The following is a 49,707-nucleotide window of genomic DNA, read 5'->3' as shown; positions in this document are numbered from 1 at the left end:
AGATGGTGCATCCGGGAGGATTCGAACCTCCGACCGCTCGGTTCGTAGCCGAGTACTCTATCCAGCTGAGCTACGGATGCATCAGGATTTACTACTGTACTGCTCGATACTCATATCACTTCGAACGCAATATGAAGTAATAGATGGTGCATCCGGGAGGATTCGAACCTCCGACCGCTCGGTTCGTAGCCGAGTACTCTATCCAGCTGAGCTACGGATGCATCAGGATTTACTACTGTACTGCTCGATACTCATATCACTTCGAAAGTAATATGAAGTAATAGATGGTGCATCCGGGAGGATTCGAACCTCCGACCGCTCGGTTCGTAGCCGAGTACTCTATCCAGCTGAGCTACGGATGCAAAATGGCGGTGAGGCGGGGATTCGAACCCCGGATGCAGCTTTTGACCGCATACTCCCTTAGCAGGGGAGCGCCTTCAGCCTCTCGGCCACCTCACCACACAACGCCTCTTTCGAGTGCTTCGAGTAACTCGTTAAGAGCTTCTCGTCGCTGCGTGGCGCATATATTACTTTCTGGGACTTATAAGTCAAACAATTTTCCACGCGCTTTTATCGTTTGCACAAATCGCAGGCAATTCGCATGTAAAACCCGCAAAGAGGGTGTTTTATAAACGGATTTTTCGGCCAGTTGTACAGACTTCTGCGGGTGTGACCGTAAATTTTATGCGAGATAAGAGAGCTGAGAAGGTTAAAAACAGAGTGAATGAAATCGAATGGTAACTTTAAGCAGGAAGAATAGCAGGAGGGTTGCGTCTCGCCCGACAGCGAGACGCGATAATATCAGTAACTGGACTGCTGGGATTTTTCAGCCTGGATACGCTGGTAGATCTCTTCACGGTGAACAGATACTTCTTTAGGGGCGTTTACGCCGATGCGTACCTGATTACCCTTCACCCCTAAAACTGTCACAGTGACCTCATCCCCAATCATGAGGGTCTCACCAACTCGACGAGTCAGAATCAGCATTCTTTGCTCCTTGAAAGATTAAAAGAGTCGGGTCTCTTGTATCCCGGCATTATCCATCATATAACGCCAAAAAGTAAGCGATGACAAACACGTAAAGTGTAAGCAGTCACGGCATCACATTCTGTTAAACGTAAGTTTAGCCGATATACACAAACTCAACCTGACTTTATCATTATCGATAGCGCAGTGTACAAGACGCCATAACGTTGCCGCTATGGCGTCTGCTTGTGCTTTGTAGTTATTACAGTTTCGCGCTTACCCAGCTTTCAACGCTGGCCAATGCTGCAGGAAGTGCCGCCGCATCCGTACCACCGGCTTGCGCCATGTCCGGACGACCGCCACCTTTACCCCCCACTTGCTGAGCAACCATGCCGATCAGTTCCCCTGCTTTAACGCGGTCGGTCACATCCTTAGAGACGCCCGCAATCAGAGAAACCTTACCTTCAGCCACAGTGGCCAGAACGATGACCGTTGAACCTAACTGGTTCTTCAGGTCGTCAACCATAGTGCGAAGCATCTTAGGCTCAACCCCGGCCAGATCGCTAACCAGCAGTTTAACACCTTTGATATCTACCGCTTTGCTGGAGAGATTTGCGCTCTCCTGCGCTGCAGCCTGTTCTTTCAGCTGTTGCAGTTCTTTTTCCAACTGACGGGTACGATCGAGCGCAACGCGCACTTTCTCACCCAGGTTATGACTATCGCCTTTCAACAACTGTGCAATATCGTGCAATTGGTCGCTCTGCGTATGCAGGCTGGCAATCGCGCCTTCGCCGGTTACCGCTTCGATACGACGTACACCCGCCGCAGTACCAGACTCGGAAACGATGCGGAACAGACCGATGTCACCAGTGCGGGAAGCATGAGTACCACCGCACAATTCGGTAGAGAAGTCGCCCATGCTCAGTACGCGAACACGTTCGTCATATTTCTCACCAAACAGTGCCATCGCACCTTTCTTCTTCGCCGCCTCAAGCTCCATGATATTGGTTTCGATTGGCAGGTTACGGCGGATCTGCGCGTTCACCAGATCTTCAACCGCACGGATTTCAGATGGTTTCATCGCCTCAAAATGAGAGAAGTCGAAACGCAGAATTTTATCGTTAACCAGAGAGCCTTTCTGTGCGACATGCGTACCCAGAACCTCACGCAGCGCAGCGTGCATCAGGTGCGTTGCCGAGTGGTTCAGACGGATACGTGCACGACGTGCTTCATCGACGTTTGCCTGAACACCTTCGCCCACTTTCAGTGAACCGGAAACCAGTTTGCCCTGGTGACCAATTGCCTGGCCGTATTTCTGAGTGTCGCTTACGCTGAAGCTGAAGCCGTTACCTTTCAGTTCGCCTTTATCGCCAACCTGGCCACCGGATTCCGCATAGAACGGAGTTTTATCAAGAACAACAACGGCTTCCTGACCCGCACTGATACTGTCGACCGCTTTACCGTCAACAAACAGGGCCGTCACTTTGCCATTCAGTTCCAGGCTCTCATAGCCTTTGAATTCGGAGGCACTATCAACACGGATCATCGCGTTGTAATCAGCACCAAAACCGCTGGATTCACGCGCACGACGGCGCTGCTCTTCCATTGCAGCTTCAAAGCCTGCTTCGTCTACTTTAATGTCACGCTCACGGCAAACGTCTGCCGTCAAGTCAACCGGGAAGCCGTAGGTGTCGTACAGGCGGAAAGCAGTTTCGCCATCCAGCGTGTCACCCTTCAGTTTCGACAGTTCTTCATCGAGCAGAGCCAGACCGCGCTCCAGAGTACGCGCAAACTGTTCTTCTTCAGTTTTCAGAACGTGTTCAACCTGCGTCTGCTGGCGTTTCAGTTCATCGCCCGCAGCACCCATTACGCCGATCAATGGGCCAACAAGCTTATAGAAGAAGGTGTCTTTCGCCCCCAGCATGTTGCCGTGACGGATTGCACGACGAATGATACGACGCAGAACATATCCACGGTTTTCATTCGACGGGATCACGCCGTCAGCAATCAGGAATGCGCAAGAGCGAATATGGTCTGCGATAACGCGCAGAGATTTACTGCTGAGATCGGTCGCTCCCGTCACTTCCGCTACTGATTTAATCAGTGTGCTGAACAGGTCGATGTCATAGTTGGAATTAACGTGCTGCAGAACGGCAGCAATACGTTCCAGCCCCATACCGGTATCAACCGATGGCTTCGGCAGAGGTTCCATCGTGCCGTCAACCTGACGGTTGAACTGCATAAAGACGATGTTCCAGATCTCAATGTAGCGATCGCCGTCTTCTTCAGGTGTACCTGGAGGGCCACCCCAGATATGGTCGCCGTGATCATAGAAGATCTCAGTACATGGACCACAAGGACCGGTATCACCCATCTGCCAGAAGTTATCAGACGCATAAGGCGCGCCTTTGTTATCGCCGATGCGAATAATGCGCTCGCGCGGGATACCGACTTCTTTTTCCCAGATTTCGTAGGCTTCATCGTCAGTTTCATAGACGGTAACCCACAGACGCTCTTTCGGCAGATTGAACCAGTTTTCACCGGTCAGCAGTTCCCACGCATATTGAATAGCATCGTGTTTGAAGTAGTCGCCGAAGCTGAAGTTACCCAGCATTTCGAAGAAAGTATGGTGACGTGCAGTGTAACCGACGTTTTCCAGGTCATTGTGTTTACCGCCCGCACGCACGCAACGCTGTGAGGTGGTGGCGCGGGAATAATTACGCTTGTCGAGACCAAGGAAAACATCCTTGAACTGGTTCATCCCGGCGTTGGTAAACAGTAAAGTCGGGTCGTTGTTCGGTACCAGGGAGCTGCTGGCAACAACCTGGTGTCCCTTACTATGGAAAAAATCGAGAAACGCCTGACGGATCTCAGCGGTGCTCTTGCTCATAATTATCCTGAAATCAAGCTAACGAAATGTCGTAGCCAAGCCTGCTCCTGACATCAGTTGGACAGACCAGCTACTGGAAAAAGTGGGAATAAGATAAGTTTTCTTGGGAGGGAAGTAAAATCCCGCATGCGTTCAATCTGCAAAATTACGCCATATATCCTGAATATCTTCCATCAGGTAGCCGCGATAGAGCAAAAAGCGCTGGATTTTAACTTTTTCTGAAAATTCTCGTGGTAGCGGCTCACCATACTTGCGGGCGGCCTGCGCATACGCCAGTTCACACCAGTCGATATCACATTCACGCATCGCTTTTTCGGTGGATTCGCGCGCGATACCCTTCTGATTCAGCTCCTGACGGATACGCGCCGGGCCGTACCCTTTTCGGCTGCGACTGGCAATGAAACGAGAGACAAAACGGTCATCATCCAGATAATGGTATTCGTAGCACCAGGCAATGACGCGATCATAATCTTCTGCAGTGGCATCAATCTCTTCCGGACCATTTTTACTCATGATGGGCGCAGAGAGTTTACGCCGTAGTTCCTGTTCGCTGTGGTCACGAACCGCCAAAATGCGTACAGCGCGATCCAACAAGCGAGCATAGGCAGGACGACGCGATGTGGGTTCACTCATACAAAACCTGCTGTATTACAAATGCAAAAAGGGCCGCATCCGCAGCCCTTCATTTTTAAACGAGAGAATTAAAAATCTTCGTTGGTTTCTTCAACATCAGCGCCATCAACCGCGAAATCGGGTTTGGAATCCTGGTTGTTCAGCAGAAGTTCACGCACTTTCTTTTCAATCTCTTTCGCAGCAGCCGGGTTATCTTTAAGCCAGGAGATAGCATTTGCTTTACCCTGACCAATCTTATCACCGTTGTAGCTATACCATGCGCCAGCTTTCTCGATCAGCTTCTCTTTAACACCCAGATCAACCAGCTCGCCGAAGAAGTTGATACCTTCACCGTAGAGGATCTGGAATTCAGCCTGTTTGAACGGGGCCGCAATTTTATTCTTCACAACCTTCACGCGAGTTTCGCTACCGACAACGTTCTCACCCTCTTTCACCGCACCGATACGGCGGATATCCAGACGGACAGAAGCGTAGAATTTCAGCGCGTTACCACCGGTAGTCGTTTCCGGGTTACCGAACATCACACCAATCTTCATACGGATCTGGTTGATGAAAATCAGCAGCGTGTTGGACTGTTTCAGGTTACCGGCCAGCTTACGCATCGCCTGGCTCATCATTCGTGCCGCAAGGCCCATATGAGAGTCACCGATTTCGCCTTCGATTTCCGCTTTTGGTGTCAGTGCGGCAACGGAGTCAACCACGATGACATCAACAGCACCGGAGCGCGCCAGTGCGTCACAAATTTCCAGTGCTTGCTCACCGGTGTCTGGCTGAGAGCACAGCAGATTGTCGATATCGACACCCAATTTACGAGCATAAACAGGATCAAGTGCGTGTTCAGCATCGATAAAGGCACAGGTTTTGCCTTCACGCTGTGCAGCAGCGATAACCTGTAGCGTCAGCGTGGTTTTACCTGAGGATTCCGGTCCGTAGATTTCTACGATACGGCCCATTGGCAAACCACCTGCGCCCAGTGCGATATCCAGTGAAAGCGAACCGGTGGAGATTGTCTCTACGTCCATGGAACGGTCTTCACCCAGGCGCATGATGGAGCCTTTACCGAATTGCTTTTCGATCTGGCCCAGTGCTGCCGCCAACGCTTTCTGTTTGTTCTCGTCGATAGCCATTATTACTCCTGTCATGCAGTAAATACGCAAGCGTATTTACTGGGGGTGAATTCTGTTCTGTTGATGCGATTATACTGTATGGTCATACAGTATCAAGTGTTTTGTAGAAATTGTTGCCAGAGCGTTTTTAACGCATATTCTGTTGCCTGACGGCGCACGCTTTCGCGATCGCCGCTAAAGCACTCACGGCGAGTGATCCCTTCGCCTTGCGACGTAGCGAAGCCAAACCAGACTGTGCCTACAGGCTTCACATCACTGCCGCCATCTGGTCCAGCAATGCCGCTGATAGAAATCGCATAATCGGCACACGCTTCTTTCAGTGCCCCAATCGCCATTTCAATAACCACCGGTTCACTGACCGCGCCGTGCTGCTCAAGCGTAGATTCACGCACGCCAATCATCTGCGCTTTAGCCTCGTTACTGTAGGTGACAAAGCCACGCTCAAACCAGGCGGAACTGCCCGCAATATCCGTAATCACTTTCGCTACCCAACCGCCCGTGCAGGACTCGGCGGTGGTTAATGTCGCACCTCGCTGCTTCAGCGCCAGCCCTACCACTTCGCTAAGCTGCATCAATTCATGGTCAGTCATTATCGCTCCAGGCCTTAGAAAAACGTGCAGCACAAGATAGCACTTTCTCATCAGATATGGGGATGGTGTTCAGGTTTTACGAGGAGGCTTCAGAAAAAAGCCGATGCAGACGCATCGGCTGGAGAAGCAGTTACTTCATACTATTTGCAAGCGTATCAACATTGTGGCGGAACGCGTTGACGTAGGTATCCGCCACTCCGCCTTTTGCAGACAAGGCCTCAGGGTAAAGTTCTCCCCCCGGTTGTGCGCCTGTGGCACTGGCGATCTGTTTTACAAGACGCGGATCGAGCTGGTTTTCCATAAACCAGGTTTTCACGCCATCCACTTTAATCTGATTGATGATCTCAGCCACCTGGGCCGCACTCGCTTCGCTCTCAGACGAAAGTCCCTGAGGAGCCATAAAAGTCACGCCGTAGGCACGGCTGAAGTACCCGAAGGCGTCATGGCTGGTCAGCACTTTACGTTTCTCTTGCGGGATCTGGCTGAAACGCGTTTTTGCCCAGCTATCCAGCTGCGTAAGCTGTGCGATATACGGTTTACCAGAAGCCTCAAGCGCCGTTTTATTTTCCGGATCAGCGTTTACCAGACCCTCCAGAATATTTTGCGCGTACAAAGCCCCATTTGCAGCACTGTTCCATGCATGCGGATCGGTCACGGTTTTACCATCCTCTTCCAGGGTGTGCGTTTTTACCCCTGCTGAGGCCACTACAAGCTGGCCTTTAAAACCGGATGCTTTAACCAGCCTGTCGAGCCAGCCTTCCAGGCCCAGGCCGTTCACTACCACCACATCTGCTTTGCTCAGCGCCGCACTGTCTTTCGGCGATGGTTCAAAGGTATGCGGGTCGCCGTCCGGGCCCACCAGTGTCGTCACCTTCACCTGCGAGCCCCCCACTTCTTGCGTGATATCACCCAGAATTGAAAAGCTAGTCACCACATTCAGCGTTTTTGCCAGCACACTTTGCGACATCAATCCCAGTGCGAGCGCAATTACAACCCCTGTACGTTTCATCGTTTCCCCTTGCGTTAAAAAAGCGCACGCAGACTGCCAGCCAGCCTGCTGCGCGTGCCAAATAAAACAGAGATAAAGAACAGCACGCTGGCGGTCAGCACGATGGCGGGTCCGGCAGGTAAACTCACCGCCCAGGAGAGGCTTAACCCCAGCCACGCACAAAACACACCGCTAATACCCGCCATCAGAAGTAATCCTGGTAATGTACGGACCCAACACCGCGCAGCCACTGCCGGAAGCATCATCAGGCCAACCGCCATCAACGTTCCCAGCACCTGAAATCCCGCCACCAGGTTAAGCACCAGCAGAGCAAGAAACAGGCCATGCAATACTCCCGGCAGCCATCGGGCGTTGACTTGCAGCCATGCGGTATCGAAAGCTTCTGTGACCAGTCCACGATAAAAAATCGCCAGGGTGATCAACGTGAGGATGCAAACACCGGCTACAAACAGTGCGGCATTGTTATCCACTGCGAGAATTGAGCCAAAGAGCAGATGCAGCAGGTCGACATTCGACCCGCGCAGAGACACCAGCGTGACGCCTAGTGCCAGCGAGCCCAGGTAGAACCCTGCAAAACTGGCATCTTCTTTCAGTGGTGTCCGACGGCTCACCAGACCAGCCACCAGCGCAACCGTAATTCCGGCAATAAAACCGCCAATACTCATCGCCAGCAATGACATCCCATTGAGCAGATATCCCACCGCCACTCCGGGCAGAATCGCGTGTGAAAGGGCATCGCCCATCAGGCTCATACGTCGTAGCAGAAGAAATACGCCCAGTGCAGTGGTGCTCACAGAGAGCGCCAGGCATACCACCAGCGCACGACGCATAAAGCCGTATTCAATAAACGGCTGAAAAAAGAGATGCCAGATCATGCCACCCTCACTCGCCCGGTTTTCCAGTGCGGAGTGCCTGAATCCAGCCGTAATGTTTGTGGGAAATGGCGCGACACGCGCTCGCTGTCGTGCAGAACCGCCAGCAATGTTTGACCCTGCTGGTACATCTCCAGCATCAGTTCCATCAACACGTTGCAGGTGGCTTCATCAACGCCGGTGAATGGCTCATCCAGCATAACCAGCGGCGCTTCCTGTACCAGCACCCGGGCAAACAGCATCCGCTGGAACTGACCGCCAGACAGTTCATCAATGGTCGATAACGCCATCGACTCCAGCCCCACCCGTTCCAACGCCCGAATTATGTTAAGGCGCGTTTTACGGCGAAACCCGCCCAGCAGCGAAACCGACGGCCAGCACCCCATACTCACCACATCCTGAACGGTGAGAGGAAATTGTGCTTCCAGTGCGTGACGTTGCGCCAGCCAGCCAATAACCGGGCGTTTCCCCTGCCAGTGAAAACTACCGTTAACCGGAGGAATAAACCCGGCGAGGGTTTTCAATAGCGTGGATTTACCGCATCCATTAGCACCGACAATCGCTGTCATACTTCCACGCTCAATCACGCCCGTCAGCGGCTGGGTAACAGGTTGACGTTCATACCCGGCGACCAGGTGATTCATTACGATCATGGCAATGCCACCGCCCAGCGCACGGCCAGCCCGATGAACAAAACAAGTACCAGCGCGAACAGGAATCGCGACCACGCGGAAAGGGAAAAAAGGGATGTTGACATCACAGCACCATGAAATAATGTTATAACATAACAATAATCAAATGCGATTAAGATGTAAATGCAGGCAGTGATACGGGAGTGTGGCGAAATGTTTCTGTGTCGTTCCCCTCTCCCAAAGGGAGAGGGGAAAATAACGTATTACTGGCTAAACGGAGACGCCGCAGGGACACGCGCCTGGGAAACCGCCAGGCCCAGTTGCCACACTGCCATAGCGTAATGCGTGCTGTGGTTATAACGGGTAATGGTGTAGAAGTTCGGCAGACCATACCAGTACTGATAGCCCGTACCAACATCAAGACGCAGCAAACTCACCTGCTGAGCATTACCGAGTGGTTGCGTTGGCGTCAAACCCGCAGCTGCAAGCTGTGAAATGCTGTAACTGGTTTTGAAGCCATTCTCCAGCCCAGGCGCCTGGCCATTTGCCTGGACCGCAACCTGGCCGCCTGCGGTCCAGCCGTGCGCTTTGAAGTAGTTCGCCACGCTGCCGATGGCATCTACCGGATCCCACAGGTTGATATGTCCGTCACCATTAAAGTCGACAGCATATTGCTTATAGGACGATGGCATAAACTGACCATAACCCATTGCTCCGGCAAATGAGCCTTTCAGATCCAGCGGATCATCCTGCTCGTTGCGCGCCATCAGCAGGAAGGTTTCCAGCTCAGAGGAGAAATACTCGGCGCGGCGCGGATAGTTAAAGGAGAGTGTCGCCAGCGCATCCAGAATACGGGTTTTCCCCATCACCCGGCCCCAGCGCGTCTCCACACCGATGATACCGACGATAATTTCCGGCGGCACACCGTACACCTGCCACGCACGGTTAAGCGCATCTTCATACTGATTCCAGAACACCACGCCATTTTGCACGTTGTCCGGGGTAATAAATTGTTTGCGATAACGCAACCACGCACCATTTGGCCCGGTAGGGGCTTGCGCAGTTGGCGCTTGTCTGTCCATCAGGCGCAGCACGTAATCCAGACGTTTCGCCTGAGAAAGAATTTCGTGCAGCTGTTGTTTGTCAAAACCGTGTTTGCTCACCATTTTATCGATGAACTGCTCGGCCGCCGGATTATTCGCGAAGTCACCGCCCATCTGCATTGTGTTGTGCTGAGGCTCCAGCAAAAATCCCCCGGAGGGTGCGCCAGCAGTCGGCTGAACAGCTTCAGTCTTAGGTTTGCTACTACAGGCGGAAAGCAGAATAAGCGCAGGTAACAGCGCTGCATAACGACGCTTGAACATGGGACATCCATTTAACGAGTTCGATAAGAGCCCAGTATGGTAAAACATCCCAGACACCTCAAGGAAGCGGTACTGACCCCCTCCCCCAAATCTTTACGCTCCCCAACGCAAATTTGCGCACTTATTAACCAAAACCCATTCACACCATCAATTAACTTTCAAAATAATCCCTTTTTCTTTCATTGTTAGATCCAATTAACACTTTAAAACCTTTCAAAATGATTATTATTAGTCGCGGTTATACAAAAACAAAAAGCCCCACAGGAGAGAACAATGATAGAAACCATCACCCACAGTGCCGAGTGGTTCATCGGGCTGTTTCAGAAAGGTGGAGAGGTGTTTACCGGCATGGTGACCGGGATCCTGCCCCTGCTGATCAGTCTGCTGGTCATCATGAACGCGCTAATTAACTTTATCGGTCAGCAACGTATTGAGCGCTTCGCTCAGCGCTGCGCCGGTAACCCTCTGTCCCGCTACCTGGTCCTGCCCTGCATCGGTACGTTTGTATTCTGCAATCCGATGACCTTAAGCCTCGGCCGTTTTATGCCAGAAAAGTACAAACCGAGTTATTACGCCGCCGCCTCTTATAGCTGCCATTCGATGAACGGCCTGTTCCCGCACATCAACCCTGGCGAGCTGTTTGTTTACCTCGGTATCGCCAGTGGTTTAACCACGCTTGGCCTGCCGCTCGGCCCACTGGCGGTGAGTTATCTGCTGGTCGGTCTGGTCACCAACTTCTTCCGCGGCTGGGTAACCGATCTCACCACCACCATTTTCGAGAAAAAAATGGGCATTCAGCTTGAACAAAACGTTCACCTTTCAGGAGCGACAGCATGAGCCGTATTCGTATCGAAAAAGGAACCGGCGGCTGGGGCGGCCCACTGGAGCTAGACGCCTCCGCAGATAAAAAAATTGTCTACATTACCGCAGGCACACGCCCGGCGATTGTCGACAAGTTGCGTGAAGTAACCGGCTGGGAAGCGGTAGATGGCTTTAAAGAGGGTGAGCCACCAGAAGCGGAAATTGGCGTGGCCGTAATCGATTGTGGCGGCACGCTGCGCTGCGGGATCTATCCAAAGCGTCGTATCCCGACCGTAAATATCCACGCCACGGGTAAATCCGGACCACTGGCGCAATACATCGTTGAAGACATTTATGTTTCTGGTGTGAAAGAAGAAAACATTTATCTGGTGGATGGACAGCCCGCACCGCAAAAGTCCGAAGCCAAACCCGCACCGCGAGATTACGACACCAGTAAAAAAATAACTGAACAGAGCGATGGTCTGCTGGCGAAAGTTGGGATGGGAATGGGCTCTGCCGTTGCGGTGCTGTTTCAGTCCGGGCGCGACACCATCGACACCGTCCTGAAGACCATTTTGCCGTTTATGGCGTTCGTCTCGGCACTTATCGGCATCATCATGGCTTCCGGCCTGGGCGACTGGATTGCCCACGGCCTCGCCCCACTCGCCAGCCATCCACTCGGGCTGGTGACGCTGGCGTTGATCTGCTCCTTCCCGTTGCTGTCACCTTTCCTCGGCCCAGGCGCGGTGATAGCACAGGTCATCGGGGTACTGATTGGTGTGCAAATTGGGCTAGGTAATATCCCTCCTCACCTTGCCCTGCCCGCGCTGTTTGCCATCAACGCACAGGCCGCGTGTGATTTTATCCCGGTAGGGCTCTCCCTTGCCGAAGCCCGCCAGGACACCGTACGCGTCGGCGTACCTTCAGTACTGGTGAGCCGCTTCCTGACAGGTGCGCCAACCGTGCTGATTGCCTGGTTTGTCTCCGGATTTATTTATCAATAAGAGGTTCCTGCGATGACCGTGATTTACCAAACCACTATTACCCGCGTCGGCCAAAGTGCAGCCGATGCACTCAGCGACCAGATGCTGATTACTTTTCGCGAAGGTGCACCGGCAGATATTGAAGAGTTCTGTTTTATTCACTGCCACGGTGAGCTGAAAGGCGAACTGAAGGCCGGCAGCCAGCTTGAACTGGGTGAAACGCACTATGCGGTGACCGCCGTCGGTGACGTGGCCGAACAAAACCTACGGGAGTTAGGCCATATCACCCTGCGTTTTGACGGCCAGTTGCAGGCGGAATATCCCGGCACAGTGCATGTGGCGGGTCCGGTCCCGCAGGCTGTCACCCCAGGCTGCACATTAAAGTTTGTTGCGTAATTTAAGGAGAAAGATATGAGTCAGGTTGCCGTTGTCATTGGTGGAGGACAGACCTTAGGGGAGTTCCTCTGCCGTGGGCTTGCCGCAGAAGGTTATCGCGTGGCGGTTGTTGATATTCAAAGTGAAAAAGCGGCCCGCGTCGCGAACGTCATTAACCAGGAATTTGGTGAAGGGATGGCGTACGGATTTGGGGCCGATGCCACCAGCGAACAAAGCGTGATGGCGCTCGCCCGTGGCGTAGACGAGATATTTGGCCGCACTGACCTGCTGGTCTACAGCGCTGGTATCGCTAAAGCAGCGTTCATCAGCGACTTTGAACTGGGGGATTTTGACCGTTCACTGCAGGTCAACCTGGTGGGGTATTTCCTCTGCGCCCGCGAGTTTTCACGCCTGATGATCCGTGACGGCGTTCAGGGACGCATCATTCAGATCAACTCGAAATCGGGCAAAGTGGGCAGTAAACATAATTCCGGTTACAGCGCCGCCAAATTTGGCGGCGTAGGGCTGACACAGTCGCTGGCGCTGGATCTCGCGGAATACGGCATTACCGTACACTCTCTGATGCTCGGTAACCTGTTGAAATCGCCGATGTTCCAGTCTCTGTTACCGCAGTACGCCACGAAACTCGGTATCAACGCTGACGAAGTAGAACAGTATTACATCGATAAAGTCCCGCTGAAACGCGGTTGTGATTATCAGGATGTGCTCAACATGCTGCTGTTTTACGCCAGCCCGAAGGCCTCTTACTGCACCGGCCAGTCGATTAACGTGACCGGCGGACAAGTGATGTTCTGATCGGACGGTCTGATGCCCTCACTCTCCCCCTCTCCCTTTGGGAGGGGGAACAAAACAAGGAGCCGAATATGGTCACCGCATTAATCACCGTTGCCGCCATCGCCTGGATTTGTCAGTTGGCGTTTGGTGGCTGGCAAATTCACCAGTTTAACCGCGCCTTTGACGCGCTCTGCCAGAAAGGGCGTGTGGGCGTTGGACGTTCCGGCGGACGCTTCAAGCCGCGTGTGGTCATCGCGATTGCGCTGGATGAGCACAACCGCGTTTGCGATTCGCTCATGATGCGCGGCCTAACCGTTTTCGCCCGCCCGGTGAAAATAGAGGCAATAAATGGCACTTCGTTGCAGGAATTACAGCCTGATGTGATCTTTCCCCATGATTCACTCTGTCAGAATGCACTATCATTAGCGCTTAATCTGAAACATGGATAATTTCGTTGTGAACGCTATAAGCTTGCGAAATTATCATTTTGCAACTTAAGGGATACAGCGCCTATGAAACCACGTCAGCGGCAGGCGGCCATTCTGGAGCATCTGCAAAAGCAGGGAAAATGCTCGGTAGAAGAACTGGCCCACTACTTTGACACCACCGGCACGACAATACGCAAAGACCTGGTATTGCTCGAAAACTCTGGCGCAGTCATTCGCACCTACGGCGGCGTCGTGCTCAACAAAGACGAAACCGATCCCCCCATCGATCACAAAACGCTGATCAATACGAACCAGAAAGCGCTGATTGCCGAAGCCGCCGTGAAATTTATCCACGATGGCGATTCCATCATTCTGGATGCAGGCAGTACGGTTTTGCAGATGATCCCCATGCTCAGCCGGTTTAACAACATCACGGTAATGACCAACAGCCTGCATATTGTGAACGCCCTGTCTGAATTCGACAGCGAACAAACCATCCTGATGCCCGGCGGAACCTTCCGTAAAAAATCCGCGTCGTTTCATGGCCAACTGGCCGAAAACGCCTTCGATCACTTCAGCTTTGATAAACTGTTTATGGGAACCGATGGTATCGACCTGAACGCAGGCGTCACGACCTTTAATGAAGTGTTCAGCGTCAGTAAGGCAATGTGCAATGCCGCACGGGAAGTGATCCTGATGGCGGATTCCTCAAAGTTTGGTCGTAAAAGCCCCAATATCGTCTGTAGTCTTGAAAGCGTCGATAAGCTGATCACTGACGCGGGCATCGATCCGGCGTTCAAAAAAGCGCTGGAAGAGAAAGGAATCGACGTGATCGTAACCGGAGAGAGAGATGAGTGATTTTCTGTTAAACGCAGGCCGCCAGACCTTAATGCTGGAACTGCAGGAAGCAAGCCGTCTGCCTGAACGTCTGGGCGAAGAATTCGTCCGTGCGGCAAACACCATTATCCAGTGTGAAGGGAAAGTGATTGTGGCCGGTATTGGTAAATCCGGTCATATCGGCAAGAAGATTGCCGCAACGCTTGCCAGCACCGGAACCCCGGCCTTCTTTGTCCACCCGGCAGAAGCCCTGCATGGCGATCTGGGGATGATTGAAAGCCGCGACGTCATGCTGTTTATCTCCTACTCCGGTTCAGCAAAAGAGCTGGATTTAATCATCCCGCGTCTGCAGGAAAAATCGGTCGCCCTGCTGGCGATGACCGGCAAATCTCGTTCCCCGCTGGCGCTGGCGGCAAAAGCCACGCTTGATATTTCCGTTGAACGCGAAGCCTGCCCGATGCATCTCGCCCCAACGTCCAGTACCGTCAATACCCTGATGATGGGCGATGCTCTGGCAATGGCTGTCATGCAGGCCCGTGGTTTCAACGAAGAAGATTTCGCACGCTCCCATCCGGCGGGTGCGCTTGGCGCCCGTCTGCTGAATAAAGTGCACCACCTGATGCGCACCGACGAGGCCATCCCTCAGGTAAAACGCGACACCAGCGTGATGGACGCGATGCTCGAATTGAGCCGTACCGGACTGGGTCTGGTCGCGGTATGCGATGAAAACGGATATGTCAAAGGCGTCTTTACTGACGGTGACCTGCGTCGCTGGCTGGTTGGCGGCGGCACACTGGAAACACAGGTCTCTGAGGCAATGACCCAGGGCGGCCTGACACTGAACGCCGAAAGCCGCGCGATTGAGGCCAAAGAAGTACTGATGAAACGCAAAATCACCGCCGCTCCGGTGGTGGATGAAAGCGGCAAATTGTGTGGCGCGATCAACCTGCAGGATTTCTACCTGGCCGGTATTATTTAGCCTTTCAGCCCCAGACGTTTCGCCAGCCGGTGCAGGTTGGCGACGTCCATCTCCAGTGCCCGCGCACAGGCAGCCCAACTGCGGCCATTCTGCTCAAGCGCGCGGGTGATCCTCTGACGCTGGAATGCTTCCGTTGCCTCACGCAGATTCTCATTCGCGATCTCCGGCATATCCGGCATGATCGTCGGCGTGATGTCGCCGTGAAGCGCAAAATGGTGCGCGTGGATCACCACGTCATCGCCCGATCGCGTAGCCCGGGCCAGCACCACGGCACGGTGAATCGCATGCTCCAGCTCGCGCACGTTGCCTGGCCAGCCGTAACACAAAAGATGGCTGCGTGCTCCAGGGCTTAACACCACACGGGATAATCCCATCCGCAGCCGACATTGCTCGCAGAAATACCCCGCCAGCAACACCACATCTTCACCCCGCTCACGTAAAGGCGGCACTGAAAGCGGAAACACACTCAACCGGTGGTATAAATCAGCGCGGAAATTCCCGGCCAGCACCTCTTCACGCAGGTCGCGGTTGGTCGCCGCCAGCACACGCACATCCACCCGCAAACTGCGATCGTCACCGACACGCTGAATATCGCCATACTGCAACACGCGCAACAGCTTGGCCTGCAATGACAGCGACAGCTCGCCAATCTCATCGAGGAACAGTGTTCCGTTATCCGCCATCTCAAACTTGCCGCTGCGGTTACTGATAGCCCCGGTAAACGCCCCTTTCACATGACCAAACAGCTCACTTTCTGCCACGCTTTCGGGAAGCGCCGCACAGTTAAGGTAAACCAGCGGATTCACGGCACGTGGTGATGACTCGTGAATAGACTTCGCCACCAGCTCTTTACCCGTCCCGGTCTCACCCAGAATCAGCACATTAAGATCGGACGCTGCCACGATCTCAATCTCTTTTTTAAGCTGAACCATACCCGGAGACAGACCAATCATGTCGGTGTGTGCCACCTGTTCAAATGCCGCCGGGCTGCCCGGCAGAATATTCTGGCTTTCGAGTTGTTCTATCAGCAACGCGTTGTTGAGCGCCCCCGAGGCCAGAGCCGCAATGAGCCGTAACTCTTCATCGCTAAAGGTATCGAACTGATCCGGAGACAAGCCATCCAGAGTTAATGCGCCAATCAGGTTTTGCCCTGCAAAGAGCGGCAGGCCAATACAGGCGTGCACTTTCAGACTCTCTTGCCCAGGGATCAGCCCATCGTAGGGATCGGGCAAATCACTGTCCGCCGGAAAACGCACAACGTCCCCCGCGCGTGCAATGGTTTCTAAGCGGGGATGGCCTTCCAGGGTAAAACGTCGCCCCAGCACATCCTGCGCCAGCCCGTCGATTGCCAGTGGAATAAATTGCCCCCCTTCATAGCGCAGCAGCGCGGAGGCATCACACGCCAGCACATGACGCAAAGTCGAGATCAATCGCTGAAAACGATCCTGATGACCAATACCGGTTTGCAGTTCAATGGCGATCTTCGCCAGCACCTCTACAGAAAAACTCATGTCTGCCTCGCAGTCATTTTGACAACACACAGTGTCACATTGACAATAATCAGGGTAGTCATATTGACTACCCACTACGAACAATGGAAATTAAAAACCATAAATATCATATAGATAAAAGTTGGCACGCAAGTTGATATAGGTAAATCATCTTAGTTGAAAACGCCGTATTAATTTGAGGTTGCTATGTCTATTCTGGTTAAAAATAACATTCATTGGGTTGGTCAACGTGACTGGGAAGTGCGTGATTTCCACGGGACGGAATATAAAACCCTGCGCGGCAGCAGCTACAACAGCTATCTCATTCGCGAAGGTAAAAATGTTCTGATCGATACCGTCGATCACAAATTCAGCCGTGAGTTCGTGCAAAACCTGCGCAGTGAAATCGATCTGAAGGCTATCGACTACATCATCATCAACCACGCGGAAGAAGACCACGCCGGCGCATTGACCGAGCTAATGTCTTACATTCCGGACACCCCGATTTACTGCACCACCAATGCCATCGACTCCATCAACGGCCATCACCACCATCCGGAGTGGAATTTCCATACCGTGAAAACCGGTGACGCCCTGGACATCGGTAACGGCAAACAGTTGATCTTCGTTGAAACCCCGATGTTGCACTGGCCCGACAGCATGATGACCTACATGACCGGTGATGCGGTACTGTTCAGTAACGACGCCTTCGGCCAGCACTACTGTGACGAACGCCTGTTCAACGATGAAGTGGATCAGACCGAACTCTTCGAACAGTGCCAGCGCTACTACGCCAATATCCTGACCCCGTTCAGCCGTCTGGTCACACCCAAAATCACCGAAATCCTCGGCTTCAACCTGCCTGTCGATATGATTGCGACCTCTCACGGCGTGGTATGGCGTGAAAACCCAACCCAGATTGTTGAGTTGTACCTGAAATGGGCGGCAGATTATCAGGAAGATCGCATCACCCTTTTCTACGACACCATGTCCAACAACACCCGCATGATGGCCGATGCTATCGCCCAGGGCATTAACGAAGTTGACCCTAACGTGGCCGTGAAAATTTTCAATGTGGCGCGCAGCGATAAAAACGACATCCTGACCAACGTCTTCCGCTCTAAAGGCGTGCTGGTGGGTACATCCACCATGAACAACGTGATGATGCCGAAAATCGCCGGTCTGGTCGAAGAGATGACAGGCCTGCGTTTTCGTAATAAACGTGCCAGTGCCTTTGGATCTCACGGCTGGAGCGGCGGCGCGGTAGACCGCCTCTCCACACGCTTACAGGATGCCGGTTTTGAGATGTCGATGAGCCTGAAAGCCAAATGGCGTCCGGACATTGATGCCCTGGAAATCTGCCGTCAGCATGGCCGCGACATCGCACGTCAGTGGGCGCTCGCTCCCCTGCCTGAATCCACGGTGAAACCTGCGCAACAACAAGCCAGCGCCAGTGTCACCACTGCCGATCTCGGCCCATGCATGCAGTGCAGCGTCTGCCAGTGGATTTACGATCCTGAACTGGGCGAGCCGTTGCAGGACGTTGCACCTGGAACACCGTGGTGCGACGTACCGGACAACTTCCTGTGCCCGGAATGTTCACTCGGTAAGGACGTCTTTGACGAGCTGGCGACGGAGGCAAAATGAGCAACGGAATCGTCATCATCGGCTCGGGTTTTGCCGCCCGCCAACTGGTGAAAAATATTCGCAAACAAGATACGAATATTCCGCTGACGCTGATCGCCGCTGACAGCATGGACGAGTATAACAAGCCCGATTTAAGCCATGTCATCAGCCAGAATCAGCGTGCAGAAGAACTGACCCGCCAGACGGCGGGGGAGTTTGCGGAACTGTTTAACCTGCGGCTGTTCCCCTATACCTGGGTAACGGATATTGATTCCGCCGCACATGTGGTGAAAGCCAAAGACAAGAGCTGGCAGTACGACAAGCTGGTACTGGCGACCGGGGCATCGGCGTTTGTCCCGCCAGTGGAAGGTCGCAAGCTGATGATCACTCTCAACAGCCAGCAAGAGTATCAGGCCAGTGAAACCCGACTTCGTGATGCTCAGCGCGTGATGATTGTTGGCGGAGGTCTGATTGGGACTGAGCTGGCGATGGATTTTTGCCGGGCGGGTAAATCCGTCACGCTGGTGGATCACGCATCGAGCATTCTGTCAGCCCTGATGCCAGCAGAAGTGAGCAGTCGCTTACAGCATCGTCTGACCGATATGGGTGTGCATCTGCTGCTGAAATCCAGGCTGGAAAGCCTGGCAAAAACAGACTGCGGCATTCGGGCGACCTTCGACCGCCATCGCGGTATTGACGTGGACGTCGTTATCGCGGCGACGGGCCTGCGCCCGGAAACCGCTCTGGCGCATCGCGCCGGAGCTGAAACACACCGTGGTGTGAACGTCGACAGCTATCTGCAAACCTCGCAGCCGGATATTTACGCGCTTGGCGACTGCGCAGAAATTAATGGTCAGGTGCTGCCCTTCCTGCAGCCGATCCAGTTAAGCGCATTGTATCTGGCAAAAAATCTGCTTGGGGCCAGCACGCCACTCAAATTACCGGCCATGCTGGTGAAGGTGAAAACACCGGAGTTGCCGCTGCATCTCGCGGGCGAAACACAGCGGCAGGATTTGAGCTGGCAGATTGCCATTGAGCCGCAGGGAATGGTGGCTCGCGGCGTCGACAGCGACGGTCAGATGCGCGCCTTTGTCGTTAGCGAAGATCGGATGAAGGAGGCTTTCGCTCTGTTGAAATCCCTGCCCGCTTAACTGCCATTTTTTTACCACGCTGACTTAACCTTAGGATTTTATTATCCGCCGCCCCGATGTCCCGGGGCTTTTTTTTTCGCATTCTATTCATTAAATAAATACAAATCAGGTAAATCATCGCTATCAATCCCTTGTCTATTATTTTTATCAATATATAAATACGGAACACCCGAAAAACAGCGGCCTGTTTTATCCGTTTATTCCGGATTACCTTAATGAGGTATTAACACCAACCGGAGAAATGCCATGGCAAACTTTGCGGAAGACCTCAACGCCCTTGCGGTCTATTTCAAGAAAGTGGCGCATGAAGAGAAAATCTTATTTCGCTGGCTATACCTGAGCCCGGAGGCACGAATCGAGCGTTTACGAGAATTAATGATCCCGGTAAGTCATATTAAGCGCTAACAACCGGATAATAACATTAAATGTCGATTATTTAGCGCTTCATTATCAGCCGGGAAAATGAAGCGCGAGGAAAAATATCATTCACTTTCCCTATTCCTGCATTCTCTTTTTAAGACGAAAAACCTGTTCAGAATGAACTCACCCGACAAAACCGGAACACTTCCGACAACTTAACCTTATTTCTTCCGCAAAAAGATTTACACTCCCAACCTCTCCCTGGCGGCGGATAACACCATGCGACAACTGCAAAAAATTCGACAATATCAACGCCTTTCGCAGCACTACGGTGCAGAGCCCACGCTGACAACAATTGCCGAAGTGGCTGAAGTCGCCCTGTGCAGTGAGCGCCACGCACGCACCCTGCTGCGCCAGCTTGCGCAGAGTGGATGGTTACTCTGGGACGCGCAACCAGGGCGTGGTCACCGGGCAACTCTGCACGGCAAGGCAAGCACCAGTGAACTCAGTGCGCCGCTCATGCATGCCTGTCTGGAAAAAGGGGATTACCAAAGTGCCCTACAACTGGCCGATGGCGACCCGGCCAGCCTGCATCACATCATCACGCCGTTTCTCGGCGGGAAATGGCTCAAGCACCAGCCGACATTGCGTATCCCCTGGTATCGTCCGCTCACCTCGCTTCACCCGGCATTGCAGCGCCGTCGCGCCGAGCAACATATTATCTGTGCCGTTCACGCGGGGCTGACGCGTTATGCGCCTGGTCAGACACAGCCTGCGCCTGATATGGCGCATCACTGAGATATCAGCGACGACACATTGTGCTGGCGGTTTTATCTGCGCAGCGGCGCGCACTGGCATAACGGGCAGGCGATCAGCGATAGCGACATTCTCAGCGCGCTGCAACAGGCACTGGCCGATCCAACGCGAAATACCGGGCTGCGGCATATCAGCCAGGTGACGCTCAGCGCCCCCTGGTGTCTGCAAATCACCCTCAACGCCCCGGATGCATTTCTGGCACATCGTCTTGCGCATCACGCTTGCCGCCTCCCTCACCCACAACTGCCGGATATCGGGGCGGGTCCCTTTGCCATCGCCCACCATCGTTCACACTATTTGCGTCTGGAGCGGCAACCCTGGTACTTTGCCGCGCACCCGCTCCTGCATGCCATTGAATTCTGGCGAACTCGCTCCGGGACGCCCACCCCCGCCTGGATAACCGTGGGAAAAGGCCAAAACGCCCAGCAGGCAGCCTCTTCCACCAGTGGCGGTTTCACCTGGCTCATGATGAACGCCAGGCTGTCCCAGCCGCTCGCGACCTGGCTGCGCCAGGAAATTCTGGACATCAACCAGCAACGTTTCTCTGCGCGGGATGATTTACTGCCCCGCACTGAAATACTTCCGGGACTGGAGACACCCCGGTTCCGGATAGCGCCTGATGCGCCGTTGCCTGAAACATTGACGCTGGTCTTTTATCACACACCCGAGCTTTATGAACTCGCCAAGACGCTCCGCGCTCGCCTGAAAAAACGGCGGTGTGAACTGATGATCTGTGCAAAAGACCGCGATGCATGGCACGCTCAGGACGCACTCGTCGATGCCGATCTCCTGCTCGGTGATTACCTGTCTGGAGAATTACCCGGCTTTGCGCTGGCTGAATGGTTTACGGACGAGCCGGCATGGGCCACGGCGTTGAGTGAGACAGTATGGCAGGATGAGAAGCAGAAACTGATGGGGTACTGCGTGAGCGAAGCGAGTCTGAGCCGTCATCTCGTCCCCTTCTTTCGCCGTTTGCTGGAAAGCGGCGCATGTACGCCGCTCTTTCACTACCGTTATCGCATCAACACCATGGAAAACGTGCAGGACATTGTGCTGACAGCCGGTGGCTGGCTTGATTTCACCCGCGCCTGGCTGCCGCCTGTTCAGGAATGAACCACCAGCGCGTCATAACCACGCCAGCGGTAGTTGATCATCGAGATCAGCCAGCAGGCGATAAATAGCCCAACGACCACAAACCCGGCATTACCGAGATTGTCATTCACCGCGCCAATGGCATCCCAGATACCGCCGCTAAGCGCGAACTTGTCCATCAGCAGACCAAGCGCTTCCAGTCCACCGATAAACAGCGCAACCACAACGGATGTGCCAGTGATCGTCATGTTGTAGTAGAGCTTACGCTGCGGTTTGTTGAATGCCCAGCCATAGGCCCCGACCATCAGTAAATTATCGATGGTGTCGATCAGCGCCATTCCGCTGGCAAACAATGCCGGGAAGATCATGATTGACCAGACTGACATTCCGCTCGACGCACTGGCTGCAGAGATCCCTAATACGCCAATTTCAGTGGCGGTATCAAAACCGAGACCAAACAGAAAACCGACCAGGTACATCTGCCAGCTTTTATTGACGAGGCGGAAGGTCGTACCAAACAGCCAGTTCATCACCCCGCCCTGGGCCGTAAACTGCACGTCACTGGTTGCCGTCTGGCCCTTTTTCAGCGCCTGAAAACTCCGCCATACGCCGTGTAAAATCACCATATTGACCAGTGCCATCGCCAGTAAAAACATGGCCGAAACAGCAGTACCGATCAGACTGCCCGTCTCATGAAACCAGGCCATGTTCTTCTGAAATGCGGTGGCCGTTGCCGCTATTGCAATTGAAGCCAGCACCACGATGGTGGAGTGCCCAAGAGAGAACCACGCCCCCACGCCGGACGGGCGTTTGCCCTGCTGCATCATCTTACGGGTGACAGTATCAATCGCCGCGATATGGTCGGCGTCCACCGCATGACGCAATCCGTAGCACCAGGCCAGCAGGCTTGCGGCCATCAGCGCCGTGCTACCGCTGAAGGTCTGCCATGCAAAGCCCCAGGCCAACAGATTGGCCATCACCAGAGCCAGCAGCAAAAGTGCTGCACGAGGTTCATTGCGTAAGAGTCGTAACATTTGAGATCCTTTGTGAACATGACCGGGCCGCGGCGACAACCGCCTGCCCGAAGGAGATCGCCCCATCACCTGCAGGCAGGCGATAAGGGAAAAGAAGATTAAATTCATGCAGATGATGTTGCAGTCGCGCGCGTAACAGCCGGTTGTGTAATACCCCTCCGCTACAGCACACCGTCCGGATGGTGAAACGTCGGGCATGGTGTGTAACCAGCTCTGCCAGCCCCTTTGCCAGCGCATCATGAAACGCCCATGCGCGCTCGCACGGCTCTGCCTGCCAGTCCAGCCATTGCTGCCAGAAGGTGTGGAGCACAAGGTTGCCATTTTCTACCGCTAGCGTGACCGGGTGTTCAGTGCCCGAACCGTGGGCAGCGAGTGCCTCCAGTTTACAGGCGGCTTCGCCTTCATAGCGCTGTGCCTCTGGCGTGATCCCCAGCGCGCAGGCAACCGCGTCGAACAAGCGCCCACAGGATGAAGCCAGTGGCGCGTTGATCCCGCGCCCGATCGCTGTCGCCAGTAACGGCCAGTTTTGCGCCAATACGGCATGGGCTTCTGCTCGCTGCTGCCAGTCCGGCACAAATGCCAGGCAGTGAGCGAGCAGGTTACGCCACGGTTGCGAAGCAGCCAGATCGCCGCCTGGTAGCGCCACAGCGGGTAAACCGCCAAGATGCTCACATTCGAGATAATTCACCCGCAGGCATTCACCGCCCCACAGTTCGCCATTATCCCCCATGCCAATGCCATCCAGCGTCAGGGCAATCACATCCTCACCTTCCAGTGGCCAGCCGTTCTCCGCCAGGCATGCCGCTGCATGGGCATGGTGATGCAACACGGCCTCGACAGGCAACATCTGGTCTTGCGCCCATTGACGGGCGCGGTATCCAGGGTGAGCATCGCACACCACGCGTTCTGGTGTGAAGGCATACATCTGCTGGATCACCGACAGCGCAGTACGCCACTGTCTTTCGACACCGTCATCACTGAGATCGCCAAAATGCTGGCTCAACACCGCCTGGCCATCACGCACCAGGCAGAAGGTATTTTTCATCTCCGCTCCCAGACACAACATGGCCGGGATTGCGGTGAAGCCTGAAGGCAACGGAATTGCATCCGGTACAAAACCACGTGCGCGGCGCAGCATCGCGCCATCCTGATCGAGTACAGAATCATCCATGCGTTGCAGGATGTCGCGGTTGTGCAGCAGCACGCCATCGGCAATATTCCCCAACATCGCCAGCGCGTGTGTGTTGCTGGTTGCCGGCGGCTTACCGCTGAGATTGCCAGATGTCATCACCAGTGGGCGCTGAAGATCCATCATCAACAGATGCTGAAGCGGGTTTGCAGGCAACATGATGCCAATGGTCTCCAGACCCGGTGCGATGTCGTGTGGCAAATCGGGAAGCCATACTTTGGGGGTGAGCACAATGGGAGCTGCGGGAGAGTGCAGGCGCGCACTAAGCGTGTCAGGCAGACCATCCGCCTGCGGGATCATCACCGCCAGCGGCTTCGTCGGGCGGTGTTTTCGTGCCCGTAACCGCGCCACCGCCTGTCCATTTTGCGCATCACATGCCAGATGAAAACCGCCCATGCCTTTGATGGCCACAATCCCGCCATTTTTTAGCATTTCAACCGCGGCATTCAGAGCCGCGTCGCGCGTCGCGTGTACGCCTTCGGCTCGCCATTCAAGCTCAGGCCCGCAATCCGGGCAGGCTACAGGCTGGGCGTGAAAGCGTCGATCGGCAGGATTACGGTACTCCGCATCACATGGCTTACAGAGCGGGAACCGCGCCATGACGGTCGCGGGACGGTCATAAGGCATCGCACGAATGATGGTAAAGCGGGGTCCGCAATGCGTGCAGTTGATAAACGGGTAACGGTAGCGGCGTTCATGGGGATCGCGCATCTCCGCCAGACACGCGGGGCAGGTGGCGGCATCCGGCACAATCTGTGTGTCCATCACCCCACCCGCACTCTGCCGGATGGTGAAACCGGCAGGTTCAGCCAGCCAGGCGTAAGGCTGCGTTTCAACCTCGTCGATACGGGCTAACGGTGGGCACTGCTGGCGCAACCTCGCGGTAAAATCCCCCCCATTACCGAGGAGACGCACCAGCACACCCTCACCGTCATTACACACGTCGCCAGTTAACTGCATCTGATGCGCCAGTTGCCAGACGAAAGGACGAAACCCCACGCCCTGTACTTTGCCGCGTACCCGCAGTTGTACGCCGTTACCGTTCATCGTCACTCAGAACAGCAAAGATGACGACGTGTCGAATGCCGCCCGGCGGCGTTTTTCCGCGCTCATCTGTTCAAGCTTGTCACGATCCACACAAACCAGCGCGTGCGTCGGACAGGCTTCCATACAGGCTGGCCCTGCCTCACGGTGGTAGCACAGGTCACATTTGTTAGCTTCAGCTTTATCTGCTCGCACGCTCAGCCCGACGCCGCTGTTACGGACAACCGGGCGCACCACGACTTCCATCGCGCCGTAAGGACACGCTACTACGCAGGTTTTGCACCCAATGCAACGTTCCTGCATTACATGTACAAAGCCTTTTTCACGGCTGATCGCGCCGTTAGGGCACACATTGGCACAGGGGGCATCTTCACACTGACGACAGATGGCCGCCGTTGAAATATTCACGCCCTTAATGACGTGGATTCGTGGCAGGAAAGATTCCGGGGTCAGGGATGCACAATCCTGCTCCGCCTGATGGGATACTACGCACGCGACTTCACAGGTACGGCAACCAATACACTTACTGGCATCGGCCATCATAAAACGGTTCATCTGCTTCTCCAGCATAACAGTCATGCGCGGAAGCATTCATAAAACGTGCCAATTTTTAATGTATTGATTTAACTGAATTTAGAAAGACTCCCACGCTGTCATCGTCACAAGTGACGATGACAGGTGTCGACGTCAAAGATGAGGGCCCGGCGTAACGGAGTCGCGCAAAATCAACTCACCAGAGAAGGTTTGTTGGGAGATAAACTCACCGCCATCCAGCATGAAGATCAGACGACTAATCGTCTCTTTGATCATCTCCGTTACCGGAATTCGCACGCTGGAGAGAGAGGGTGTGAGATACGGCGCAATCGCCACATCATCAAAGCCAATCACCGACACCGCCGCAGGGGTAGCAATCCCGCTATCGTGAAGCTGTTTCATGGCGCCGATCGCCATGTCGTCATTGCTCGCCACCAGTGCTGTAAAGGTCTCGCCACGGGATAACAGCTCAGATACCGCCGCCGCACCGCTGGCCGGGTTCCATTTTCCCTGGGCAATCAATTCAGGACGAAGCGGGATCTGGTGCTGCGCCAGTGCCTCTTTGTAGCCGGAAAGACGCTCAATGCCGGTTGGGGAGTCCAGAGATCCGGTGATAAAGGCGACATCCCGATGCCCCTGTTCGATGAGTTGCGACACCGCCGCCTGGCAGGAGGCTTTATGATCAGACCAGACGCAATGGCTGCTGTTTTTACGCAAGCGACGGTTAAGCACCATAATCGGCTGCTCGCACTTCTCGATGATGTCGTCCATCTCGTCCACGCTTAAGAAACGCGGGTAGATGATCACCGCATCGCAGCGCATATCGAGCAGATACTGGATCGCCTTACGCTCTTCTTCTGCGCTGTGCTTACCATCCGCCAGAATCAGCTGTCGCCCCTTCTCTTCCGTCATTCGGGCAGCATGGAACAGCAACTCGCTGAAGTAGACCCCGTGATATAGCGTGTTCGTGACGACCAGCCCAAGGGTTTGCGTCCGTTTGGTGGCCAGATTGCGCGCAAGTAAATTGGGACGATAGCCGCTCTCGTCAATCGCCTGAAACACCCGGTCTTTCGTCTCCTGGCTCACGTAGCCATTTCCCGACAGCACCCTGGATACCGTCGCTTTCGAAACGCCCGCCCGCTTCGCCACTTCCAGCATCGTGGTCATGTTTTTATTCCGTTTGAAACTGATGGGGCGCAGTGTACTGCACCACAGAAAAATTGTCCCAGCACGAATATCACGCTTTCAACACCCCATAGTGATCATCATCACGAATATAAAAAATGTACAAAACATGATCTTGTTTCATTCAAAGAAACTCATGATGATTATGTGGAACCGGTTTCCTATCTATTCTCATAACGACAACAGGATCACATCCGATGGCCAAAAATTACGCTGCGCTGGCGAAAGACGTTGTTAGCGCACTCGGCGGCAAAGACAACGTTGTCGCCGTCACCCACTGCATGACGCGCCTGCGTTTCGTCCTGAAAGACGAAAGCCAGCTCGACAGCGCACAGCTCAAAAGCATCAGCGGCGTACTCGGCGTGGTACGTAACGATAACCAGTGTCAGGTAATCATTGGCAATACCGTTTCTCAGGCCTACCGCGAAGTCGTGAATCTGCTGCCGACAGAGATGCAGCCAGCCCTTCCCGAAGGCCCGCAAAAGCTGACTTTCCGCCGCATTGGTGCGGGGATCCTGGATGCGCTGATCGGAACCATGTCACCACTGATCCCGGCGATTATCGGTGGGTCGATGGTCAAACTGCTGGCGATGATCCTGGAAATGACCGGCGTGTTGACCAAAGGTGCGCCAACACTGACCATACTGACGGTGATTGGGGACGGCGCATTTTTCTTCCTGCCACTGATGGTCGCCGCCTCTGCTGCCGTGAAATTCAAAACCAACATGTCACTGGCGATTGCTATTGCAGGCGTACTGGTTCACCCCAGTTTCATTGAGCTGATGGCAAAAGCTGCACAAGGTGAACACGTCGAGTTCGCCTTTATTCCGGTCACTGCGGTGAAATACACTTACACCGTGATCCCGGCGCTGGTGATGACCTGGTGTCTGTCCTACATCGAACGCTGGGTAGATAAAATTACCCCGGCCGTGACCAAAAACTTCCTCAAACCGATGCTGATTGTGCTGATTGCCGCGCCGCTCGCCATCGTACTGATTGGCCCGCTCGGGATCTGGATCGGAAGCGCGATCTCCGCGCTGGTTTACACCATTCATGGTTATCTGGGCTGGCTGTCCGTTGCCATCATGGGCGCACTCTGGCCACTGCTGGTGATGACCGGGATGCACCGCGTATTTACCCCAACCATCATTCAGACCATTGCCGAAACAGGCAAAGAAGGCATGGTAATGCCATCGGAAATTGGCGCTAACCTGTCACTCGGCGGTTCATCGCTGGCGGTCGCCTGGAAAACGAAAAACCCGGAATTGCGTCAAACCGCGCTGGCGGCGGCAGCCTCTGCCATCATGGCGGGGATCTCCGAACCTGCTTTGTACGGCGTGGCGGTTCGTCTGAAGCGTCCGCTGATTGCGAGTCTTATCAGCGGCTTTATCTGCGGCGCAGTTGCCGGGATTGCCGGGCTCGCCAGCCATTCGATGGCCGCACCAGGGTTGTTTACCAGCGTACAGTTCTTCGACCCGGCCAATCCAATGTCCATCGTCTGGGTATTTGGCGTGATGGCGCTGGCAGTGGTGTTATCGTTTGTCCTGACGTTGATTCTCGGCTTTGAAGATATCCCGGTTGAGGATGACGCGGAAAAAGCCCGCGCCCTGCACACTGCGCCGGTTCAGGCACAAGCAGCACGAGCATAATTCTATAGCGAGGTAAAAATGTCTGTTTTTCCACAAGGATTTTTATGGGGTGGTGCACTGGCCGCCAACCAGAGTGAAGGGGCTTACCGTGAAGGCGAAAAAGGACTCACCACAGTCGACATGATCCCCCACGGCGCAAACCGTCTGGCGGTAAAAGTCGGGAAGGAAAAACGTTTTTCGCTGCGTGATGACGAGTTTTATCCAAGCCACGAGGCGATTGATTTTTACCATCGCTATAAAGAAGACATCGCGCTGATGGCGGAGATGGGTTTCACCGTATTCCGCACCTCGATTGCCTGGAGCCGCCTCTACCCAAACGGCGACGAACCGCAGCCAAACCAGGAAGGTATCGCCTTTTACCGCGCCGTGTTTGAAGAGTGCAGAAAATACAACATTGAGCCACTGGTCACACTCTGCCACTTCGATGTGCCTATGCATCTGGTCACGGAGTATGGCTCCTGGCGCAACCGTAAAATGGTCGATTTCTTCGCCCGTTATGCGCGTACCTGCTTTGAAGAATTTGACGGTCTGGTGAAATACTGGCTGACCTTCAATGAAATCAACATCATGTTGCACAGTCCTTTCTCCGGCGCGGGTCTGGTGTTTGAAGCGGGTGAAAACGAAGATCAGGTGAAATACCAGGCCGCGCACCACGAGCTGGTAGCAAGTGCGCTGGCAACCAAAATCGCCCACGAGATCAACCCGGAAAACCAGGTCGGCTGTATGTTGGCGGGCGGTAACTTCTACCCGTACTCCTGCAAACCAGAAGACGTATGGATGGCGCTGGAAAAAGACCGTGAAAACCTGTTCTTTATCGACGTGCAGGCGCGCGGCAGCTACCCGGCCTACTCGGCGCGCGTGTTCCGCGAAAAAGGGGTGGTGATTGTTAAGGATCCGGGCGATGACGACCTGCTGAAACACACGGTCGATTTTGTCTCATTCAGCTATTACGCCTCGCGCTGTGCGTCTGCGGATATGAATGCAAACAATACCAATGCGGCGAATATCGTGAAGTCCCTGCGCAATCCGCATATCGAAGTCAGTGAATGGGGCTGGGGTATTGACCCGCTGGGTCTGCGTATCACCATGAACATGATGTACGACCGCTACCAGAAACCCCTGTTCCTGGTGGAAAATGGCCTCGGTGCGAAAGATGACATTGATGCCAACGGCGAGATTAACGATGACTATCGTATCAGCTACCTGCGCGAACATATCCGCGCAATGGGCGACGCCATCGAAGACGGTATTCCGCTTATCGGTTACACCACATGGGGCTGTATCGACCTGGTGGCTGCCTCCACGGGTGAAATGAGCAAGCGTTACGGGTTTATTTATGTCGATCGCGACGATGCAGGCAACGGGACGCTGGATCGTAAGCGCAAGAAATCGTTCTGGTGGTATAAGAAAGTGATTGCGAGTAACGGGGCGGATCTGGCGTAACATGCGGTTTCCCCTCATCCCGAAGGGAAGAGGGGATTGCCCGGTGCGGTTTTCAGGCCGGAGTGAGAGGGTCAAATCCCCCCTTCCCCACCCACGAACCAAGCCGGGAATAAACCACTTCCACCGCCTCTTTGATCGGGGGCGTCATCGGGTAGTAAAACCCAACGATATCCGGCTGAATGCCCAGAAACAGCACCTCCCCCACGTCATCCTTAATCTGATCGACCAGGTAGTTCAGCGGCATGTTGTGGGTGGTCATCATGAACATTTCCGCGATGTCATCAGGGTCAATCAGGCGGATCTCGCCGGGGTTTAGCCCCATATCGGTGGCATCAACAATCAGCAATCTGTCCGGGTGCAGTTCACGAATGGCGACCACATCGTTTTCCGGTGCGCTGCCGCCGTCAATCACTACCCAGTTCCCCAGGGGATTAGCGGCGCACATCTCCGCCAGCAGTGGACCTGCGCCATCATCACCCATCATGCTGTTGCCGACACACAATAAAACGTCAGTCACGTAATCTCCTCACCATCAGATAGATGGCGCTCTCCTGATGAATATCGTGCAGCATACTGAGGACAATTTTACTCCAGGCCTGCTGCTCGGGGGTTTGCTGGCTGAGTGCTGCATCAAAGGCATTCGCCAGCATCGCAATATGGTTGGCGTCGATAACGATCTCGCCGTACTTCGGTACGCCCTCCATTTTGCGCCGCGCGGTACTGCCCTCTTCCAGTGTGGCGATCCACGCCAGATACTCCGGCCACGGACAACTTAGCGCCGCTTCAAGGCAGTCGATCACCCCCAGGTGATGGCCAATCGCCAGGCTGTAATAGACCACCTGCTGCGCCGCATCCGGCGTGGCATCGTTCTCATCAATAAACTTACGGCTCAGCTGACTGAACACCACCTTTTCACTCATCGGATACGCGCCTCATCCACCACCTGATTCAGGTTTGCCACAATCTCATTCAGCCGCGGATCGTTTTCCGCTTCCAGCCAGCGGGCAACCTGGTGGTCTCCCTGGCCCAGCAAACGCAGATAATCATCCGCAATCTGGCGACCATAGCGGTAGCCTGCCAGTTTGCGCGCCATGCGATCGACCTTCACGCGCAGCGGTTGCACCATGTCCGGATGAAGAATGGTTGCGGGCTGATTGTCGATCTCACCCGGTTCGCGGGCGTGGATTTTTTGCTCCAGCAGGCCGAGCGCCATCGCAAAACCGTACAGCGTGGCCGCAGGTGTTGGCGGGCAACCCGGAATATACACATCCACTGGCACAATTTTGTCCGTCCCGCCCCATACGCAGTAGAGGTCGTGGAAGATACCGCCGCTGTTGCCGCACGCCCCGTAAGAGATACAGATTTTTGGATCGGGCGCAGACTGCCACGCACGTAGCGCAGGCGAACGCATGGCACGGGTTACTGCGCCAGTAAACAACAAAATGTCAGCATGACGCGGTGACGGTACAACTTTGATACCAAAGCGTTCGGCATCAAACAGCGGCGACAGTGTTGCGAAAATCTCAATCTCGCAGCCGTTGCAACCACCGCAGTCCACCCGGTAGACGTAGGCAGAACGTTTGATTTTTTTCAGCAGCGACGCTTTCATGCTGGCGATGGACTCATCCACCGTCATCGGAACAGGGATCCCTCTGTCGTCGCGTGGGCCCAGTAAGTTATCCATTAGCTGGCCTCTCTCATATGGCGGGTTAAATCAATACGATCGGATGGCAACAGGCATTTCTGTCGCTTACATTCCGGACAGGTTTCAAAACTCTCCCGGTGATGTTCCGCCCGGATATCCCCGTTGTGTTTCAGCAACGCAATGGCGTAGTCGATCTCTTTTTGGACGGCAAACGGTCTATGGCACTCACGGCAATGACACAGCGCAAATCGCGACTGCTGCAGGAAATCCTCTTTTTTCCAGACCGCCAGTTCGTACGCTTGCGACAATTTAATCGCCGCCGTTGGGCACACCTCTTCGCAGCGACCGCAAAAGATGCAGCGCCCCAGATTGAACTGCCAGGCCAACTCCTGTGTGGCAAGATCCGTTTCGACCGTCAGGGCATTCGACGGACAAGCATTAACGCAGGCCGCGCAGCCGATACACTGCTGCGGGTTGTGTTCAGGTTTGCCGCGAAAGTTTTTATCGACCGGCATCGGTTCCAGCGGGTAACTGCTGGTTACTGCGCCGGTTTTGATCACTTTTTTGATAAAGGTAAACATGACAAATCCCTATTTCAGCGGCGAGTTCTTACGCTCGATGCTGTAGCGTTCAAGCTCTTTATATGGCACGACCTGGCTTTTTTTCTTCCTTACATCCACCACCGTCATACGGTCGGTGCAGGAGTAGCAAGGATCAAGGCTGCCGATAATCAGTGGCGCATCTGAAACCGTGTTGCCACGCAGCATATAGCGCAGCGTCGGCCAGTTGGCGTATGTTGCCGCACGACAACGCCAGCGATACAGCTTCTGGTTGTCACCAGTCATGCTCCAGTGAATGTCGTCTCCGCGTGGCGCTTCGGAAACACCGAGGGCAAAGCGGCCAGGAATATAGGTAAAGCCTTCCACCATCAGCGGGCCACCAGGCAGATTATCCAGCCCGAAGTCGATCATATTGAGCGCGGTGAAAACTTCGTTAATACGCACTTTCAGACGAGAGATAACATCGCAACCCTGCTCACTATGCACCGTCATCGGCAGCAGGCCGTAACCGACAAACGGGTGATCCGCACGGGTATCACGCGCATGGCCGCTGGCACGCACCATGGGACCAACGTTACTGAAGTCACGGGCGATTTCCGGATCAAGACGGCCAATACCGACGGTACGTTGTTCAATGTTTGGCGTGCTCAGCAGCATATCCACCAAATCCTGCACGTCACGGCGCATCTGTTGTGCCAGCAGGCGAGTCTGGATCATGTCGTCTTTCAGCAGATCGCGGCGAATCCCGCCGATCAGGTTCAGCCCGTAGGTTTTACGCGCCCCGGTCAGGATCTCCGCCATTTTCATGGACGCTTCGCGCACGCGGAAGAACTGCATAAACCCGGAATCAAAACCGACAAAGTGACAGGCCAGCCCCAGATTCAGCAGATGAGAATGCAGACGCTCCACTTCCAGCAGAATCGCGCGGATCATCTGTGCGCGTTCCGGTACGACAATCCCCATCCCGTTTTCCACCGACGTGGTGTAGGCGGTGCTGTGGGCAAAACCACAAATGCCGCATACGCGGTCGGAGAGGAAGGTCACTTCGTTGTAACCCATACGGGTTTCCGCCAGTTTTTCCATACCCCGGTGGACATAGAAAAGACGGTAGTCGGCGTCGATGATGTTTTCACCATCGACAAACAGGCGAAAATGCCCAGGCTCATCAGAGGTCACATGCAGCGGGCCAATCGGCACAACGTTGTTCTTTTTGCTGCCCAGCTCATTGATGAACTCGTAGGTTTCGTTGTCCGTGGTGGGCGCAGGACGTTGACGGTAATCCATACTGTCTTTACGCAGCGGATAAAGTTCGTCCGGCCAGTCATCCGGCAACACCAGGCGACGTTCATCCGGCAGGCCAACCGGAACCAGGCCGTACATATCGCGGACTTCACGTTCCCCCCAGACAGCGGCAGGAACACGTGGCGTGACTGACGGATATTCCGGCTTGTTCGGGTCCACTTCTACGCGTACCGTTACCCAGCACTTCTCGCCCTGCTCCATCGACATGACGTAGTACACCGCGTAATTGCCGCAAAGCTGACGCTCGTCGTTACCAAACAGAACGGACAGCCAGCCACCCTGCTGGTAATAGAGAAACTCTACCACTTCCGGCAGGTAGTTCACTTTCACAGTGAGGGTTATCTGGTCTTTAGTCTGCCAGCTTTCATCCAGCACCACGCCGGGAAAGGCCTGGTGGAGTGCGGCGAGATACTGCTGACCTTTTTTTTCTTCAGACATAAATACTCTCTTAAATCACGCCACCAGCAAGGAGACGAACGCTAAAAATGCAAATCCAAAACCAGCCCAGGTAACCCGTGAGGTGGCCACAAAACGCAGGCGCGCCATGCTGTTTTCAAACAGCGCAATCACCAGCACGCCGATCAGCAGCTTGAGCGCCGCAACCACCACGGCCAGCACCAGACCACTAACGGAGAAATGCGTCATCTGTCCCCACGGGAAGAAAACGCCAACAAACATTTGCAGCACCACCAGTTGTTTAAGGCTAATACCCCACTTCAGCACGGCAAAACCGTAGCCGCTGTATTCGGTGAGCGGTCCTTCCTGCAACTCCTGCTCTGCTTCAGCGAGGTCGAACGGTAGTTTTCCCATCTCAATAAAGGTGGCGAAGGCGCAGGCACACAGAGCCAGAATCAGCGGAATGGAACGGGCGACAGGCCAGTGATAAACGGTGTGAGTGATAAAACTGATGTGCGTAGAGCCCGCAACCTGCGCGGCAACCCACAGCCCCAACAGCAGGATTGGCTCAACCAGAACGCCCAACATTGCCTCACGACTGGCTCCGAGCCCGGTAAACGGGCTTCCGGTGTCCAGCCCGGCAATAGCAAAGAAGAAACGGGCGATAGCGAAGAGGTAGATCAGCGTGATCAGATCGCCAAGCACAGGCAACGGAGACCCTACCGTCACCACCGGTAACGCCGTCGCGATGGTTAACATCACGCCAACCATCACAAAAGGGGTCAGGCGGAAGACCCAGCCTGCCGCATCCGGTGCGACGCTCTGACGAGTCAGCAATTTGAAGAGATCGCGATACTCCTGCAGCACACCAGGCCCGCGACGGTTATGCATCCTGGCGCGCGCCACACGGCTCACTCCCGATAGCAATGGCGCAACGGCGAATAACACCAGCGCCTGAAGTAATGCCAGTAACAGACTCATGTCAGGCTCCTCGTGAAATCACAATCACCACCAGTACTGCCAGCTCAATCACGGCCAGACGGCGGAACAACGCAGGTACAGCGGCACTTTGCCAGCCCGGGATCCACCCCACCGGATTAAGCCAGTGACGCAGCTTCAACACAGCGGCAAAGTTCTCTTTAACCGGCATGGCAAAACCATGGGCAGTGATCACCATGGATTGCTCATGTTCGTAACCACAGGCCCAGGCCGCACCGCGCGAACGCGCAGGCAACCGGTCGCGGCGGAAAAAGAGCATCAGCACAAACGGCAGCAACGGGGCAGCAATCAGCAACAGGGCAATCATCGGCTGGGAAACCGTGGTGTGTGCGGTCGTGAGCGGCAGCGGAACCGCCTTGCCAAGCAGCGGGATAAGCCATGGCGCCGCCACGCCGCCAATAATGCAGCACAACGCCAGAGCCACCACACTGGCTGCCATTAGCAACGGTGCGCAGCAGGCATTTTCCGCTTCACGGGTGCGTGGTGCGCCAAGGAACGTCACACCATAGACTTTCGCCATGCACATCACCGCCAGTGCGCCTGTGATCGCCAGGCCAACAGCCAGCAGCGGCCCCAACAGACGCGCGATAAACACGTCACTTTGGCCGAGCGCAAAGAAGGACTGGTAAATCACCCACTCACCGGCAAAGCCATTCAGCGGTGGCAACGCCGCCATCGCCATCAGCCCGACCAGCATACATAAGGCGATCACCGGCATTTTTTTGCCAATACCGCCCAGCTTTTCAATATCGCGATGACCGGTACGGAACCAGACGCTGCCCGCGCCCAGGAACAGGGTGCTTTTAAACAGGCTGTGGTTAATGAGGTGATACAGACCGCCAATAAACCCGGCTGCAATCAGCGCCGGATGATTCAGTGCCAGCCCCGTCACACCCGCCCCGAGACCGAGAAGAATAATGCCGATGTTTTCCAGCGTGTGGTACGCCAGCAGACGCTGGATATTGTGTTCCATTAGCGCGTACAACCCGCCGACAAATGCCGTGACCATTCCCGCCAGCATCAGCACAATACCCCACCACAACGGAGGCTGCCCCCCCACCAGTGAAAACGTCAGGATGCCGAATAACCCAACCTTCATCACTACGGTCGAAAACAGTGCGGCGGCCGGGGCTGAGGCATTGGCATGTGCCTGAGGAACCCAGCCATGGAGCGGGATGATCCCCGCCAGCAGGCCAAAACCGATGACTCCCAACAGCCAGATATCTGCGCCCAATGGCAGCACCTGCGTGCGTTCATGCAGCAGCGTAAATTCAAGCGTGTCATAGCGTTGCCACACCAGCCAGCACGCCAGCGCAAGCAGCAGCGTGCCGAGTCGTCCAAGTGCAAACCACAGCTTGCCGGATACACTACATCCGGTGAGGAACACGCCGCAAAGGGCCATGATCTCCGCCATCACGACCAGCGCGCCCAGGTTACTGGCGGTGACGGCGCAAATCGCGGTCGCCATCAGCAAATTCACCAGCAGGCCGTTCGGTTTGATTTGCGGGTGACGATGCCAGTCAATATTAAACAGGCTGATAAAAAAGCCGCACAGGCCGAAGGTCACCAGCCAGATGGCATTCAGCGGTGAGAGCTGAATCGCATGACGGATCAACGGCAAACTCGCCCCGGTAGATTGCCCCCCCATCAACACAATCGCTCCCGTCGCCGTGGTCATCGCACCGGCGAGTGCGCCACCAATCCCTGCTATCCAGCCGCTCAGGGTTTTACAGAAGGAGAAGACCAGCGCCAAAACAGCCGTCGCAGCAAAGACCATCACCGCGCTACTCATCAAGGTCGTTGCGTTCATTTCGCCCCCTCGTTCTGAGACTGAAACAGCGAAAGATCGCCAAAATCGGAATTGATCGTGAGCTCGCGTTTACGTTTGCTGGTTCGCGCAATATCGCGAATATTGACCAGAATTAGTGCTTTGGTCGGGCAGGTACGCACACAGGCCGGGCCTTGCTCATCGAAGCTGCAGAGATCGCATTTCACTGCGATGGCACGCACGCCGGGAACCCAGTCCAGCAATGTGCTCACACGAGCCGGAGCGGGAGGGGCTGGCGGCGCTTTCGGGGAGTTGGCGTTCGCCGGAATGTGCAGCGGACGGCTGCCGGAAAACTCAATGGCCCCAAACGGACAGGCAATGCCGCACAGTTTGCAGCTTACGCACAGGCTTTCGTTCAGCTGTACAGCACCCTCTACGCGAGTGATCGCATTAACAGGGCAAACACCCGCACACGGGGCATCCTCACAATGGTGGCAGAGCTGCGGGGCAGACTCTTTTTCATTACGCATGACGCGCAGACGCGGCATTGACTGTAACCCGTGCTGACGGTGTGTTTCCGAACACGCCGCCTCACAGGTGTGACAGCCAATACAGACCGTCGAGTCAGCAATTACAAAACGGTTCACCGGGTAATCCTCTGGTGATGGTCATTTTTGACGAAAATCTGTCTTATCGACACTTCTCGACACTCGGAACAAATCAGGCAACGTTGGCTGAAATATTTCCAGCAATCAGCTGTTTCAGGTTTACCGGTAAATCGTGCTCCACCGCGGTATAAAGCCCCTCGTAAACTGGCGCGATTTTCTCCAGATAATGTTCCAGAACCTGCTGACGATCGCGGTTGCTGACGTGACCATCCACCATGCCATCGGCCATCAACTGCGCCTGGGCAATACGTTGTTTTTCACCCTCTTTTGTCTCGACGTAATACTCAATGGTGTGGCTGTTAAAGGTGTCAGCCAGCGTGACATAAACCGTAAAATGCCCGAACAACACAAAGCGCATATCACCTTGTGCGGCACAGCTCATGGCATGGTGAAGACGGGCTTTCGACAGGGTGATCCCCTGTACCAGAGAGTTGCAATAGAGATGCCATTGCTCCTGTAACTGCTGATGGCGCTGCGCGATGTAATCCGCTTTCTCGCTAATTTCCCAAATGGTCATACAAGGTGTCCGATTAATGGAGATTGCGGCTATTAAGCAGATTCCATGCCAATTTTTAATATATTGATTTTAAATAATTTTAACCAAATCCAGTCTGTCAAAACAGCGGTGTCGACGTGTCATTTCGACAGCGCCGACACCGTCACGCCTTAACAAAAATCAAGATGGCACTGTTATTGCATTAACGGGGCAATTCATTGAGGAGGCGTCATGCACGAACTCACCCTCTGCCAACGGGCTTTGGAATTAATCGAACAGCAGGCAACCCTGCATAACGCAAAACGTGTTACCGGCGTCTGGCTGAAAGTCGGGGCATTTTCCTGCGTCGAAACCAGTGCCCTGACCTTCTGCTTTGAACTGGTGTGTCGCGACACGCTGGCGGAGGGCTGCCAGCTTCATATTGAAGAACAGCAGGCGGAGTGCTGGTGCGAGCAATGCCAGCAATACGTCACGCTGCTGTCGTCGAAGGTACAACGCTGCCCACAGTGCCAGAGCACCGGGCTTCGCATCGTGGCGGATGACGGGTTGCAGATCCAACGCCTCGAAATCGATCAGGAGTAAATTATGTGTAGCACCTGTGGTTGCGCCGAAGGCAACCTCTATATTGAAGGGGATGAACATCGTCCTCATTCCGCGTTTCGCTCCGCGCCATTTTCTCCCGCCCCCCGCCACTCCGGGGCATTGACGGGCATCACCTTCACACCTAAGCAATCCGATGCCGGCGATCTTCACTACGGTCACGGCGAAGCAGGCACACACGCGCCGGGCATCAGCCAGCGTAAAATGCTGGAAGTTGAAATCAACGTACTTGACAAGAATAACCAGTTGGCGGCCCGTAACCGCGCCCGTTTTGCCACCCGCAAACACCTGGTGCTTAACCTGGTCTCCAGCCCGGGTTCCGGTAAAACCACCCTGTTAACCGAAACACTCAAACGCCTGAACGAGCGTGTTTCCTGCGCGGTGATTGAAGGCGATCAGCAGACGGTAAATGACGCTGCGCGTATTCGCGAGACAGGTACACCTGCCATTCAGGTCAATACCGGGAAAGGCTGCCACCTGGATGCACAGATGATTGCCGACGCCGCCCCGCGTCTGCCGCTGGCAGATAACGGCATTCTGTTTATTGAGAACGTGGGGAACCTGGTGTGTCCGGCCAGCTTTGATCTCGGCGAGCGCCACAAGGTAGCGGTGCTGTCCGTGACTGAAGGAGAAGATAAGCCGCTGAAATACCCGCATATGTTCGCCGCCGCATCGCTGATGCTGCTGAATAAAACCGACCTTCTGCCTTATCTGAATTTCGATGTCGAAAAATGCCTGGCTTACGCCCGCGAAGTGAATCCTGATATTGAGATCCTGCTGGTCTCCGCCACACAGGGTGACGGGATGGACAACTGGCTGAACTGGCTGGAGAACGAACGATGTGCATAGGCGTTCCAGGGCAAATACATTCTATCGACGGTGTTCAGGCCAAAGTGGACGTTTGCGGTGTGCTACGTGATGTCGACCTGACGCTGGTGGGCAGCGACGATGAGACAGGCACACCACGCATCGGCCAGTGGGTGCTGGTGCATGTCGGTTTTGCGATGAGTGTGATAAACGAGGCGGAAGCGCGCGACACGCTGGATGCTCTGCAAAATATGTTCGACGTTGAGCCTGATGTCGGCGCACTTCTCTATGGTGAGGAGCAGTAAGCCATGCGCTACGTCGACGAATATCGCGCACCTGAACAGGTGATGCAGCTCATAGAGCATTTGAAAATACGGGCCACACGGCTGAATTACACTGCCGAAAAACCTCTGCGCATTATGGAAGTGTGCGGCGGACATACCCATGCGATCTTCAAATTTGGCCTTGACCAGTTGCTACCGGAAAACATTGAGTTTATCCACGGGCCTGGCTGCCCGGTGTGCGTCCTGCCCATGGGGCGTATCGACAGTTGTCTGGAGATCGCCAGCCAGCCTGATGTGATTTTCTGCACCTTTGGCGATGCGATGCGCGTCCCGGGAAAAAAGGGATCCCTGCTCCAGGCCAGAGCGCGCGGAGCTGATGTCCGTATTGTCTATTCTCCCGTGGATGCGCTCAGGCTGGCGGTGGAAAATCCTGCCCGAAAAGTGGTGTTTTTCGGCCTGGGTTTTGAAACCACCATGCCCGCAACAGCCATTACGCTGCAACAGGCGAAAGCCCGTAACATTGAAAACTTTTTCTTTTTTTGCCAGCACATTACGCTCATTCCAACACTGCGCAGCCTGCTGGAAGAACCGGGCAATGGCATTGACGCGTTCCTGGCCCCCGGCCATGTCAGTATGGTCATCGGTACAGAGGCCTACGGTTTTATCGCCAAAGACTACAATCGCCCATTAGTCGTTGCTGGTTTCGAACCTCTTGATCTACTGCAAGGCGTAACCATGCTGGTTGAGCAGAAAATAGCAGCCCAGAGTACGGTGGAAAATCAGTACCGCCGTGTTGTTCCCGATGCCGGAAATCGACTCGCGCAACAGGCCATTGCCGACGTCTTTGCCGTTAAAGGCGACAGCGAATGGCGCGGCCTGGGGCTGATTGCCGAATCAGGAGTGCACCTGACGCCTGCGTATCGCTCGTTCGACGCCGAAGCACATTTCCGCCCGCAGCCTCAGCAGGTTTGCGACGATCCTCGCGCCCGCTGTGGCGAAGTGTTAACCGGTAAATGCAAGCCACATCAATGCCCGTTATTTGGCAACACCTGTAACCCGCAAACCGCATTTGGTGCGCTGATGGTCTCTTCAGAAGGCGCATGCGCGGCGTGGTATCAGTATCGTAATCAGGAGTGTGAAGTATGACCACGGTGGAAATGGCGCACGGCAGTGGCGGTCAGGCCATGCAGCAGTTGATTAATCAGCTGTTTATGGAGGCCTTTAATAACCCCTGGCTGGCGGAGCAGGAAGATCAGGCGCGAATTGACCTCGCCTCCCTCACCGCCCAGGGCGACAGACTGGCCTTTTCTACTGACAGTTATGTCATTGATCCGCTGTTTTTCCCTGGCGGTGATATCGGCAAGCTGGCGATCTGCGGTACAGCAAACGATGTGGCCGTCAGCGGCGCGATTCCCCGCTATCTCTCCTGCGGTTTTATCCTGGAAGAGGGACTGCCGATGGAGACACTTACCACGGTTGTCACCAGCATGGCGCGCACCGCCCGTGACGCGGGGATCGCTATTGTGACCGGGGATACCAAGGTGGTACAGCGTGGTGCGGCGGATAAACTGTTTATCAACACTGCCGGGATGGGGGCGATCCCCACAGATATTCACTGGGGCGCTCAGCAACTCTCGGCTGGCGATGTGTTACTGGTCAGCGGAACGCTGGGTTGTCATGGCGCGACGATACTGAACCTGCGTGAAGGGCTTGGGCTTGACGGTGAATTGCGCAGCGACTGTGCGGTACTGACGCCGCTTATCCAGACCTTGCGTACTCTTCCTGGCGTAAAAGCCCTGCGCGATGCCACACGCGGCGGTGTGAATGCCGTGGTGCATGAGTTTGCGGCCAGTTGCGGATACGGTATCGAACTGACCGAACGCGGATTGCCCGTCAAACCTGCCGTTCGTGGATTATGCGAGCTACTTGGACTCGATCCGCTAAACTTTGCTAACGAAGGCAAACTGGTCATCGGTGTGGAACGCCATGCAGCAGAAGCCGTACTGGAACAATTACGGGCTCATCCTTTAGGGAAAGAGGCCGCCATAATCGGTGAGGTGGTTGAGCGCAAAGGGGTGCGCCTGACCGGACTGTACGGCGTAAAACGCACGCTGGATCTCCCACACGCAGAACCGTTACCCCGAATTTGCTAGAACCGCGCCAAAAGCGGTCAGCACACTTTTTTCTCTCTTTTTTGCCAGTTTCTATTGGAATGCACTATGTCGTATACACCCACGAGCGATCTTGGACAGCAGGGTCTGTTTGATATCACGCGCACTCTTTTACAGCAGCCCGATCTGGGCTCGCTGAGCGACGCCCTGACGCGGCTGGTCAGGCAATCTGCGCTGGCCGATAGCGCTGCCATTGTGCTCTGGCATAGCGGAAGCCATCGCGCGAGCTACTTTTCGACGCGTGAAAACGGTAAAGCTTTTGAGTATGAAGACGAAACTATTCTGGCTCATGGCCCGGTGCGTCGCATTCTCTCGCGCCCGGAGGCCCTGCATTGCAACTTCGACGAATTCCGGCAAACCTGGCCTCTGCTGGCAGAGAGCGCGTTGTATCAACCCTTCGGTCACTATTGCCTACTACCGCTGGCGGCAGAGGGACGTATTTTTGGTGGCTGCGAATTTATCCGCAACGCTAACCAGCCCTGGAGTGAGGCCGAGTACGAACGTCTGCATACCTTTACGCAAATCGTCGGCGTGGTGGCAGAACAAATCCAAAGCCGCGTGACCAATAACGTCGATTACGATCTGTTGAGCCGCGAACGGGATAACTTCCGCATTCTGGTGGCGATCACCAATGCCGTACTTTCGCGGCTTGATATGGATGAACTGGTCAGCGAAGTCTCCAAAGAGATCCACCACTATTTTAAAATTGATGCCATCAGCATTGCCCTCAGGGGTCACCGAAAAGGTAAGCTGAATATCTACTCCACGCACTACCTCGACGAAGCGAACCCCGCGCACGAGCAGAGCGAGGTTGACGAAGCCGGCACGCTTTCTGAGCGGGTATTTAAAAGCAAAGAGATATTGCTGCTTAATCTTAATGAGCGTGATGTGTTAGCCCCCTATGAGCGGATGCTGTTTAACACCTGGGGAAATAAGATCCAGACGCTGTGTCTGCTGCCGCTGATGTCCGGTAATACCATGCTCGGCGTGCTGAAGCTGGCCCAGTGTGATGAAGCCGTATTCACCACAGCCAACCTGAAATTGTTACGCCAGATTGCCGAACGCATCTCTATTGCACTCGATAACGCGCTGGCCTACCAGGAGATCCACCGCCTGAAGGAGAGGCTGGTGGATGAAAACCTGGCCCTGACGGAACAGCTTAACAATGTTGATAGCGAGTTTGGCGAAATCATTGGTCGCAGCGACGCAATGTACAGCGTGCTTAAGCAGGTTGAGATGGTGGCGCAAAGTGACAGTACGGTACTGATCCTGGGAGAAACGGGAACGGGCAAAGAGCTGATTGCCCGCGCGATCCATAATCTGAGTAACCGCAACAGCCGCCGCATGGTGAAAATGAACTGCGCGGCAATGCCCGCAGGCTTGCTGGAAAGCGATCTCTTCGGCCATGAGCGCGGCGCATTTACCGGTGCGAGTAGCCAAAGACTGGGCCGCTTTGAACTGGCAGATAAAAGCTCGCTGTTCCTGGATGAAGTCGGTGATATGCCGCTGGAGCTGCAACCTAAGCTCCTGCGTGTGTTGCAGGAGCAAGAGTTCGAACGCCTGGGCAGTAACAAGCTGATTCAGACCGATGTACGGTTAATTGCCGCCACCAACCGTGATCTGAAAAAAATGGTCGCCGACCGTGAGTTCCGCAGCGATCTCTATTATCGCCTGAACGTTTTCCCTATTTACCTGCCGCCACTGCGTGAACGCCCGGAAGACATCCCGCTGCTGGTCAAAGCCTTTACGGCGAAAATTGCACGCCGAATGGGACGCAACATCGACAGTATTCCAGCCGAAACGCTACGGACACTGTCGTTAATGGAGTGGCCAGGCAATGTGCGCGAACTGGAAAACGTGATTGAACGGGCGGTATTGCTGACGCGCGGAAACGTGTTGCAACTCTCGCTCCCCGAAGTCTCCCTGTCTGAAGAGCCAATGATGGCCACCGAAGTGGCTCAGGACGGCGAAGAGGAATACCAGTTGATTATGCGCGTCCTTAAAGAGACCAATGGCGTCGTTGCCGGACCGAAAGGGGCCGCGCAGAGACTGGGGCTAAAACGCACCACTCTGCTCTCCCGCATGAAACGTCTGGGGATTGATAAAGAGAGTCTGGTTTAACGCATAATGCCCACTGCGGCTGTGGTATAAACTCTGGTGTACGCCAACATTCATCTGTTCTACAGGAGGTAACATGTCTGTTTCAGCACGTAATCAGCTAACGGGTATCGTGAGCGCAACATCACACGGTGCAGTCAACGACGAAGTTGAATTAACCCTGCAAGGTGGCGCGAAACTGGTCGCCATTGTGACCACCAGCAGCAAAGAAGCTCTGGGTTTAGTCCCGGGAAAAGAGGCCATTGCGCTGATCAAAGCCCCGTGGGTTACGCTGGCAACGGAAGACTGTGGCCTGAAGTTTTCCGCCCGTAACCAGTTCGCAGGTGCTATCGCCAGCGTAACCGAAGGGGCTGTTAATGCGACCGTTCACATTCAGACCGATGCGGGTTTTGAGATTGTCGCCGTCGTGACCAACGAAAGCCGCAAAGAAATGCAGTTAGCCGCCGGAAAACGCATCATCGCCCTCATTAAAGCGTCCGCCATTCTTATCGCCACTCGCGCATAATTTCTCTCTGCCGTGCTCTGCACGGCATTGTCCAAACCACAAATAAAACAAATAAAACAAAACCTTATCATCAATCATTGACACAAAATATATTGCATTGTATAAAATCCCGCCTCAATAATGAGTTTCATTTGCATTAAATTCACTTCCTGGGTCAGCAAGAATAATTTTAATAATTAAGGTAGCGTTTTATGAAAAAGGTCATCTGCGCATTAGGAATGGTGTTCGCATCCGTCAGTTCTGCTTTAGCCACAACTTATCCTCTCACCATTGAAAACTGTGGATATAAAGAGACGTTCACCAAAGCACCTGAGCGTGTCGTCGCACTGGGGCAAAATACCGTCGAAATTCTGCTGCTTTTAGGTTTGCAGGATAACGTGGCCGCCAGTGCGTTTTGGCCAACCAAAGTGTTGCCACAACTGGCTGAACAGAATGCAAAAATCAAAACACTGACGGTCGAAATCCCGACGCTCGAATCCATTCTTGCCCAGAACCCTGATTTTGTTCCTGCGCAGTTACCTTTGCTGCTCGGCCCTGAAAGTAAAGTGGCCAAACGTGAAGATCTCGCCACCGTTGGCGTGAACAGCTATATGTCCCCGGGTATGTGTGCGACCAAAAAAGACATTGGCGATATGTACGGTAGCCGCCAGAAATTGTGGGACATGACGTTCCTGTATAAAGAGATTGAAGATTTTGCCAAAATCTTCAACGTCGAAGATCGCGGCTAGGCCGTCATTGCTGATTTCAAAAAACGCGAAGCAGACCTGCGCCAGGCGTTCGGAAAAAACAAAAAAGACCTCTCCTTTGTATTCTGGTTCTCCAGTGCCTCCCCTTCTTCTGACGCCTATGTTGGCGGCAAGAACAGCGCATCCGGTTTTATTGCAAACGTGCTAGGTGGACATAACGCCATCACCTCAGAAACCGAGTGGCCAACGGTGGGCTGGGAGAGCATCATTGCCGCGAACCCGGATGTCATTGTCGTTTCAAGCCTTGATCGTAATCGTTGGGCACTGGATAACGCACAAGAAAAAATTAAGTTCCTTAAATCTGATCCTGCCGTCAGCCAGTTAGACGCCGTGAAAAAAGGGCACATCGTCGTCATGGACGGCCAGGCAATGAACCCGACGATCCGCACGATTTACGGTGCTGAGCAGGTTGGCGAACAGCTCAGAAAACTGGGATTAGATAAATGACCGCAGTGGCGCAACCAGTACGACAGCGATTTCTGTTAGGTGCGTCGGGCGTTCTGTCCGTGGTGGTGTTATTCCTGGTGATTGCAATGGGCGTCAGCGTTGGCGAGCTTTCTATCCCGCTGCAAAGCGTGTTCTACGCCATAAGCAACAAACTCGGGCTCACAAACGAGCCCCTGAATCGCATCTATGAAAGTGTGATTTGGGACTTCCGCCTGAGCCGCGCACTGGTTGCCGCCTGCTGCGGCGCAGGGTTAGCCATCTGCGGTGCGGTACTGCAAAGCCTGTTGAAGAATGCGCTCGCTGAACCTTATGTACTGGGTATTTCTGCGGGGGCATCGACGGGAGCCGTGTCAGTCGTGGTACTGGGTATTGGGACAGGTGCCGTATCACTTTCCGCTGGCGCGTTTGCCGGGGCATTTGCTGCTTTTGCTTTTGTCGCCTTCCTGACGAACGGCGCGCGTGGCGGAAACGAACGTACCATTCTGGCCGGGGTTGCCGCCTCTCAACTCTTTAATGCCATCACCGCGTATACCATCAGTACATCCGCCAGCGCACAACAGGCGCGCGATGTGATGTTCTGGCTGCTCGGCAGTTTCAGTGGCGTGCGATGGCCTGAGTTTCAACTGGTGCTGGTTGTTGTACTGATTGGCCTTGCGGTATGCCTTTACTACTCCAGAGCCCTGGATGCGTTTACGTTTGGTGATGACGCTGCCGCGTCTTTGGGTATTGCCGTTCCCTGGGTTCGGCTGGCCCTGTTCACCACCACAGCATTGATTACTGCCACCATTGTCAGTATGGCGGGTTCGATCGGCTTTGTGGGGTTAGTTGTCCCGCACGTTATGCGTTTCTTCTTTGGGCCATTGCATCGAACTTTGCTTATCGCCAGCGCCCTCGCCGGCGCGATTCTGATGGTACTGGCTGATATTGCGTCACGCTTGTTGATCGCCCCACAAAGTCTCCCCGTTGGGGTCGTGACTGCGCTGGTCGGAGTGCCGTTCTTTGCGATTATTATCTACCGTTCAAGGAATAAGTGATGAGTATCACCGCTGAAAATATTACCTGGAAGGTGGGTAAAAAAGTCATCGTCAACAATGTCTCATTGAGCGTTTCCCGTGGACAAACTGTCGGGCTGCTTGGCCCTAACGGCTGCGGTAAATCGTCACTTCTGCGGGTCCTTGCCGGGTTGCGACGTCCGGATGCGGGCAGTGTTTCCCTGGACGGGCAGAACATCGCCCGGATAGCCAAAAAACAGCTTGCCCGGCGGGTGGCATTTGTTGAACAACATGGCATGACCGATGCCAATATGCGCGTGCGCGATGTGGTAAAGCTGGGACGTATTCCACACCATTCGCCGTTCTCAAACTGGAGTACGCAGGATGACGAAACCGTCACTGCCGCCCTGCGCAGGGTCGACATGCTGGAAAAGAGCGAGCAAGGCTGGCTGAGCCTTTCGGGCGGGGAGCGTCAGCGTGTACACATCGCGCGCGCACTGGCACAGACGCCGACGGAGATCCTGCTCGATGAGCCGACCAACCACCTGGACATTCACCATCAAATGCAGTTAATGCATCTGATCAGTGAGTTACCGGTGACCAGTATTGTGGCCATCCACGATCTCAATCACGCCGCTATGTTTTGTGATGCGTTGATTGTGATGCAAAAAGGCCAAATTGTGGCGACAGGGACACCACAGGACATCTTAACCGAGGAACTTCTCTGGGATGTTTTCCGGGTGAAAACCAAAATTGAGATCTCGCCCTATCATGGTAATAAGCACATCCACTACCTTGTTTAACGCCGGATAACCTGCATGTCTCTGTTTTCCCTGCGCCCCGCGACGCAACTCTGGCCGCCCGTGTTACTGGGCAGCCAGTTTGTTTTTAACATTGGTTTCTATGCCGTCGTCCCCTTTCTGGCTATCTTCCTGCGCGACGATATGCTGCTTTCTGGCGGGCTGATTGGGCTGGTACTGGGGTTACGTACCTTTTCGCAACAAGGGATGTTTATCGTCGGCGGTGCGTTGTCTGACAGATATGGCGCGAAGGTCATTATCCTGTGTGGCTGTGTGATCCGGGTTGTAGGTTATCTGTTACTGGCTTTTGGAACGTTACTCGGGCCAATCATTCTGGGGGCCTGCCTCACGGGAATCGGTGGCGCGCTGTTTTCACCGTCGATTGAAGCGCTGCTGGCAAAAGCAGGAAGCCAAAGTGAAACACAGGGAAAACGCAGTCGTGCAGAGTGGTTTGCTCTGTTTGCGGTGTGCGGTGAGCTTGGTGCGGTGCTCGGCCCTGTCGCGGGAGCGTTGCTCACGGGGCTGGGCTTTCGCCAGGTAGCTCTTGCTGGAGCGGGGGTATTTATCATCGCGCTGGTTGTCCTGTTTTTCTGCCTTCCTTCCAGGCAAAATACCCAACAGACGCTGGCGATCCTCCCCTGGTGGACCACATTTCGCCAGCCACGCTTTGTCGCCTTTATTATTGCCTATAGCTCGTGGCTTCTGAGCTATAACCAGCTTTATCTGGCGTTGCCGGTCGAGATCCAGCGAGCTGGCGGCAGTGAGAAAGATCTTGGCCCGTTATTTATGCTGGCATCGGTGTTGATCATTGCCTTTCAACTTCCGCTGGCGCGTTTTGCCCGTCGGGCAGGCGCAGCCAGAATCATACCGATTGGATTTTTGCTGCTCTCAGCCTCTTTTCTGAGCGTGGCCTGTTTTGCGGCAACCGAACCGGCAGAAGGCTGGATGCGATTGCTGCCATCGGCCTGCTTCGTTTCACTATTAACGCTGGGACAAATGCTGATCGTGCCTGCAGCGAAGGATCTGATCCCGTGGTTTGCCCAGGAATCAACCCTTGGCGCGCACTATGGCGCACTCTCCACAGCGGGTGGTTGTGCCGTTCTGGCGGGGAATTTAGTGTTTGGCAGTCAACTTGATCACGCGCTAACGCCCTCAAACGCCGCCATTTATCCGTGGCTGCTGCTGGCATTTTTCCCGCTCTGTAGCGCAATCGCGTTGGTGATAATCTGCCGTCCTGTACGTGCCTCTTTGGCTCGTCAGCCCTGACTTACTGATTTTTGGGACGGTATTTTTCCGGCAGTTCAGGAACAGGACGACGGTCGTCAATCAGATGACGAATCGTGAGGATCGGATGTCGCCACAACATGCGTGGTCCGGCCCAACGCATAACCTGTTTCATCTCCTCACGTTTGGCAGGCTGGTAGCAGTGCACAGGACACTGCTTGCAGGCGGGCTTTTCCTCACCAAAAATACATTTATCCAGGCGTTTATCGGCATACGCGTTAAGCGCCTGATAATGTCCTTCTTCTTTGGAGGCCTCAGGACACTGCGTTTCATACAGCGCAATCATTTTAGCGATCGTCTCTTTTTCTCGTGAGATACGTTTTCCAGACATAACCAGTACCGAATAATAAGATGTATTTATAATACTATTTTGTGTCAGGTATTTCAGGCTGATTTCATCGTTTGCATTTTGTTTTCTGAAGAGACCTTCCAGTTTTAACTCTGCTTCGCATCAGATTTACTGGTATTTTATACAGGAAAATTAACCACATTTACCCGCGACTCCCGGAGCCTGTATGCCAGACATCACCATTGCTAAACCCTTTCGTCATCTTAAAGTCGGGTATTACCGTAAACGTCACGAAGATCGTAAAACCAAAATCCCGACACGTTATAGCGTACATGCTGCCCTGAGCTTAAAAGGGGACTGGCTTGAAAAAGCAGGATTTACGACTAACTCGCAGGTCAGAGTGGGTGTCGAGCGGGGAAAGTTGGTCATTGAGCTTATGGAAGATGGCCCGGTGTAATGCATCGACATTTTTCTGCGCTACGTCATTTTTTCATGCGACAATAGAGGAAACCTACGGCCACTACGCCGCTCAAAGATCAATATTATCAATGAAATGGATATCATAACTCCATGACCACAATCGACAATTTTGACGCCCATACGCCGATGATGCAGTGGTGTGTTAACGCTGATTTGTAAAGATTATTTTCTACCACATTATAAAAACAATACTTTAACCTACACTTCATTAACCATCTGATTTTATGTATATTGTTTGCTGTACTCATCCAAAGTTATAATCCCTCTGTTTTTCCATCCCTCCATTAACACAAGACAACCCCATGAGCCGATAACATGTATCCAGTAGCGAAGGTCAGTATGGGAAAGACTCTAGCGAGTATATTTGGCTAATAAACTGTGAATCGCCACGGGTTTAACAGACACCTCAGAGTCATTTAAGATGACTTAAAGAGAGGTGCCCATGAGCGGTAAGCG

Annotated in this window: 49 protein-coding genes, 4 tRNA genes and 1 pseudogene; 26 read left to right on the top strand and 28 right to left on the bottom strand. The window is 54.3% G+C overall.

What is annotated here, in order from left to right; translation table 11 throughout:
- Nucleotides 1-3: 3 nt before the first annotated feature.
- From GF617_RS20495 to mltB, 13 genes are all read right to left on the bottom strand, one after another.
- Nucleotides 4-80: transfer RNA gene (locus GF617_RS20495), tRNA-Arg, on the bottom strand.
- Between the two features lie 64 nt (nucleotides 81-144).
- Nucleotides 145-221, bottom strand: a tRNA-Arg gene (locus GF617_RS20490).
- Nucleotides 222-285: 64 nt separating this feature from the next.
- A tRNA-Arg gene (locus tag GF617_RS20485) sits at nucleotides 286-362 on the bottom strand.
- 4 nt (nucleotides 363-366) lie between these two features.
- A tRNA-Ser gene (locus tag GF617_RS20480) sits at nucleotides 367-459 on the bottom strand.
- 342 nt (nucleotides 460-801) lie between these two features.
- Nucleotides 802-987 (bottom strand): carbon storage regulator CsrA, encoded by a 186-nt coding sequence (gene csrA / locus GF617_RS20475; RefSeq protein ID WP_000906486.1) that lies wholly within the window; start codon nucleotides 985-987, stop codon nucleotides 802-804.
- Between the two features lie 241 nt (nucleotides 988-1,228).
- On the bottom strand, nucleotides 1,229-3,856 hold the full coding sequence (gene alaS / locus GF617_RS20470; RefSeq protein ID WP_203452354.1) for an alanine--tRNA ligase: 2,628 nt from the start codon (nucleotides 3,854-3,856) through the stop codon (nucleotides 1,229-1,231).
- A gap of 132 nt (nucleotides 3,857-3,988) precedes the next feature.
- Nucleotides 3,989-4,489 carry a recombination regulator RecX gene (gene recX, locus GF617_RS20465; protein ID WP_203452353.1) on the bottom strand — a complete coding sequence of 167 codons (501 nt, stop codon included), beginning with the start codon at nucleotides 4,487-4,489 and terminating at the stop codon, nucleotides 3,989-3,991.
- A gap of 68 nt (nucleotides 4,490-4,557) precedes the next feature.
- Nucleotides 4,558-5,616 carry a recombinase RecA gene (recA, locus tag GF617_RS20460; protein ID WP_181620503.1) on the bottom strand — a complete coding sequence of 353 codons (1,059 nt, stop codon included), beginning with the start codon at nucleotides 5,614-5,616 and terminating at the stop codon, nucleotides 4,558-4,560.
- A gap of 92 nt (nucleotides 5,617-5,708) precedes the next feature.
- Complete coding sequence (gene pncC / locus GF617_RS20455) at nucleotides 5,709-6,206, bottom strand: nicotinamide-nucleotide amidase (protein WP_181620504.1); 498 nt, start codon at nucleotides 6,204-6,206, stop codon at nucleotides 5,709-5,711.
- A 130-nt stretch (nucleotides 6,207-6,336) separates the two neighbouring features.
- On the bottom strand, nucleotides 6,337-7,215 hold the full coding sequence (locus tag GF617_RS20450) for a metal ABC transporter substrate-binding protein (RefSeq protein ID WP_203452352.1): 879 nt from the start codon (nucleotides 7,213-7,215) through the stop codon (nucleotides 6,337-6,339).
- A 14-nt stretch (nucleotides 7,216-7,229) separates the two neighbouring features.
- Nucleotides 7,230-8,090: a metal ABC transporter permease gene (locus GF617_RS20445; RefSeq protein ID WP_181620506.1), complete on the bottom strand. Its 861-nt coding sequence runs from the start codon at nucleotides 8,088-8,090 to the stop codon at nucleotides 7,230-7,232.
- A complete protein-coding gene (locus tag GF617_RS20440; protein WP_203452351.1) occupies nucleotides 8,087-8,740 on the bottom strand; it encodes a metal ABC transporter ATP-binding protein in 654 nt (217 codons plus the stop codon). Before GF617_RS20440 ends, GF617_RS20445 begins: the two co-directional genes overlap by 4 nt.
- A gap of 242 nt (nucleotides 8,741-8,982) precedes the next feature.
- Nucleotides 8,983-10,083: a lytic murein transglycosylase B gene (mltB, locus tag GF617_RS20435; protein ID WP_203452350.1), complete on the bottom strand. Its 1,101-nt coding sequence runs from the start codon at nucleotides 10,081-10,083 to the stop codon at nucleotides 8,983-8,985.
- 273 nt (nucleotides 10,084-10,356) lie between these two features.
- On the opposite strand from mltB, the gene srlA reads away from it, so the two are divergent.
- The 7 genes from srlA to gutQ all read left to right on the top strand — a co-directional run bounded on the left by srlA (nucleotide 10,357) and on the right by gutQ (nucleotide 15,281).
- Nucleotides 10,357-10,920, top strand: coding sequence for a PTS glucitol/sorbitol transporter subunit IIC (gene srlA / locus GF617_RS20430; protein ID WP_181620509.1), 564 nt, complete (start codon nucleotides 10,357-10,359; stop codon nucleotides 10,918-10,920).
- Nucleotides 10,917-11,888 carry a PTS glucitol/sorbitol transporter subunit IIB gene (locus tag GF617_RS20425; RefSeq protein WP_181620510.1) on the top strand — a complete coding sequence of 324 codons (972 nt, stop codon included), beginning with the start codon at nucleotides 10,917-10,919 and terminating at the stop codon, nucleotides 11,886-11,888. The genes srlA and GF617_RS20425 overlap by 4 nt, the downstream gene beginning before the upstream one ends.
- Before the next feature lie 12 nt (nucleotides 11,889-11,900).
- Entirely contained in the window at nucleotides 11,901-12,263 is a 363-nt protein-coding gene (srlB, locus tag GF617_RS20420; RefSeq protein ID WP_181620511.1) for a PTS glucitol/sorbitol transporter subunit IIA, read from the top strand.
- 15 nt (nucleotides 12,264-12,278) lie between these two features.
- A complete protein-coding gene (gene srlD, locus GF617_RS20415) occupies nucleotides 12,279-13,058 on the top strand; it encodes a sorbitol-6-phosphate dehydrogenase (RefSeq protein ID WP_181620512.1) in 780 nt (259 codons plus the stop codon).
- 68 nt (nucleotides 13,059-13,126) lie between these two features.
- Complete coding sequence (gene gutM / locus GF617_RS20410) at nucleotides 13,127-13,486, top strand: transcriptional regulator GutM (protein WP_181620513.1); 360 nt, start codon at nucleotides 13,127-13,129, stop codon at nucleotides 13,484-13,486.
- A 63-nt stretch (nucleotides 13,487-13,549) separates the two neighbouring features.
- Nucleotides 13,550-14,323 (top strand): DNA-binding transcriptional repressor, encoded by a 774-nt coding sequence (locus tag GF617_RS20405; protein ID WP_181620514.1) that lies wholly within the window; start codon nucleotides 13,550-13,552, stop codon nucleotides 14,321-14,323.
- A complete protein-coding gene (gene gutQ, locus GF617_RS20400; protein WP_203452349.1) occupies nucleotides 14,316-15,281 on the top strand; it encodes an arabinose-5-phosphate isomerase GutQ in 966 nt (321 codons plus the stop codon). Before GF617_RS20405 ends, gutQ begins: the two co-directional genes overlap by 8 nt.
- On the opposite strand, the gene norR is transcribed toward gutQ, so the two are convergent.
- Entirely contained in the window at nucleotides 15,278-16,792 is a 1,515-nt protein-coding gene (gene norR, locus GF617_RS20395) for a nitric oxide reductase transcriptional regulator NorR (RefSeq protein WP_181620516.1), read from the bottom strand. The two genes, gutQ and norR, sit on opposite strands and share 4 nt — an antisense overlap.
- A 186-nt stretch (nucleotides 16,793-16,978) precedes the next feature.
- Here norR and norV point away from each other — a divergent pair, with 186 nt between their 5' ends.
- The 5 genes from norV (at nucleotide 16,979) to GF617_RS20370 (ending at nucleotide 21,837) form a co-directional block, all read left to right on the top strand.
- On the top strand, nucleotides 16,979-18,418 hold the full coding sequence (gene norV / locus GF617_RS20390; RefSeq protein ID WP_203452348.1) for an anaerobic nitric oxide reductase flavorubredoxin: 1,440 nt from the start codon (nucleotides 16,979-16,981) through the stop codon (nucleotides 18,416-18,418).
- A complete protein-coding gene (norW, locus tag GF617_RS20385; protein ID WP_203452347.1) occupies nucleotides 18,415-19,548 on the top strand; it encodes an NADH:flavorubredoxin reductase NorW in 1,134 nt (377 codons plus the stop codon). Before norV ends, norW begins: the two co-directional genes overlap by 4 nt.
- A gap of 246 nt (nucleotides 19,549-19,794) precedes the next feature.
- On the top strand, nucleotides 19,795-19,953 hold the full coding sequence (locus GF617_RS20380; protein WP_181620519.1) for a hypothetical protein: 159 nt from the start codon (nucleotides 19,795-19,797) through the stop codon (nucleotides 19,951-19,953).
- Nucleotides 19,954-20,187: 234 nt separating this feature from the next.
- On the top strand, nucleotides 20,188-20,706 hold the full coding sequence (locus GF617_RS20375; protein WP_203452346.1) for an SgrR family transcriptional regulator: 519 nt from the start codon (nucleotides 20,188-20,190) through the stop codon (nucleotides 20,704-20,706).
- Nucleotides 20,707-20,709: 3 nt separating this feature from the next.
- A complete protein-coding gene (locus GF617_RS20370) occupies nucleotides 20,710-21,837 on the top strand; it encodes an ABC transporter substrate-binding protein (protein WP_309228303.1) in 1,128 nt (375 codons plus the stop codon).
- Here GF617_RS20370 and GF617_RS20365 read toward each other — a convergent pair.
- The 4 genes from GF617_RS20365 to GF617_RS20350 all read right to left on the bottom strand — a co-directional run bounded on the left by GF617_RS20365 (nucleotide 21,828) and on the right by GF617_RS20350 (nucleotide 26,808).
- A complete protein-coding gene (locus GF617_RS20365) occupies nucleotides 21,828-22,850 on the bottom strand; it encodes a HoxN/HupN/NixA family nickel/cobalt transporter (protein WP_203452344.1) in 1,023 nt (340 codons plus the stop codon). The genes GF617_RS20370 and GF617_RS20365 overlap by 10 nt on opposite strands.
- The gene (hypF, locus tag GF617_RS20360; protein WP_203452343.1) at nucleotides 22,828-25,086 is read right to left on the bottom strand and encodes a carbamoyltransferase HypF; all 2,259 of its coding nucleotides are present in this window, start codon (nucleotides 25,084-25,086) and stop codon (nucleotides 22,828-22,830) included. The genes GF617_RS20365 and hypF overlap by 23 nt, the downstream gene beginning before the upstream one ends.
- Nucleotides 25,087-25,092: 6 nt before the next feature.
- The gene (hydN, locus tag GF617_RS20355; RefSeq protein ID WP_181620523.1) at nucleotides 25,093-25,638 is read right to left on the bottom strand and encodes an electron transport protein HydN; all 546 of its coding nucleotides are present in this window, start codon (nucleotides 25,636-25,638) and stop codon (nucleotides 25,093-25,095) included.
- A 132-nt stretch (nucleotides 25,639-25,770) separates the two neighbouring features.
- Nucleotides 25,771-26,808 carry a LacI family DNA-binding transcriptional regulator gene (locus GF617_RS20350; RefSeq protein WP_375290818.1) on the bottom strand — a complete coding sequence of 346 codons (1,038 nt, stop codon included), beginning with the start codon at nucleotides 26,806-26,808 and terminating at the stop codon, nucleotides 25,771-25,773.
- Between the two features lie 191 nt (nucleotides 26,809-26,999).
- Between GF617_RS20350 and ascF the strand changes: the two genes are divergently transcribed.
- A complete protein-coding gene (gene ascF, locus GF617_RS20345) occupies nucleotides 27,000-28,451 on the top strand; it encodes a PTS cellobiose/arbutin/salicin transporter subunit IIBC (RefSeq protein ID WP_203452342.1) in 1,452 nt (483 codons plus the stop codon).
- Between the two features lie 18 nt (nucleotides 28,452-28,469).
- Complete coding sequence (locus GF617_RS20340) at nucleotides 28,470-29,894, top strand: 6-phospho-beta-glucosidase (protein ID WP_203452341.1); 1,425 nt, start codon at nucleotides 28,470-28,472, stop codon at nucleotides 29,892-29,894.
- A gap of 52 nt (nucleotides 29,895-29,946) precedes the next feature.
- Here the strand turns inward: GF617_RS20340 and hycI are convergent, their stop codons facing one another.
- The 9 genes from hycI to hycA all read right to left on the bottom strand — a co-directional run bounded on the left by hycI (nucleotide 29,947) and on the right by hycA (nucleotide 37,749).
- The gene (gene hycI / locus GF617_RS20335) at nucleotides 29,947-30,411 is read right to left on the bottom strand and encodes a hydrogenase maturation peptidase HycI (protein ID WP_203452340.1); all 465 of its coding nucleotides are present in this window, start codon (nucleotides 30,409-30,411) and stop codon (nucleotides 29,947-29,949) included.
- Nucleotides 30,404-30,814 carry a formate hydrogenlyase maturation HycH family protein gene (locus tag GF617_RS20330; RefSeq protein WP_181620528.1) on the bottom strand — a complete coding sequence of 137 codons (411 nt, stop codon included), beginning with the start codon at nucleotides 30,812-30,814 and terminating at the stop codon, nucleotides 30,404-30,406. The genes hycI and GF617_RS20330 overlap by 8 nt, the downstream gene beginning before the upstream one ends.
- A complete protein-coding gene (locus GF617_RS20325; RefSeq protein ID WP_203452339.1) occupies nucleotides 30,811-31,578 on the bottom strand; it encodes an NADH-quinone oxidoreductase subunit B family protein in 768 nt (255 codons plus the stop codon). Before GF617_RS20325 ends, GF617_RS20330 begins: the two co-directional genes overlap by 4 nt.
- Nucleotides 31,578-32,120, bottom strand: coding sequence for a formate hydrogenlyase complex iron-sulfur subunit (locus GF617_RS20320; RefSeq protein ID WP_181620530.1), 543 nt, complete (start codon nucleotides 32,118-32,120; stop codon nucleotides 31,578-31,580). The genes GF617_RS20325 and GF617_RS20320 overlap by 1 nt, the downstream gene beginning before the upstream one ends.
- A 9-nt stretch (nucleotides 32,121-32,129) precedes the next feature.
- Nucleotides 32,130-33,839, bottom strand: a complete 1,710-nt coding sequence (locus tag GF617_RS20315; protein ID WP_203452338.1) for an NADH-quinone oxidoreductase subunit C — start codon at nucleotides 33,837-33,839, stop codon at nucleotides 32,130-32,132.
- 15 nt (nucleotides 33,840-33,854) lie between these two features.
- Entirely contained in the window at nucleotides 33,855-34,778 is a 924-nt protein-coding gene (locus GF617_RS20310) for a respiratory chain complex I subunit 1 family protein (RefSeq protein ID WP_181620532.1), read from the bottom strand.
- A 1-nt stretch (nucleotide 34,779) separates the two neighbouring features.
- Complete coding sequence (hycC, locus tag GF617_RS20305) at nucleotides 34,780-36,606, bottom strand: formate hydrogenlyase subunit 3 (RefSeq protein WP_203452337.1); 1,827 nt, start codon at nucleotides 36,604-36,606, stop codon at nucleotides 34,780-34,782.
- Complete coding sequence (locus GF617_RS20300) at nucleotides 36,603-37,211, bottom strand: 4Fe-4S dicluster domain-containing protein (RefSeq protein ID WP_181620534.1); 609 nt, start codon at nucleotides 37,209-37,211, stop codon at nucleotides 36,603-36,605. The genes hycC and GF617_RS20300 overlap by 4 nt, the downstream gene beginning before the upstream one ends.
- Before the next feature lie 73 nt (nucleotides 37,212-37,284).
- A complete protein-coding gene (gene hycA / locus GF617_RS20295) occupies nucleotides 37,285-37,749 on the bottom strand; it encodes a formate hydrogenlyase regulator HycA (protein ID WP_203452336.1) in 465 nt (154 codons plus the stop codon).
- A gap of 210 nt (nucleotides 37,750-37,959) precedes the next feature.
- Between hycA and hypA the strand changes: the two genes are divergently transcribed.
- The 11 genes and pseudogenes from hypA (at nucleotide 37,960) to GF617_RS20240 (ending at nucleotide 48,464) form a co-directional block, all read left to right on the top strand.
- On the top strand, nucleotides 37,960-38,310 hold the full coding sequence (hypA, locus tag GF617_RS20290; protein WP_181620536.1) for a hydrogenase maturation nickel metallochaperone HypA: 351 nt from the start codon (nucleotides 37,960-37,962) through the stop codon (nucleotides 38,308-38,310).
- A gap of 3 nt (nucleotides 38,311-38,313) precedes the next feature.
- A complete protein-coding gene (gene hypB, locus GF617_RS20285) occupies nucleotides 38,314-39,177 on the top strand; it encodes a hydrogenase nickel incorporation protein HypB (protein WP_181620537.1) in 864 nt (287 codons plus the stop codon).
- Nucleotides 39,168-39,440 carry a HypC/HybG/HupF family hydrogenase formation chaperone gene (locus tag GF617_RS20280; RefSeq protein ID WP_181620538.1) on the top strand — a complete coding sequence of 91 codons (273 nt, stop codon included), beginning with the start codon at nucleotides 39,168-39,170 and terminating at the stop codon, nucleotides 39,438-39,440. The genes hypB and GF617_RS20280 overlap by 10 nt, the downstream gene beginning before the upstream one ends.
- A 3-nt stretch (nucleotides 39,441-39,443) precedes the next feature.
- A complete protein-coding gene (gene hypD, locus GF617_RS20275; protein WP_181620539.1) occupies nucleotides 39,444-40,565 on the top strand; it encodes a hydrogenase formation protein HypD in 1,122 nt (373 codons plus the stop codon).
- Entirely contained in the window at nucleotides 40,562-41,572 is a 1,011-nt protein-coding gene (gene hypE / locus GF617_RS20270) for a hydrogenase expression/formation protein HypE (protein WP_181620540.1), read from the top strand. Before hypD ends, hypE begins: the two co-directional genes overlap by 4 nt.
- A 66-nt stretch (nucleotides 41,573-41,638) precedes the next feature.
- On the top strand, nucleotides 41,639-43,711 hold the full coding sequence (gene flhA / locus GF617_RS20265) for a formate hydrogenlyase transcriptional activator FlhA (protein WP_203452335.1): 2,073 nt from the start codon (nucleotides 41,639-41,641) through the stop codon (nucleotides 43,709-43,711).
- Between the two features lie 73 nt (nucleotides 43,712-43,784).
- Complete coding sequence (locus GF617_RS20260) at nucleotides 43,785-44,213, top strand: molybdopterin-binding protein (protein WP_181620542.1); 429 nt, start codon at nucleotides 43,785-43,787, stop codon at nucleotides 44,211-44,213.
- A gap of 191 nt (nucleotides 44,214-44,404) precedes the next feature.
- A pseudogene (locus GF617_RS20255) lies at nucleotides 44,405-45,406 on the top strand (ABC transporter substrate-binding protein).
- The gene (locus GF617_RS20250; protein ID WP_203452334.1) at nucleotides 45,403-46,440 is read left to right on the top strand and encodes an iron ABC transporter permease; all 1,038 of its coding nucleotides are present in this window, start codon (nucleotides 45,403-45,405) and stop codon (nucleotides 46,438-46,440) included. Before GF617_RS20255 ends, GF617_RS20250 begins: the two are co-directional and overlap by 4 nt.
- Nucleotides 46,440-47,201, top strand: a complete 762-nt coding sequence (locus GF617_RS20245) for an ABC transporter ATP-binding protein (RefSeq protein WP_181620545.1) — start codon at nucleotides 46,440-46,442, stop codon at nucleotides 47,199-47,201. Before GF617_RS20250 ends, GF617_RS20245 begins: the two co-directional genes overlap by 1 nt.
- A gap of 15 nt (nucleotides 47,202-47,216) precedes the next feature.
- Complete coding sequence (locus tag GF617_RS20240; protein WP_203452333.1) at nucleotides 47,217-48,464, top strand: MFS transporter; 1,248 nt, start codon at nucleotides 47,217-47,219, stop codon at nucleotides 48,462-48,464.
- A 1-nt stretch (nucleotide 48,465) separates the two neighbouring features.
- Here GF617_RS20240 and GF617_RS20235 read toward each other — a convergent pair whose 3' ends face one another.
- Nucleotides 48,466-48,813: a nitrous oxide-stimulated promoter family protein gene (locus GF617_RS20235; RefSeq protein WP_181620547.1), complete on the bottom strand. Its 348-nt coding sequence runs from the start codon at nucleotides 48,811-48,813 to the stop codon at nucleotides 48,466-48,468.
- 184 nt (nucleotides 48,814-48,997) lie between these two features.
- Between GF617_RS20235 and GF617_RS20230 the strand changes: the two genes are divergently transcribed.
- On the top strand, nucleotides 48,998-49,228 hold the full coding sequence (locus GF617_RS20230; protein WP_181620548.1) for a SymE family type I addiction module toxin: 231 nt from the start codon (nucleotides 48,998-49,000) through the stop codon (nucleotides 49,226-49,228).
- The last annotated feature ends 479 nt before the right edge of the window (nucleotides 49,229-49,707 follow it).

This window comes from Lelliottia sp. RWM.1, from assembly GCF_016859735.1.
GTDB lineage: Bacteria > Pseudomonadota > Gammaproteobacteria > Enterobacterales > Enterobacteriaceae > Enterobacter.
Note: the sequence above shows the minus strand (reverse complement) of the source record. Positions and strands in the feature narration are given on the sequence as shown.

Coding starts and splice junctions, on each gene's coding strand:
- csrA (WP_000906486.1), bottom strand. CDS start 987: ATGCTGATTCTGACTCGTCGAGTTGGTGAGACCCTCATGATTGGGGAT.
- alaS (WP_203452354.1), bottom strand. CDS start 3,856: ATGAGCAAGAGCACCGCTGAGATCCGTCAGGCGTTTCTCGATTTTTTC.
- recX (WP_203452353.1), bottom strand. CDS start 4,489: ATGAGTGAACCCACATCGCGTCGTCCTGCCTATGCTCGCTTGTTGGAT.
- recA (WP_181620503.1), bottom strand. CDS start 5,616: ATGGCTATCGACGAGAACAAACAGAAAGCGTTGGCGGCAGCACTGGGC.
- pncC (WP_181620504.1), bottom strand. CDS start 6,206: ATGACTGACCATGAATTGATGCAGCTTAGCGAAGTGGTAGGGCTGGCG.
- GF617_RS20450 (WP_203452352.1), bottom strand. CDS start 7,215: ATGAAACGTACAGGGGTTGTAATTGCGCTCGCACTGGGATTGATGTCG.
- GF617_RS20445 (WP_181620506.1), bottom strand. CDS start 8,090: ATGATCTGGCATCTCTTTTTTCAGCCGTTTATTGAATACGGCTTTATG.
- GF617_RS20440 (WP_203452351.1), bottom strand. CDS start 8,740: ATGATCGTAATGAATCACCTGGTCGCCGGGTATGAACGTCAACCTGTT.
- mltB (WP_203452350.1), bottom strand. CDS start 10,083: ATGTTCAAGCGTCGTTATGCAGCGCTGTTACCTGCGCTTATTCTGCTT.
- srlA (WP_181620509.1), top strand. CDS start 10,357: ATGATAGAAACCATCACCCACAGTGCCGAGTGGTTCATCGGGCTGTTT.
- GF617_RS20425 (WP_181620510.1), top strand. CDS start 10,917: ATGAGCCGTATTCGTATCGAAAAAGGAACCGGCGGCTGGGGCGGCCCA.
- srlB (WP_181620511.1), top strand. CDS start 11,901: ATGACCGTGATTTACCAAACCACTATTACCCGCGTCGGCCAAAGTGCA.
- srlD (WP_181620512.1), top strand. CDS start 12,279: ATGAGTCAGGTTGCCGTTGTCATTGGTGGAGGACAGACCTTAGGGGAG.
- gutM (WP_181620513.1), top strand. CDS start 13,127: ATGGTCACCGCATTAATCACCGTTGCCGCCATCGCCTGGATTTGTCAG.
- GF617_RS20405 (WP_181620514.1), top strand. CDS start 13,550: ATGAAACCACGTCAGCGGCAGGCGGCCATTCTGGAGCATCTGCAAAAG.
- gutQ (WP_203452349.1), top strand. CDS start 14,316: ATGAGTGATTTTCTGTTAAACGCAGGCCGCCAGACCTTAATGCTGGAA.
- norR (WP_181620516.1), bottom strand. CDS start 16,792: ATGAGTTTTTCTGTAGAGGTGCTGGCGAAGATCGCCATTGAACTGCAA.
- norV (WP_203452348.1), top strand. CDS start 16,979: ATGTCTATTCTGGTTAAAAATAACATTCATTGGGTTGGTCAACGTGAC.
- norW (WP_203452347.1), top strand. CDS start 18,415: ATGAGCAACGGAATCGTCATCATCGGCTCGGGTTTTGCCGCCCGCCAA.
- GF617_RS20380 (WP_181620519.1), top strand. CDS start 19,795: ATGGCAAACTTTGCGGAAGACCTCAACGCCCTTGCGGTCTATTTCAAG.
- GF617_RS20375 (WP_203452346.1), top strand. CDS start 20,188: ATGCGACAACTGCAAAAAATTCGACAATATCAACGCCTTTCGCAGCAC.
- GF617_RS20365 (WP_203452344.1), bottom strand. CDS start 22,850: ATGTTACGACTCTTACGCAATGAACCTCGTGCAGCACTTTTGCTGCTG.
- hypF (WP_203452343.1), bottom strand. CDS start 25,086: ATGAACGGTAACGGCGTACAACTGCGGGTACGCGGCAAAGTACAGGGC.
- hydN (WP_181620523.1), bottom strand. CDS start 25,638: ATGAACCGTTTTATGATGGCCGATGCCAGTAAGTGTATTGGTTGCCGT.
- ascF (WP_203452342.1), top strand. CDS start 27,000: ATGGCCAAAAATTACGCTGCGCTGGCGAAAGACGTTGTTAGCGCACTC.
- GF617_RS20340 (WP_203452341.1), top strand. CDS start 28,470: ATGTCTGTTTTTCCACAAGGATTTTTATGGGGTGGTGCACTGGCCGCC.
- GF617_RS20330 (WP_181620528.1), bottom strand. CDS start 30,814: ATGAGTGAAAAGGTGGTGTTCAGTCAGCTGAGCCGTAAGTTTATTGAT.
- GF617_RS20325 (WP_203452339.1), bottom strand. CDS start 31,578: ATGGATAACTTACTGGGCCCACGCGACGACAGAGGGATCCCTGTTCCG.
- GF617_RS20320 (WP_181620530.1), bottom strand. CDS start 32,120: ATGTTTACCTTTATCAAAAAAGTGATCAAAACCGGCGCAGTAACCAGC.
- GF617_RS20315 (WP_203452338.1), bottom strand. CDS start 33,839: ATGTCTGAAGAAAAAAAAGGTCAGCAGTATCTCGCCGCACTCCACCAG.
- GF617_RS20310 (WP_181620532.1), bottom strand. CDS start 34,778: ATGAGTCTGTTACTGGCATTACTTCAGGCGCTGGTGTTATTCGCCGTT.
- hycC (WP_203452337.1), bottom strand. CDS start 36,606: ATGAACGCAACGACCTTGATGAGTAGCGCGGTGATGGTCTTTGCTGCG.
- hycA (WP_203452336.1), bottom strand. CDS start 37,749: ATGACCATTTGGGAAATTAGCGAGAAAGCGGATTACATCGCGCAGCGC.
- hypA (WP_181620536.1), top strand. CDS start 37,960: ATGCACGAACTCACCCTCTGCCAACGGGCTTTGGAATTAATCGAACAG.
- hypB (WP_181620537.1), top strand. CDS start 38,314: ATGTGTAGCACCTGTGGTTGCGCCGAAGGCAACCTCTATATTGAAGGG.
- GF617_RS20280 (WP_181620538.1), top strand. CDS start 39,168: ATGTGCATAGGCGTTCCAGGGCAAATACATTCTATCGACGGTGTTCAG.
- hypD (WP_181620539.1), top strand. CDS start 39,444: ATGCGCTACGTCGACGAATATCGCGCACCTGAACAGGTGATGCAGCTC.
- hypE (WP_181620540.1), top strand. CDS start 40,562: ATGACCACGGTGGAAATGGCGCACGGCAGTGGCGGTCAGGCCATGCAG.
- flhA (WP_203452335.1), top strand. CDS start 41,639: ATGTCGTATACACCCACGAGCGATCTTGGACAGCAGGGTCTGTTTGAT.
- GF617_RS20260 (WP_181620542.1), top strand. CDS start 43,785: ATGTCTGTTTCAGCACGTAATCAGCTAACGGGTATCGTGAGCGCAACA.
- GF617_RS20250 (WP_203452334.1), top strand. CDS start 45,403: ATGACCGCAGTGGCGCAACCAGTACGACAGCGATTTCTGTTAGGTGCG.
- GF617_RS20245 (WP_181620545.1), top strand. CDS start 46,440: ATGAGTATCACCGCTGAAAATATTACCTGGAAGGTGGGTAAAAAAGTC.
- GF617_RS20240 (WP_203452333.1), top strand. CDS start 47,217: ATGTCTCTGTTTTCCCTGCGCCCCGCGACGCAACTCTGGCCGCCCGTG.
- GF617_RS20235 (WP_181620547.1), bottom strand. CDS start 48,813: ATGTCTGGAAAACGTATCTCACGAGAAAAAGAGACGATCGCTAAAATG.
- GF617_RS20230 (WP_181620548.1), top strand. CDS start 48,998: ATGCCAGACATCACCATTGCTAAACCCTTTCGTCATCTTAAAGTCGGG.